The 57671-nt window shown below is 68.6% G+C and carries 45 protein-coding genes and 3 pseudogenes (2 of these 48 only partly in view); 21 read left to right on the top strand and 27 right to left on the bottom strand.

Translation table 11 applies throughout. The features are described 5' to 3' along the window. Positions 1–1408, top strand: the 3' portion of a protein-coding gene (locus AC07R7_RS08325; RefSeq protein ID WP_494634806.1) for an SLC13 family permease. It extends 374 nt beyond the left edge of the window; the window shows 1408 of its 1782 coding nt (coding positions 375–1782); the start codon falls outside the window, past its left edge; its stop codon occupies positions 1406–1408. Between the two features lie 317 nt (positions 1409–1725). Here AC07R7_RS08325 and AC07R7_RS08330 read toward each other — a convergent pair whose 3' ends face one another. Continuing rightward, on the bottom strand, positions 1726–1935 hold the full coding sequence (locus AC07R7_RS08330; protein WP_492885901.1) for a hypothetical protein: 210 nt from the start codon (positions 1933–1935) through the stop codon (positions 1726–1728). Positions 1936–2234: 299 nt separating this feature from the next. Here AC07R7_RS08330 and AC07R7_RS08335 point away from each other — a divergent pair, with 299 nt between their 5' ends. Further along, the gene (locus AC07R7_RS08335) at positions 2235–2444 is read left to right on the top strand and encodes a cold-shock protein (RefSeq protein ID WP_099575950.1); all 210 of its coding nucleotides are present in this window, start codon (positions 2235–2237) and stop codon (positions 2442–2444) included. 145 nt (positions 2445–2589) lie between these two features. Beyond that, a complete protein-coding gene (locus AC07R7_RS08340) occupies positions 2590–3804 on the top strand; it encodes a patatin-like phospholipase family protein (RefSeq protein WP_494634807.1) in 1215 nt (404 codons plus the stop codon). 49 nt (positions 3805–3853) lie between these two features. Here AC07R7_RS08340 and AC07R7_RS08345 read toward each other — a convergent pair whose 3' ends face one another. Next, on the bottom strand, positions 3854–7114 hold the full coding sequence (locus AC07R7_RS08345) for a hypothetical protein (RefSeq protein ID WP_494634808.1): 3261 nt from the start codon (positions 7112–7114) through the stop codon (positions 3854–3856). Positions 7115–7474: 360 nt separating this feature from the next. Here AC07R7_RS08345 and carB point away from each other — a divergent pair, with 360 nt between their 5' ends. After that, positions 7475–10774 carry a carbamoyl-phosphate synthase large subunit gene (gene carB, locus AC07R7_RS08350; protein WP_494634809.1) on the top strand — a complete coding sequence of 1100 codons (3300 nt, stop codon included), beginning with the start codon at positions 7475–7477 and terminating at the stop codon, positions 10772–10774. 101 nt (positions 10775–10875) lie between these two features. Here the strand turns inward: carB and AC07R7_RS08355 are convergent, their stop codons facing one another. Both AC07R7_RS08355 and AC07R7_RS08360 read right to left on the bottom strand, forming a co-directional pair. Continuing rightward, positions 10876–12009, bottom strand: a complete 1134-nt coding sequence (locus AC07R7_RS08355) for an alkaline phosphatase (protein ID WP_494634810.1) — start codon at positions 12007–12009, stop codon at positions 10876–10878. 103 nt (positions 12010–12112) lie between these two features. Further along, complete coding sequence (locus AC07R7_RS08360) at positions 12113–12649, bottom strand: hypothetical protein (RefSeq protein ID WP_492885891.1); 537 nt, start codon at positions 12647–12649, stop codon at positions 12113–12115. Between the two features lie 166 nt (positions 12650–12815). Here AC07R7_RS08360 and AC07R7_RS08365 point away from each other — a divergent pair, with 166 nt between their 5' ends. The 3 genes and pseudogenes from AC07R7_RS08365 to AC07R7_RS08375 all read left to right on the top strand — a co-directional run. Further along, positions 12816–14567, top strand: a complete 1752-nt coding sequence (locus AC07R7_RS08365; RefSeq protein WP_494634811.1) for a DUF6311 domain-containing protein — start codon at positions 12816–12818, stop codon at positions 14565–14567. 88 nt (positions 14568–14655) lie between these two features. Then, positions 14656–16596, top strand: a complete 1941-nt coding sequence (locus AC07R7_RS08370; protein WP_494634812.1) for a hypothetical protein — start codon at positions 14656–14658, stop codon at positions 16594–16596. Positions 16597–16620: 24 nt separating this feature from the next. Continuing rightward, positions 16621–16758: pseudogene (locus AC07R7_RS08375) on the top strand (hypothetical protein); the annotation flags it as partial. A 29-nt stretch (positions 16759–16787) separates the two neighbouring features. On the opposite strand, the gene AC07R7_RS08380 reads toward AC07R7_RS08375, so the two are convergent. The 5 genes from AC07R7_RS08380 to rsgA form a co-directional block, all read right to left on the bottom strand. Further along, positions 16788–17513: a class I SAM-dependent methyltransferase gene (locus tag AC07R7_RS08380; protein ID WP_494634813.1), complete on the bottom strand. Its 726-nt coding sequence runs from the start codon at positions 17511–17513 to the stop codon at positions 16788–16790. Beyond that, complete coding sequence (locus AC07R7_RS08385) at positions 17501–17950, bottom strand: GtrA family protein (protein WP_494634814.1); 450 nt, start codon at positions 17948–17950, stop codon at positions 17501–17503. The genes AC07R7_RS08380 and AC07R7_RS08385 overlap by 13 nt, the downstream gene beginning before the upstream one ends. Further along, entirely contained in the window at positions 17947–18975 is a 1029-nt protein-coding gene (locus tag AC07R7_RS08390) for a glycosyltransferase family 2 protein (RefSeq protein WP_494634815.1), read from the bottom strand. Before AC07R7_RS08390 ends, AC07R7_RS08385 begins: the two co-directional genes overlap by 4 nt. A gap of 87 nt (positions 18976–19062) precedes the next feature. Continuing rightward, positions 19063–19401, bottom strand: a complete 339-nt coding sequence (locus AC07R7_RS08395; RefSeq protein WP_494634816.1) for a hypothetical protein — start codon at positions 19399–19401, stop codon at positions 19063–19065. Between the two features lie 100 nt (positions 19402–19501). Next, a complete protein-coding gene (gene rsgA, locus AC07R7_RS08400; protein ID WP_494634817.1) occupies positions 19502–20578 on the bottom strand; it encodes a ribosome small subunit-dependent GTPase A in 1077 nt (358 codons plus the stop codon). A 307-nt stretch (positions 20579–20885) separates the two neighbouring features. Between rsgA and AC07R7_RS08405 the strand changes: the two genes are divergently transcribed. Together AC07R7_RS08405 and AC07R7_RS08410 are read left to right on the top strand one after the other, a co-directional pair. Beyond that, the gene (locus tag AC07R7_RS08405; RefSeq protein ID WP_494634818.1) at positions 20886–21677 is read left to right on the top strand and encodes a tryptophan 2,3-dioxygenase; all 792 of its coding nucleotides are present in this window, start codon (positions 20886–20888) and stop codon (positions 21675–21677) included. Further along, complete coding sequence (locus tag AC07R7_RS08410; protein WP_494634819.1) at positions 21653–22846, top strand: aminotransferase class V-fold PLP-dependent enzyme; 1194 nt, start codon at positions 21653–21655, stop codon at positions 22844–22846. The genes AC07R7_RS08405 and AC07R7_RS08410 overlap by 25 nt, the downstream gene beginning before the upstream one ends. Before the next feature lie 170 nt (positions 22847–23016). Here AC07R7_RS08410 and AC07R7_RS08415 read toward each other — a convergent pair whose 3' ends face one another. Further along, the gene (locus AC07R7_RS08415) at positions 23017–23586 is read right to left on the bottom strand and encodes a sigma-70 family RNA polymerase sigma factor (protein WP_125155676.1); all 570 of its coding nucleotides are present in this window, start codon (positions 23584–23586) and stop codon (positions 23017–23019) included. A gap of 371 nt (positions 23587–23957) precedes the next feature. Here AC07R7_RS08415 and AC07R7_RS08420 point away from each other — a divergent pair, with 371 nt between their 5' ends. Together AC07R7_RS08420 and AC07R7_RS08425 are read left to right on the top strand one after the other, a co-directional pair. Continuing rightward, complete coding sequence (locus AC07R7_RS08420; RefSeq protein ID WP_494634820.1) at positions 23958–24227, top strand: hypothetical protein; 270 nt, start codon at positions 23958–23960, stop codon at positions 24225–24227. 16 nt (positions 24228–24243) lie between these two features. Further along, positions 24244–26283 (top strand): HAMP domain-containing methyl-accepting chemotaxis protein, encoded by a 2040-nt coding sequence (locus AC07R7_RS08425; RefSeq protein ID WP_494634821.1) that lies wholly within the window; start codon positions 24244–24246, stop codon positions 26281–26283. Between the two features lie 96 nt (positions 26284–26379). On the opposite strand, the gene uvrC is transcribed toward AC07R7_RS08425, so the two are convergent. The 5 genes from uvrC to AC07R7_RS08450 are packed head-to-tail and all read right to left on the bottom strand — an operon-like array spanning position 26380 to position 30006. Further along, positions 26380–28302 carry an excinuclease ABC subunit UvrC gene (uvrC, locus tag AC07R7_RS08430; RefSeq protein ID WP_494634864.1) on the bottom strand — a complete coding sequence of 641 codons (1923 nt, stop codon included), beginning with the start codon at positions 28300–28302 and terminating at the stop codon, positions 26380–26382. 19 nt (positions 28303–28321) lie between these two features. Beyond that, entirely contained in the window at positions 28322–28600 is a 279-nt protein-coding gene (locus AC07R7_RS08435; RefSeq protein ID WP_494634822.1) for a type II toxin-antitoxin system RelE/ParE family toxin, read from the bottom strand. Next, a complete protein-coding gene (locus AC07R7_RS08440; protein ID WP_494634823.1) occupies positions 28597–28890 on the bottom strand; it encodes an antitoxin in 294 nt (97 codons plus the stop codon). Before AC07R7_RS08440 ends, AC07R7_RS08435 begins: the two co-directional genes overlap by 4 nt. A gap of 35 nt (positions 28891–28925) precedes the next feature. Continuing rightward, positions 28926–29099, bottom strand: a complete 174-nt coding sequence (locus AC07R7_RS08445) for a hypothetical protein (protein ID WP_492839807.1) — start codon at positions 29097–29099, stop codon at positions 28926–28928. 10 nt (positions 29100–29109) lie between these two features. After that, the gene (locus tag AC07R7_RS08450; RefSeq protein WP_494634824.1) at positions 29110–30006 is read right to left on the bottom strand and encodes a hypothetical protein; all 897 of its coding nucleotides are present in this window, start codon (positions 30004–30006) and stop codon (positions 29110–29112) included. 112 nt (positions 30007–30118) lie between these two features. Here AC07R7_RS08450 and AC07R7_RS08455 point away from each other — a divergent pair, with 112 nt between their 5' ends. Both AC07R7_RS08455 and AC07R7_RS08460 read left to right on the top strand, forming a co-directional pair. Further along, entirely contained in the window at positions 30119–30739 is a 621-nt protein-coding gene (locus AC07R7_RS08455; protein WP_492839805.1) for a TIGR02466 family protein, read from the top strand. Between the two features lie 86 nt (positions 30740–30825). Then, positions 30826–31854 carry an AI-2E family transporter gene (locus tag AC07R7_RS08460; protein ID WP_494634825.1) on the top strand — a complete coding sequence of 343 codons (1029 nt, stop codon included), beginning with the start codon at positions 30826–30828 and terminating at the stop codon, positions 31852–31854. A 72-nt stretch (positions 31855–31926) separates the two neighbouring features. On the opposite strand, the gene AC07R7_RS08465 is transcribed toward AC07R7_RS08460, so the two are convergent. From AC07R7_RS08465 to AC07R7_RS08475, 3 genes and pseudogenes are all read right to left on the bottom strand, one after another. Further along, on the bottom strand, positions 31927–32505 hold the full coding sequence (locus AC07R7_RS08465) for a hypothetical protein (RefSeq protein WP_492885862.1): 579 nt from the start codon (positions 32503–32505) through the stop codon (positions 31927–31929). A 29-nt stretch (positions 32506–32534) separates the two neighbouring features. After that, positions 32535–33234 (bottom strand): annotated as a pseudogene (locus AC07R7_RS08470) (DUF998 domain-containing protein). Between the two features lie 150 nt (positions 33235–33384). After that, positions 33385–35103 carry a M20/M25/M40 family metallo-hydrolase gene (locus AC07R7_RS08475; protein ID WP_494634826.1) on the bottom strand — a complete coding sequence of 573 codons (1719 nt, stop codon included), beginning with the start codon at positions 35101–35103 and terminating at the stop codon, positions 33385–33387. 359 nt (positions 35104–35462) lie between these two features. Between AC07R7_RS08475 and AC07R7_RS08480 the strand changes: the two genes are divergently transcribed. Beyond that, positions 35463–35696, top strand: coding sequence for a flagellar hook protein FlgE (locus AC07R7_RS08480; RefSeq protein WP_492885858.1), 234 nt, complete (start codon positions 35463–35465; stop codon positions 35694–35696). A gap of 59 nt (positions 35697–35755) precedes the next feature. After that, a pseudogene (locus tag AC07R7_RS08485) lies at positions 35756–35866 on the top strand (endonuclease domain-containing protein); the annotation flags it as partial. A gap of 167 nt (positions 35867–36033) precedes the next feature. Here AC07R7_RS08485 and carA read toward each other — a convergent pair. After that, on the bottom strand, positions 36034–37200 hold the full coding sequence (gene carA, locus AC07R7_RS08490; RefSeq protein WP_494634827.1) for a glutamine-hydrolyzing carbamoyl-phosphate synthase small subunit: 1167 nt from the start codon (positions 37198–37200) through the stop codon (positions 36034–36036). A 330-nt stretch (positions 37201–37530) separates the two neighbouring features. On the opposite strand from carA, the gene AC07R7_RS08495 reads away from it, so the two are divergent. The 3 genes from AC07R7_RS08495 (at position 37531) to AC07R7_RS08505 (ending at position 41715) form a co-directional block, all read left to right on the top strand. Continuing rightward, positions 37531–37812: a DUF1272 domain-containing protein gene (locus tag AC07R7_RS08495; protein WP_492885854.1), complete on the top strand. Its 282-nt coding sequence runs from the start codon at positions 37531–37533 to the stop codon at positions 37810–37812. Between the two features lie 418 nt (positions 37813–38230). After that, a complete protein-coding gene (locus tag AC07R7_RS08500; RefSeq protein ID WP_494634828.1) occupies positions 38231–41314 on the top strand; it encodes a TonB-dependent receptor in 3084 nt (1027 codons plus the stop codon). A gap of 269 nt (positions 41315–41583) precedes the next feature. Next, complete coding sequence (locus AC07R7_RS08505) at positions 41584–41715, top strand: hypothetical protein (RefSeq protein ID WP_492839797.1); 132 nt, start codon at positions 41584–41586, stop codon at positions 41713–41715. Between the two features lie 89 nt (positions 41716–41804). On the opposite strand, the gene AC07R7_RS08510 is transcribed toward AC07R7_RS08505, so the two are convergent. From AC07R7_RS08510 to AC07R7_RS08530, 5 genes are all read right to left on the bottom strand, one after another. Continuing rightward, positions 41805–42059 (bottom strand): hypothetical protein, encoded by a 255-nt coding sequence (locus AC07R7_RS08510; RefSeq protein WP_494634829.1) that lies wholly within the window; start codon positions 42057–42059, stop codon positions 41805–41807. 94 nt (positions 42060–42153) lie between these two features. Next, positions 42154–43254, bottom strand: coding sequence for a prolyl aminopeptidase (gene pip, locus AC07R7_RS08515; protein WP_494634830.1), 1101 nt, complete (start codon positions 43252–43254; stop codon positions 42154–42156). A 71-nt stretch (positions 43255–43325) separates the two neighbouring features. Next, a complete protein-coding gene (locus tag AC07R7_RS08520; protein ID WP_494634865.1) occupies positions 43326–45350 on the bottom strand; it encodes a TonB-dependent receptor in 2025 nt (674 codons plus the stop codon). Positions 45351–45458: 108 nt separating this feature from the next. Beyond that, the gene (mdoH, locus tag AC07R7_RS08525) at positions 45459–47438 is read right to left on the bottom strand and encodes a glucans biosynthesis glucosyltransferase MdoH (protein ID WP_494634831.1); all 1980 of its coding nucleotides are present in this window, start codon (positions 47436–47438) and stop codon (positions 45459–45461) included. A gap of 73 nt (positions 47439–47511) precedes the next feature. After that, the gene (locus AC07R7_RS08530; RefSeq protein ID WP_494634832.1) at positions 47512–49050 is read right to left on the bottom strand and encodes an OpgD/OpgG family glucan biosynthesis protein; all 1539 of its coding nucleotides are present in this window, start codon (positions 49048–49050) and stop codon (positions 47512–47514) included. Between the two features lie 264 nt (positions 49051–49314). Between AC07R7_RS08530 and AC07R7_RS08535 the strand changes: the two genes are divergently transcribed. Both AC07R7_RS08535 and AC07R7_RS08540 read left to right on the top strand, forming a co-directional pair. Next, complete coding sequence (locus AC07R7_RS08535; RefSeq protein WP_494634833.1) at positions 49315–50016, top strand: heavy metal response regulator transcription factor; 702 nt, start codon at positions 49315–49317, stop codon at positions 50014–50016. Beyond that, positions 50013–51416, top strand: coding sequence for a heavy metal sensor histidine kinase (locus AC07R7_RS08540; RefSeq protein ID WP_494634834.1), 1404 nt, complete (start codon positions 50013–50015; stop codon positions 51414–51416). Before AC07R7_RS08535 ends, AC07R7_RS08540 begins: the two co-directional genes overlap by 4 nt. Before the next feature lie 26 nt (positions 51417–51442). Here the strand turns inward: AC07R7_RS08540 and AC07R7_RS08545 are convergent, their stop codons facing one another. From AC07R7_RS08545 to AC07R7_RS08555, 3 genes are read right to left on the bottom strand one after another with little or no spacing between them, the layout of a single operon-like run. Continuing rightward, on the bottom strand, positions 51443–52819 hold the full coding sequence (locus AC07R7_RS08545) for an efflux transporter outer membrane subunit (protein ID WP_494634835.1): 1377 nt from the start codon (positions 52817–52819) through the stop codon (positions 51443–51445). Next, complete coding sequence (locus AC07R7_RS08550; RefSeq protein ID WP_494634836.1) at positions 52806–54026, bottom strand: efflux RND transporter periplasmic adaptor subunit; 1221 nt, start codon at positions 54024–54026, stop codon at positions 52806–52808. Before AC07R7_RS08550 ends, AC07R7_RS08545 begins: the two co-directional genes overlap by 14 nt. Beyond that, on the bottom strand, positions 54019–57201 hold the full coding sequence (locus AC07R7_RS08555) for an efflux RND transporter permease subunit (protein WP_494634837.1): 3183 nt from the start codon (positions 57199–57201) through the stop codon (positions 54019–54021). Before AC07R7_RS08555 ends, AC07R7_RS08550 begins: the two co-directional genes overlap by 8 nt. A gap of 146 nt (positions 57202–57347) precedes the next feature. Here AC07R7_RS08555 and AC07R7_RS08560 point away from each other — a divergent pair, with 146 nt between their 5' ends. After that, a protein-coding gene (locus tag AC07R7_RS08560) for an HAD family hydrolase (RefSeq protein ID WP_494634838.1) crosses the window boundary here: on the top strand, positions 57348–57671 show its 5' end (the start). Its footprint extends 381 nt past the window's final position; 324 of the gene's 705 nt are visible here — the first part of the coding sequence; it begins with the start codon at positions 57348–57350; the stop codon falls past the right edge of the window.

Below are 57671 nucleotides of genomic sequence, written 5' to 3' on the forward strand. Positions count from 1 at the left end.
CCGCCGCACCGGCGTGTCGCCCGGTCGCCTGCTGATGCCGATGAGCTTCAGCTCGCTGGTCGGCGGGCTGGCCGTGCTGGTCGGCACCTCGCCCAACATCATCGTCTCGGAGGTGCGCCAGGAAGCCCTGGGCCAGCCGTTCCGGATGTTCGACTTCTTCCCGGTCGGCGGCATCCTGACGCTCATCGCCATCGCCTATCTGTCCTTCGCCTACCGGCTGCTGCCGCGCGACCGCAAGGCGGCCATCGACGTCGACGCGGCCCTGGCGGCCAGCGCCTATGTCACCGAGGTCGAGGTCCCCGAGGGCTGGAGCTTTCAGGCCGGCAGCGTCGGCGCCCTGAAGAAGGCCGCCGAGGGCGCGGTCTCGGTGGTCGCCATCCTGCGCGGACGCAAGCGCATCGCGGCGCCGCACGCCAACCTCAAGATCCATCCCGGCGACGTCCTGTTGCTGGAGGGCGAGCAGCAGGAACTGAACCAGCTGATCGTCGCGGCCAAGCTGCGGCTGCGCGACGCCGACCGGCCGGTGGCTATGAACGAGCCGACCGAGGAGGTCCGGGTGGTCGAGGCGGTGATCGGCCGCGAGAGCGACCTGATCGGCCAGTCGGCGCGCAGCGTCACCCTTTCCGACACCCATGGCGTCAACCTGCTGGGCGTGTCGCGCAGCGGCCACCGCATGGCCGGCCGCCTGGCGACCATCCGCCTGAAGGCCGGCGACATCCTGGTGCTGCAGGGGGCCGAGCAGTCGCTGCCGGGCGCCTTGCAGGCCTTGGGTCTTCTTCCGCTGGCCGAACGCGAGGTGCGGCTGGGCGGGGTGCGGCACGCGCTGCTGCCGGTGGCGATCCTGGCGGTGGCCATGGCCCTGGTGGCGACCGGCGTCGTCCCGGTGGCGGCGGGCTTCTTCGGCGCGGCGGTGCTGGTGGTGGCCGTCGGCGCCCTGCGGATGCGCGAGGCCTATGCCGCCCTCGAGGCGCCGGTGCTGGTGCTGGTCGCGGCCCTGATCCCGGTCAGCGACACGGTGCAGAAGACCGGCGGGGCCGACCTGATCTCCGCCTGGCTGTCGGGGGCCTTCCATGGCCTGCCGCCGATCGCCACCCTGACCGCGATGATGGCCGTGGCCATGGCGGCCACGCCGTTCCTGAACAACGCCGCCACGGTGCTGATCGCCGCCCCGATCGGCATGGGCGTGGCCCAGCGGCTGGGCCTGTCGCCCGACCCGTTCCTGATGGCCGTGGCGGTGGGAGCGGGCTGCGATTTCCTCACGCCGGTCGGCCACCAGTGCAACACCCTGGTGCTGGGTCCCGGCGGTTATCGGTTCGGGGACTACGCCCGGCTGGGCGCGCCGCTCACCGCGCTGATCCTGCTGATCGCGCCCTGGCTGATCGCCTGGATCTGGCCGTTCGTGAAGTAGGGGCGGGGTTGTCTCTCCTCCTCCTGCTGGGGGAGAGGGACCGCCGAACGGCGGTGGAGGGGGTCAGCGCCGCGCCATGGCGCCCGCGCCGTCCCCCGCCGTCTCGTCGCGTATCCGCGCCGATCCACCTCCCCCAAAAGGGGAGGAGAGTCTTTCCAGCGCCGCGAGCCTCTCAGGCCCGGGCGCCCCGTCCAGCAGCGCTGACCGCTCTTCCGGCTCGCGCTCGGCCCGCATCATCGACGCCAGCCAACTGGCGCCCGTCTCCCGCAGAACCATCGTCGTCTCCTCGCGATGATGCTTCTGAGAATGAATTGCAATTACGAGTCCCGCAAGACCGATTTCGCGCTGATCGAGGTCTTCGAGCGGACCGCGCGTCGGCGGGAGTCCTCGCGCTCCAACGGCGTCCTCACCTCGGCCGCCTGGCGGCGCTGGTCGGGCGTGCCGGTGACGTCCAGCCGCCGGGCGTTGGCGAGCAGGGTCTTGAGCTCGGCGTCGCTGAGGGTGGAGATCTTCTCGATCAGGGTCATGCCGAAGCTCCGGATGTCGTGGGGGCGCCAATTTTAGGCGAACGGTAGAGTCCGCCCGACATGCAACGCTTGAAGCCGAGCCTGGGTCCGGGATTCCCGTTAAGTAGACCGGAAATTCCGGCCTTGATTTCTGAAATAAAATCGCCGATTGTAGGCTATCGAATTCGCTGCCGCTCGGCCTGCTATTCCTTGCTCCCGTGGTGGAGCGCCGGACGCGCCTTCCGAACTTCCAACGAAATTTGATCGTCGATCGGGACGTTTTCGGCCGACGAACACACTTGTCTACAAGGATACTCACCATGGCTACTGGCACCGTGAAGTGGTTCAATTCCACCAAGGGCTTTGGCTTCATTCAGCCGGACAACGGCGGCGCGGACATCTTCGTGCACATCTCGGCCGTCGAACGCGCGGGCCTCGGCTCGCTGAACGAAGGTCAGAAGATCTCGTTCGAGCCGGAAGTCGACCGCCGCAGCGGCAAGACCTCGGCCGGCCAACTGCAAGCGGTCTAATCGACCCTCGCAGTCGGACCCACGGGTTCAAGTCAACAGGCCAGCGCTCGCGCTGGCCTGTTTTCGTTTGGGGATCCCCTTCTCCCGCGAGGGGAGAAGGGAATGGGTCTTGACGCCGCCCGGCCGCGCAGCTTTCCAATCTTCCATGGTCAGGCTGCTCGCCCTCCTCTTCGCCGTTCTCGCCCTGGCCGCCTGCGGATCGCTGCCGCGCGACGTGTTCACGGTCAACGACCTGGCGGGCGAGGCCCCGCAGGGGCTGGCCGACATCCGCTTCAACGCCAGCGACGCGGACGCCAGCATCCGCTTCGCCGAGGCCGCCCGCACCCGCCGCGCCAGCCAGAAGACTTTCGACGTCCTGGCCATTTCCGGCGGCGGCTCGAACGGCGCCTATGGGGCGGGGGTGCTGGTGGGCTGGACCAAGACCGGCCAGCGGCCCGAGTTCGACATCGTCACCGGCGTCTCGACCGGCGCCCTGACCGCGCCTTTCGCCTTTCTCGGCCCCGATTGGGACCGCCGCCTGACCGAGGCCTACACCAGCGAGGCCGCGGCCAAGATCCTGGAGCGGCGGGGCATCGACCTGCTGTTCCGTCCCGGCTTCTACGACACCAAGGCGCTGCGGGGCCTGGTCGAGAAATATGTCGACCCGCCGATGCTCTACGCGATCGCCATGGAGCAAGCGCGCGGCCGGCGCCTGCTGATCGCCACCACCAATCTCGACACCGAGGAGACGGTGATCTGGGACATGGGGGCCATCGCCGCGCGGGGCGACGACGCCTCGCTGAAGCTGTTCCAGGACGTGCTGGTGGCCTCGGCCAGCATCCCCGGCGTCTTCCCGCCGACCCTAATCCAGGTCGAGGGCAGGGGCCGGCGGCTGTCGGAAATGCATGTCGACGGCGGCGTCTCGATCCCGTTCTTCGTGGCCCCGGAATCGCTCCTGCTGTGGACCGCGCCCAAGACCGGAGAGGCCCGGCCCGGGCGGATCCGGGTGATCGTCAACGGCAAGGTCGGCGGGGCCTTCGGCTTCACCAAGGGCGGCACCCTGTCGGTGGTGGGCCGTTCGTGGCTGACCATGAGCAAGGCCTTGCTGCGCACGCACCTGACCGCCAGCGCCGCCTTCGCGCGCCGCAACGGCGGCAACCTGGTCTATGCGGCCATTCCCGACGACGCGGCGCTCGACACCTCGGGCCTGGATTTCAGCGCCGACAATCGCCAGACCCTGTTCGACCTGGGCCGCCGGCGGGCCGAGATGGAGGTCGCCTGGACCGAACCGGCGATCCCCGAGGCCGCGCCGTCGGTCGCTCCCGTCGCCGCCGCGCCTCTGGTGGGCGCGCCTGCGGTGGTCCCGATGCTCCGCCCGTAGATCTGGCTGGCCCCGCCGCCTGAGCGGCCGCGGGGCCAGCCGTTGACCGTCAGAGCGTCAAGACCGCACCGGCGACGCTCGAAGCCGCCAGGTTCAGCGTGCCCACCAGCTTGACCGCATAGTCGACACCGGTCGTGAAGGTGGTGTTGTCGCTGTGATCGAGCACGACATAGGTGTCACCGCCGAACACGAACCACTTGACCACCGGCGTTCCCGCGCCGGTGGCGCTGGCCGCGGCGGCGTCAAGCGAGGCCGCCAGGGAGCCGCCCGCCGCGACCGCCGCGCCCAGAGCGCCCGCCGTCGGCGCCTGGCCGGTGAAGGTGATCGTATCCGCGGCTCCCATGCCCGTGATCGCCGTGAAGCTGGCGCTGTTGGCGGTCGCGGCGCTGAAGATGACGCCATCGGCGCCCGAACCGACATCGATGGTGTTGGCGCCGCCGCCGACGGAAATCGCGTCGGCGCCCGTGCCGGCCGTGACGGTGTGGTTGCCCGTCGTGGCGGTGTAGCTGTTGGCGCCGTTCCCCAGGCTGACGATGTTGTTCAGGCCGTTCGAACCCGTCACGTTGTCATTGCCCGAACCGCCGGTGTAGGTCACCGCGCCGCCGGTCGCCAAGCTGAAGGTGACCGTGTTGGTTCCCGTGGCCGAGCCCTTGATCGCCGCTGCCGCCGTGAGGGCGCCCGAGGTGAAGCTGAAGCCGCCCAGCGTGATCCCGCTGGCGTCGACACTGGTCAGCGCCGTGCTGTCGGCGGTCAGGGTCAGGCCGGCGTTGCCGCTGACGTTGATGGTCTTGATGTCGCTGTTCCGCCAGGTGACGAGGTCGTTGAACCCGCCGGAGGGAGTCGCCTGGGTGTCGGTGACGGTGATGTTGGCCGTCTCGACGCCCGTGGCGGTGATTCCGGTCGACGCGAAGCTCACGCCGGAGTTCGAGCCGTCGGTCAGCTGCAGGTTGATGCTGTCGGAGCCGCCGCCGAAGTTGCCCGAACCGAGCGTATAGGCCGTGCCGGCGCCGGTCAGGACGACGGTGTCGGTCGAGACCAGACCGTTCAGGGTCAAGCCGTTGCCGCCGCTGGTCGAGACGTGGTGATAGTTGCCCAGGATTCCCAGATCGATCGTCTGGTTGGTCGCGCCGGTCAGCTGCAGGCGCTCGAAGTTGGTGACCAGCGTGGCGAACGTCCCGGACCCCGAGGCCGTCGCGGCTTGAGCGGCCGTCATCTTCAGGATGTCGATCCCACCCGTGCCGCCATTGATGGCTTTGGTGACCGTGTTGTTCGTCAGGGTAACGGTGTCAGCGCCCGTGCCGCCGGTGAAGGTGGCGTTGGCGCCGTTGATGGTCACAGTGTTGGCGCCGGTGGTGGCCGCCGTGTTGACCGAGGTCACGGTCGCGCCCGACAGGTCCGCCACGATGCCGGCCGCCCCGGTGACCGTCACGGTCGCCAGAGCCGTCATGCCCGCCGTGCTGTTCAGGGTGAGCTGGCTGGCGCCCGCGAGGTTCAGCGTGGTGAGGCCCCCGAAGGTGAGGTTGGCCAGGGTCGAGGCCTGGGCGCCGGTCGTGGCGTTAACCGTCGTGTAGATGTCGGCGTCGTCCAGCGTGCCGCCCGTCGTGCCGTTGAGCGTCAGGGCCAGGGTCAGGGTCTTGTCGCCGGGCGCCAGGGTGCTGCTGTTGTCGATGATCAGGTTGTCGCTGGTATGGGCGGCGCTGAAGTTCGACAGGGCGTTGCTCGTGATGTTCACCGAGGTCGCGCCGTCGACGGTGATCGAGGTGATCGTGGCCTTGGTGGCCGAACCGGCGGCGATCAGGTCGTTGATGGTCACGGTGTTGGCGTTGACGCCCGAGACGCCGGCGGCCTGGGTGATCGCCGTGGGGCCCTTGACGGTCACCGCGGTTGTCGTGGCCTTGCCGTTGACGGTGACAGCGCCCGTGGTCTGGGTCGTGGCGTTGGCGTTGCTGTTGACGGCGTTGACGGTGACCGTCGTGCCGCCGGTCACCGTGACGGCGCCCAGCGTGGAGGCGGAGGTCGAGTTCACGTTGACGACGATCGCGCCGGTCGGGGCGGTCGTACCGCCGACGGTGATGGTTCCGGTCGTGCCGTTGTTGGCGTTGACGGTGACGCCGGCGCCGCCGTTCACCGCCACGTTGCCCGCGGCCAGGGTATTGGCGGTGACGGTTGCGGTCGAGCCGGCGCCCGCGTTGACGGTCGCCGCGCCGGTGCTCGTGACGTTCAGCTTGGTGACGCCGGTCCAGCCCGAGACCACGGCGGCGGTGTCGACGGCGCCGCCGGCGACGATGTTAACGGTCTCGATCCCGGTCACCGTCGACGCCGGCACGGTGAAGCCGCCCGTGGCGTTGATCGTGAGGGTGTCGGCACCCGCGCCGCCGTTGAGGTTTTCGGTGGCGTCAAACGTCCCGTTCGGGGCGGTGAAGGTATCGTCCGTCGCGGCGCCGACGAGTGTCTCGGCGCCGGCCGCCAGGGTGAACGACAGGGGGCTCGGCGTCGTCGGCGTCGTCGGCGTGGTGGGCGTCGTCGGCGTGATCACGGTCGGGCCGCGATCGATGGCCTTGCCGGTGCCGTGCGAGAACGAGTCGACGGTCGGCTCGTAGGTCTTGGTGATGTCGGTGTTGTAGGTCGCCGTGCCCTGGGCCATGGCGACCATGAAGTTGTTGGCGGCCGCGGCGTAGATGCCGACGTCCGACTTGATCGCTTCACCCATCAGGTAGCCCGCCGTGGCGGCCTTGAGGGCCAGGTCGATCTCGGCGGCGGTCGCGTTCGGCTTGATCATGCCGGCCGACTGGGCCGTGGCCAGGATCGCGTCCTTGCGCGAGATGATGTCGGCGATCGCGTTCGCGACATTGACGCCGGCCGCGGTGGCGTACGAGCCGCCGATGATCGTCTGATAGATCGAGGCCACATAGTCGGCGAAGCTCATCGCGCCGTACTTGCCAGCGAAGCTCGTCGCGCCTTCGCCGATGACGCCCAGGTTGGCGGCGAAGTTGATGTAGCGGTTCTCGATGTTGAACTTGGCGTAGTAGCCGTCGTTCAGGTCGGCCTGATTGACCGACGAATTGACCAGGTAGTCGACGCCGACCTTGGTCGGGCTCTTGCCCGTGAAGAACTGGTAGCTGAGGATCGCCAGCGCCGTGCTGTTGTCGGCGCTGTTGACGATGTTGCCGAGGATCTGGGCGTCGGTCATCTGACCGTTGGCGCTCAGCACCGCCACGACCTGGAAGTTGGCCGCCGTCGCCGCATCGGGCGCAACGCCGTCGTGGACGGCCGTCCACGCCTGCGAAATCTGCTCGTATGTATAGGCCATTCGAGTCGTCTCCCAATATTATGATAAATTTATTGGATTTGACTATGATGGGTTCGCGTTAGAAGTGCGATGACGAAATAAATTATGGTTTCTCAATTCCATAATTATTCGAAATGTTGAGATGGCTTCGGCATGTGTGTTGACGCAATAAATTAGAGTTTGTGCTTAAGCTTTGAGTGGCACAAGCTTAAGCTTGTGCATGCCTTCCAGCGGATGCGCGCGCGGCGCGCCCGATAACCATGCTCCGCCGTTCCGGGGTTGCGCCGGGCCGACTCCGTCTCTAAACGGGCGGCTTAACCTGCAAGATGGTCGACAGCGGGCGCGCGGATGTGCGCGACCGTGTCTTTGCGCGAGTTAGCCATGCCCAAGAGAACAGACCTTTCCTCGATCCTGATCATCGGCGCGGGCCCGATCGTCATCGGTCAGGCCTGTGAATTCGACTATTCGGGCGTGCAAGCCTGCAAGGCGCTGCGCGCCGAGGGCTATCGCATCATCCTGGTCAATTCGAACCCGGCCACGATCATGACCGATCCGGACGTGGCGGACGCGACCTATATCGAGCCGATCACGCCGGAGATGGTCGCCAAGATCATCGAGAAGGAGCGCCCCGACGCGCTGCTGCCGACCATGGGCGGCCAGACCGCGCTGAACACCGCCCTGGCGCTGGAAGCCGACGGCACCCTGGCCAAGTACGGCGTCGAGATGATCGGCGCCAAGGCCGAGGTCATCGACAAGGCCGAGGACCGCCAGAAGTTCCGCGACGCCATGGACAAGCTGGGCCTCGAGAGCCCCAAGTCCAAGGCCGCCCACAACATGGACGAGGCCCGCGAAGGCCTGGCCTTCGTCGGCCTGCCGGCGATCATCCGTCCGTCGTTCACCCTGGCCGGCACCGGCGGCGGCATCGCCTATAACCTCGAGGAGTTCGAGGAGATCGTCGCGCGCGGTCTGGACCTCTCGCCGACCACCGAGGTGCTGATCGAGGAAAGCGTCCTCGGCTGGAAGGAATACGAGATGGAAGTGGTCCGCGACACCGCGGACAACTGCATCATCGTCTGCTCGATCGAGAACATCGACCCGATGGGCGTCCACACCGGCGACTCGATCACCGTCGCCCCGGCCCTGACCCTGACGGACAAGGAATACCAGTGGATGCGCGCGGCCTCGATCGCCGTGCTGCGCGAGATCGGCGTCGAGACCGGCGGCTCGAACGTCCAGTTCGCCCTGAACCCCAAGGACGGCCGCATGGTCGTCATCGAGATGAACCCGCGCGTGTCGCGCTCGTCGGCCCTGGCGTCCAAGGCCACCGGCTTCCCGATCGCAAAGGTCGCCGCGCGCCTGGCCGTCGGCTACACCCTGGACGAGCTGAAGAACGACATCACCGGCGGCGCGACCCCGGCCTCGTTCGAGCCCTCGATCGACTACGTCGTCACCAAGATCCCGCGCTTCGCCTTCGAGAAGTATCCGGGTTCGGAGCCCCTGCTGACCACGGCCATGAAGTCGGTCGGCGAGGTGATGGCCATCGGCCGCACCTTCAAGGAAAGCGTTCAGAAGGCCCTGCGCGGCCTGGAGACCGGCCTGTCGGGCTTCGACGAGGTGGAAATCCACGGCGCCGACGATCCGGACACCGGCAAGGCCGCGGTGATCCGCGCCCTGGGCACCCCGACGCCGGACCGCCTGCGCGTCATCGCCCAGGCCTTCCGCCACGGCCTGACCGTGGAAGAGGTCAACGCCGCCTGTTCCTATGAGCCCTGGTTCCTGCGCCAGATCGCCGAGCTGATCCGCCAGGAAGGCTGGGTCCGCGCCGGCGGTCTGCCCAAGGACGCCGCCGGCTTCCGCGCCCTCAAGGCCCAAGGCTTCTCCGACGCCCGTCTGGCCAAGCTGACCGGCTCGACCGAAGGCGCCGTGCGCGCCCTGCGCCAGGAGCTGTCGGTCCGCCCGGTGTTCAAGCGCATCGACAGCTGCGCCGGCGAGTTCCTGGCCTCGACGCCCTACATGTACTCGACCTACGAGACCGGCGCCCTGGGCCAGGTTCCCGAGTGCGAGAGCGAGCCGTCCGACCGCAAGAAGGCGGTGATCCTGGGCGGGGGTCCCAACCGGATCGGCCAGGGCATCGAGTTCGACTACTGCTGCTGCCACGCGGCCTTCGCTCTGGACGCGATTGGCGTCGAGTCGATCATGGTCAACTGCAACCCCGAGACCGTCTCGACCGACTACGACACCTCCGACCGCCTGTACTTCGAGCCGCTGACGGCCGAGGACGTGCTGGAGCTGCTGCATGTCGAGATGAGCAAGGGCGCGCTGGCCGGCGTCATCGTCCAGTTCGGCGGCCAGACCCCGCTGAAGCTGGCCCACGCCCTCGAGGAAGCCGGCATCCCGATCCTGGGCACCAGCCCCGACGCCATCGACCTGGCCGAGGACCGCGAGCGCTTCCAGCAGCTGCTGGACGGCCTGAAGATCGCCCAGCCCGAAAACGCCATCGCCCGCACCTGGGACGAGGCCCGCGCCGCCGGCGAGGAGATCGGCTTCCCGTTCGTGATGCGTCCGTCCTACGTGCTGGGCGGCCGGGGCATGGAGATCATCCGCGACCACGAGCATCTGGAACGCTACATCGCCAACACCGGCGAGATCTCGTTCGAGCACCCGATCCTGCTGGACCACTATCTGAGCCGCGCCACCGAGGTGGACGTCGACGCCCTGTGCGACGGCAAGGACGTGTTCGTGGCCGGCGTGCTGGAGCACATCGAGGAAGCTGGCGTCCACTCGGGCGACTCGGCGTGCTCGATGCCGCCCTTCTCGCTGAAGGCCGAGACCATCGAGGAGCTGAAGCGCCAGACGGTGCAGATGGCCCTGGCCCTGAACGTCCGTGGCCTGATGAACGTGCAGTTCGCCATCGAGGAGCCGCACTCGGCCAATCCGCGCATCTATGTGCTGGAAGTGAACCCGCGCGCCTCGCGCACGGTGCCGTTCGTGGCCAAGACCATCGGCCAGCCGGTCGCCGCTATCGCCGCCAAGATCATGGCCGGCGAGACCCTGGCCAGCTTCGGTCTCAAGGACGTTCCCTACGATCACATCGCGGTCAAGGAAGCGGTCTTCCCGTTCGCCCGCTTCGCCGGCGTCGACACGGTGCTGGGCCCGGAAATGCGCTCGACCGGCGAGGTCATGGGCCTGGACTGGAAGCGTGAGGGCGAGGCCGACATGGCTCCCGCCTTCGCCCGCGCCTTCGCCAAGAGCCAGCTGGGCGGCGGCGTGAAGCTGCCCCGCAAGGGCGTGGCCTTCGTCTCGGTCAAGGAAAGCGACAAGCCCTGGATCGTCGAGCCGGTGAAGCTGTTGCAGGCGGCCGGCTTCACGGTGCTGTCGACCGAGGGCACCCGCGCCTATCTGGCCGAGCAGGGCGTCCAGGTCGACTATGTGAAGAAGGTCCTGGAGGGCCGTCCGCACATCGTCGACGTGATGAAGAACGGCGGCGTCCAGCTGGTGTTCAACACCACCGAGGGCAAGCAGGCCCTGGAGGACAGCTTCGAGATCCGCCGCACCGCCCTGATGATGAAGGTGCCGTACTACACGACCTCGGCCGGAGCCCTGGCGGCGGCGCAAGCCATCGCCGGCGCCCCGGAAGAGGCGTTGGAAGTCCGCCCGCTGCAGAGCTACGCGGCGGAGTAGGGGAGCCTTCCCCGCGATGCGGGGGAGTTCCAAATTCTTGTCATCCCGGAAGCCTCGTAGGGGCTGTCCGGGATGACAAGAAGAACAGGGCCGCTCAGGCCCTACTTCGCGTCCCTCTTCCAGCCCCAGGCGTCCATCATCACGTCGAACAGGTGGGTGTTGGGGAAGTAGCCGCGCACGCGCTCGGACCCGGGGCCGACAGCCAGGGCGGCGACTTCCTCGCCCGTGTGGCTCCGGTTGACCATGACGTTCTTGAGGCGGATGACGTCCTCGTCCTTCTGGTTGGCCTTCCAGGCCTCGTAGCCTTCCAGCAGCGGCTCGCCGCGCCGGCCGCCGTCCACCTGCAGGCCGAAGGAGTGGTCGGCGGTGAACACCAGCAGGGTGTCCTTCAGGTCGACGCGCTTTTCGATCTCGGCGATCAGCTTGTCGAAATCGACGATGTGCTGGAGACCCTCGCGCGGGTCGTCGGTGTGGGCGTCCCACTCGACCACCAGCAGATAGCCCTTGGGCGAGCCCTTCAGCAGGTCCAGCGCCCGCAGCGTCGCCGCGCGGGTGTCGATCTCGTCGGCCACGACCACCGGCCTGGCGTTGGCGGACGGGGCGTCCTCCAGCCGGGCGTAGATCGGACGCTCATGCGCCTTGGCGATCTGGTCGAAACCGGTTCCCGCCGTGGCCAGCTGCTGACCGATCTTGGCGCGGCCGGTCCCGAACAGCACGTCGACCCCGTCGCCATAGCGCGGGGCGAAGGCCTGCTGGAAGATCTCGCCCCACTTTCCGCGATCGTTCGAATGGGCGTAAGTCGCCGCCGGCGTGGCGTCGGTGATCGGCTGGGAGGTGACGACGCCAGTGCGCAGGCCGCGCTCCTCGGCGTATTCCAGCAGGGTCTTGGTCGGTTCGCCGTCGGTCTTGCCGCGCACGGCGGCGGGCGACTGGCTGATCACGCCGTTGCGGGTCTTCACGCCGGTCATGATCGCCGACATGCCGTTGGCCGAGTCCGAGACGAACTGGTCGACCGGCGAGGTCTCGCTGAGGCCCAGATTGGGCCACTGCTGGACGTGCAGCTTCAAGGGCTCGCCATAGCCCAGCAGGCTGGCGGCGTGCACCGACGGAACGCCGCCCGCGTCCGCCAGGAACAGAATGACGTTCTTGGCCTTCTGAGGGGAGACGGGCTCCGCCAGAACGGGCGATCCGATCGCCAACGACAATGAGGCGGCGACCAAAAGACCTTTGAACATAGGCGTCTCCCAGGGAAGCAAGGTTTCGATGGAGACGGCTTCTAGCGGCTGTGGCGCGCGATCGGTGTGACATGAGTATGACAGCGCGCCCGAGGCCGTCGACCTACTCGCGCGCCCCGCCGCGCACGGTGTAGCAGTGCCGCCGCCCGGCCTCGCTGCCGCAGAAGCCGGGCTCCATGGTTCCGGCGTGCAGGGTCACGTACTGGTCGCGGCGGCACTCGAACCAGGCCTTCTGAAACGCGACGTGCTCGACGTCCTGGTGGAACACCGGCTTTTGGTCGACCGTGTAGAACCGCACCATGCTGGAGAGGCCGCCGAAGCTGCCGCGGCCGTTGACCAGGCCGCAGATCTGGCCGGTACGGGTGGACCACACCGCGCCCAGTTCCAGCGGCAGGGTCTGGTTCAGCCGGCTGTCGAGATTGGCCTGCACGATCCGCCACTCGGTCTGGGCCAGGGGGCGATAGCGGGCCAGTTGCTCGGGACGGGGCCGGGGCAGGAAGGCGTTGGCGCGCTCGAACAGCGCCAGGTCGAAGCCGGTGAACAGGAGGACCCCCAGCATCCCGACCACGGCCAGGCCCGAGAAGATCAGCGGCGTCCACAGCCGCCGCGTCGTCCGCGTTCCGAAATCCCGCACCGCCATGGCCTGGCCTCCATTCGTTCCCGAGGGAGGTTTGGCGGGGATTTTAAGAATTACAAGTCTAAATTATTTACAGATGTAATTATCTTCGGCGACACCCGGGCGTCGCCAGGGCTGCGCGGGGCCAAGCTTCGATGTTAAGCAGGTCGTCGAGTACTCGGGGGAGCGCATGGTTTCGTTCAAGGTCGATCCCAAAAGCGATGGGAGCCGGATCCTGTTCGCCCTGGCGGCGACGCTGATCCCGGTCGTGCTGTGCGGCTTCATGTTCGGCTTCGACATCGCCTTCGCCCATGCCGCGTTCTGGACCCGGCCCAAGGGCGACATGGCCGTGATGAACGCGGGCTACGAGGCCTTCCTTCGCCAGCCCTGGCATTGGCCGCTGACCGCGGTGAGCGGGCTGGGCGACAAGCCGATCTCGATCGTCTTCACCGACAGCATCCCCTGGCTGTCCCTGATCCTGAAGGCGACGGGCCTGTCGCATGTGTTCAACCCGATCGGCCTGTTCCTGCTGCTGTCCTATCCGCTGCAGGCCTGGAGCATGATCGCCCTGCTGCGAGCCCTGGGCGTCACCGACCGCTGGACGCTGCTGCTGGGTGGGCTGATGGCGCTGATGGTTCCGGCCTGGATCGCCCGACAGTTCGGCCACATCGCCCTGTCGGGCCACTGGATCCTGCTGCTGGCCCTGACCCTGTCGGTGCGGTCGGCGCGCGAGGGGCTGACCTGGCGGCGGATCGCGGGCTTCGCGGCGCTGCTGGCCCTGGTGGTCGGGGTCCATGCCTATCACCTGCCGCCGGTCGGGGCGCTGTTTGGCGCGGCCCTGCTGGCCGAGCTGCTGCAGCGCCGGGCCGGGGCCATGGCGCGCGTCGCCGGAGCCGCGGCCCTGGCTTGCGCGGCGATCGCCGTCTCGGTCTGGTTTCTGGACTACCAGGACGGCCGGGGCTGGACGGGCGCGTCGACGGCGCTGGGCCTCTATTCGATGAATCTGGTCGGGCCGTTCTGGCCACAGGCCTCGACCCTGGCTGGCCAGGCCTGGAACGGCTCGTGGTACGAGGGCGTGATGGACGCCACGGGCGGTCAGAGCTTCGAGGGCTTCCAGTACTTGGGCGCGGGGGCCTTGCTGCTGGTCCTGGCCATGGCTGGCTTCCAGGCGACCCTGGCCGTGCGCCGGCGCGGCGTCTCCAAGGCCTTCTGGGTGCGCTGGGCGCCGATGACCCTGGCCCTGCTGGGCCTGACGGTCTGGGCGGTGGGCTGGTCGGCCTACGCCTTCAAGACCCACGTCTATGACCTGCCGCGGCCCAAGGGCGAGATCGCCGAGGTGATCGGCGGCTTCCGCGCCTACGGACGGTTCTTCTGGGCGGTCGGCTACCTGCTGCTGGCGCTGGGCGTCACCTGGGCCAGCCGCCTGCCGCGCCGGACGGGGATGGCGGTGCTGGCCGCCGCCCTGGCCGTGCAGGCCGTCGACACCAGCGGGCTGCGCCATGGCGTGCGCGAGACCTTCGCCTCGCTGGACCCGCTGAGCTATCCGGTCGCCCTGGTCTCCAGTCCCAGGACGGCCCATCGGCCCTGGGTGTTCGCGCCGACCTACTACTGCTCGGCCAACTGGCGCGACCTGCGGGTCATGCGGCAGATGTTCCAGGCCATCGGCCGCACTGGCGGCACGGGCAACACCTTCCCGACCGCGCGCGACAGCGACCCGCCCTGCATCGTCACCCGTCCCGAGACCTTCGTCGACGCAGCCCCCGGCGATCGGCGCATCACCGTCGTGGTGGCCGACGGCGTGACGCGCGGCGGCGTGCTGGAGCCGGTCGCCAAGCGCACCGACTGCCATCGTTTCGGCTCCGGCGTGGCCTGCGGCCGCGACCTGGCGGGGATCCCCGGCCTGACGCCGGTGAAGCCCGGCGAGCTGGCGGCGGTCCCCTAGAGCTTTCACCCTCCAAGCTTTCGTCCTGGCGTTTTGCTGCTAGAAAACTTCGCGCGTGGGGCGCGTGAGAATCGAGTTGGGGAATCCGGTGGGCAACAACACCAAGTGGATTTGGGGTGTCGGCGCGGCCGTCTGGTGCCTGCTGCTGGCCGGCCTGCTGTCGACAGACCGCCTGCTGTCGCTGTCGGTGGACAGCTCCTATCACCTGCAGGTCATGGAGGTCGTGCGCCACGCCTTCCTGATCCCGCAGCAGGGCCATGAGTTCATGGCCGAGATGTTCATCTACCCCAAGCTCAGCCATCGGTTCGCGGCCCTGTTCGCCACCCTGGGCTGGTCCGAACTGAACGCCCTGCTGATGGCCGGGGTGCTGTCGGCGGCGGTGGTCTGGATCGTGCTGTTCGACCAGGCGCGACGGGTGTCGCTGACCTATCTGGTCGCCAGCCTCGGCTTCATGGTCGTCAACATCTTCGCCGTGCGCGGGGCGTTCGGGGCCGAGCTGGTCGACAACTTCTTCTTCCCGCAGATCGTCGGCGAGGCCGTGGCCATGCTGTGCCTGGCCGGCGGCGCGGCGCTGCTGCCCCGCTCGCGTCCGCTGTATGTGGTCTACGCCACCGCCGCGGTGCTGTTCTGCGGCTGCTTCCACCTGGTGCCGACCCTGAAACTGGCCGGCGCCCTAATGGCCATGCTGGGTCTGGCCTGGCTGCGCGACCTGATCCACGCCCGCCGCTTCGACTGGGTGGGCCTGGTCGGCCTGTTGGCCATCGCCGGCGGCGTCGTCGGCAGCCCCTATTTCTGGCGCATGCGCTGGATGGCGGCCAACAATGGCAGCCTGCACCTGGCCAGCGAGATGCCGTTGAACGGTCTCGCCGCCGCCGCCATCGTGCTGGCCCTGCTGTCGGCCTGGGTGCTGCTGGTCGAGCTGCGCCGCGATCCCGGCGCGGTCCAGGAGGACGCCGGTCCGACCGCCGCCACCGTGCTGCTGGCCTCGCTGGGCGCGGCCGCGGCCCTGGCCGCGCTGGCCCAGTACGGCATGTACGTGTTCAAGGGCGATGGCTCCGAATACGCCGTTCTCAAGCACAGCTTCGGCGTCTTCACCCTGCTGGCCTTCGTGACGCCGCTCTGGTTCCTGACCGTGCTGGGCGTGCGCTCGGTCCCCGCCGAGGCCCCCTCCGAAAACAATAGGCCCGCCTGGGTTTCCGCCCTCGGCCCGGCCCCGGCCTTCGTCGCCCAGCTGGTGGTGATGCTGTGCCTGTTCCTGCGGCCCAGCGCCCTGGACGTTCCCCGGATGGACGCCATCCTCCACGACGTGCGCGAGGTGCGCCTGACGCGCGGCCTGGAGGGCGAGAAGGTGATGTTCTCGGCCGCCGACGTGAAGCCGGTGACCACCTATATGGCCACCATCGCCATGCTGCGCTCGCCCCATGGCGGCAACGTGCTGAGCCTGCTGGCCGACGGCCGGCCGGACCGTCCGGGCGACGTCGACTATGTCGTGACCCTGCCGGGCGACGCCTATGACAAGCCCGGCTGCCGCTCGGGCAAGCCCGTCGGCCTGGTCGTGGTGATGATCGGCCCGTGCATCGAGCCGCGGTCGCTGCTGTTCAAGGCGGGCGGCTCGGGCGTGCCCTATCTGCGCGAGGGCTGGGGCCTGCCCGAGGGCGGCGGCGTCTGGTCCGGCGGCAAGCGCGCGGTCGTCGAACTGCCGATCTCGCCGTCCCAGCGGACGCTCTCCAGCGCCTCGGTGCAGGTCGCGGCCTTCGGCTTCCTGCCGCCGCAGTCGCCGTCGCGCACGGTCACCGTCTCGGTCCCGGGCGGCCAGCCGGAGACCTTCACCTTCGGCCTGCACACGGCGCTGCGCCACGACTACCTGCTGGCCCTGCCGCCGGAATCCCTGAAGGGCGAGACCCTGAAGGTGACCTTCGACATCCACGATCCGAAGACCCCGCGTGAACTGGGCGCGGGCCCCGACGACCGCCAACTGGGCGTGGGCCTGGAGGCGATGCGGATCATCCCGACGCCGGTCATGCGGTAGGAATTCTCGCAACGCCCATAACCACCGTCATTCCCGCCCTTGTGGCGGGAACCCCTCTGTCCGCCGCAGGTGCGGGAGGGGTGGATCGCTGGCGATCCGCTTGCATCTCACGTGTCAGCTGAACCAGGGGTTCCCGCCACAAGGGCGAGAATGACGGTGGGTTTGAATCAGCGGACGACCCGCCGATTTCGCTAAACCTTCCGGGCGATCACCGCGATCGACAGGCCGAAGGGCAGGCCGCCGCCGACCGTCAGCGGGGCCTCCAGCGAGAACACGCCGGCCAGGGCCTTGTTCAGCCAGGACGGCGGCATCGCGTCGTCGGCGCTGTCGTTCTTCAGCAGCTTCTTGGCGGTGCGCTGCACGGCCGCCAGCGGGAACAGCAGGGTGTTGAAATAGGTCGCGGTCTCGACCTTCAGGCCTGCTTCCTCGAACAGGGCGCGGTAGCGCGGCAGCAGGTAGCGGCGCTTGTGGTGGTGCAGCACGTCGTGGTGGCTCCACATCCACTGATAGGCCGGCACCGTGGTCAGGATCGCGCCGCCGGGCTTGACCAGCCTGGCCAGGGCCCTCACCGAGCCGGCGTCGTCATCGACATGCTCGACCACGTCGAAGGCGCAGACCAGGTCGAAGGTCTCGGGCGCGTAGGGCAGGCCGTCCGGCAGCAGGCCGGTGTCGATCGCCAGGCCGAGGCGCTCGGAGGCGTAGGCGCGCGACTCGTCGTCCGGCTCCAGGGCCTTCACGTCGCCGAACTCGCGCAGCAGCGGGACGTTGCCGCCCGCGCCGCAGCCGACCTCCAGGATGCGCGCGCCGGCCGGCGGGGCCAGGCGCCGCAGCAGGCCGCGCAGGATCTTGCGGCGTCCGACAAACCACCAGTGGTCGGTCTCCAGCTCGCGGATGCGGTCGTAGATCAGGCGGTCCATGCGGCGTCCCGGTCGGCGGTGGGTTGGTGGGCGAAGACCCAGAAATGGCTCAGCAGGAAGAGCGCGGCGGTATAGCTTGCCACGGCCGCGCCCTGGGCGGCGACATCGAACAGGGCGCCGTGCGGCAATACCATCCGGGCCAGGGTCAGCACGCCCTGGTTCAGGGCGAAGGCCACGGCCACGGCCACGCCGTAGCGCAGCGGCGCCGAACGCGCGGCGTTGCGGGCCTTGAACACGAACAGCTTGCTCAGCGCGAAGCTGACGCAGACCCCGACCGCGTAGCCGACGGCGTTGGCGATGTGCGGGTCGACATGCAGCCCGACGTCCAGGGCCAGGATGATGGAGAGGCCGACCAGGGTGTTGGCCACGCCGGCCACGCCATAGCGCAGGGCCGAGACCAGGAACTCGCGCCGGGCCGGGGTCAGCAGGGCGCTCACGTCTCCGGGTTCCGCGCGTCGAAGCCGTAGCGGTCCATGATCACGTACAGCGGCCGGCCCTTCACTTCCTGATAGATGCGGGCGACGTACTCGCCCAGCGAGCCGATGGCCAGCATCTGGATGGCGAAGCCGGACAGGATCACCACCATCAGCGACGGATAGCCGGGGACCTTGTTGCCTTCCAGCAGGGTGCGCAGCACCAGGAACACGGCCGCCGAGGCCGCCAGCAGGCCGGCGATCAGGCCGACATAGCTCCAGATCCGGATCGGGGCGGTGCTGAACGAGGTGATGCCGTCGAGGGCGAAGTTCCAGAGCTTCCAGTAGCGGAACGAGCTGGTCCCGGCCGCGCGCTCGGGGCGGGCGTAGGGGATCGGCGTCTGCTTGAAGCCGACCCAGGCGAACAGGCCCTTCATGAAGCGGTTGCGTTCGGGCAACTGGCGCAGCACGTCGACGACCCGCCTGTCCATCAGCCGGTAGTCGCCGGCGTTGTAGGGCAGGTCGACGTCCGACATCCGGTTGAAGGCCTTGTAGAAGCCCTGGGCCGTCAGGCGCTTGACGAAGGTGTCGCTGCTGCGGTCGACCCGCACGCCATAGGCGACGTCGGCTCCGGCCTCCCAGGCCTCGATGAACTGGCCGATCAGCTCGGGCGGGTCCTGCAGGTCGCAGTCGATCGGCACCACCATGTCGCCGGTCACCGCGTCCAGGCCGGCCGACAGGGCGACCTCCTTGCCGAAGTTGCGGGCCAGGTTGATGACCTTGATGCGCGGATCCCGCTGATGGTGCTTCAGCAGCACGGCCAGGGTGTGGTCGCGGCTGCCGTCGTTGACGCAGACGATCTCGTAGTCGACCCCCAGCCTGGCCAACTCGGCGTCGATGCGGTCGAAGAACATGTCCAGGACCTCCTGCTCGTTAAAGCAGGGCGCGACGATCGACAGCGTCTTGCCGACGCGCGAGCGCGTGGCGACGGGCGCGGGCTGAAGCGCGGCTTGGGGCGCGGCGATGACGGACGCGGACGACTGAACCATGAGGGAGGGTTTAGCGGGGTTACGCGCGGAGGGGGAGGGGAAAGCGCCGCCGGCGCGCCTGATGGGGCGTCGCCGGCGGCCATTTCGTCAGGAGGCTTCGGCTTCCGTCTCGGTCTCGTCGGTCCCGTCGCGGAACTCGTCCGCCGTCAGGAAGGCGATGCCCTCCTCGTCCAGCACCCAGGCGCCCAGGAACGCGGCGTGGCCGGGATCGACCTCTTCGTCGATCAGGTCGCCTTCGTAGAGGCCGACATGGCTGTAGTCGAAGTCCAGCGACAGCTGATGGGCCATGCTGAGCATCTCGTCGGCCATGCGGCGCGAATAGCCCAGGGCTTCGATGTCGCTGCCGAACTCATCGGCCAGCGAGCTGACCTCCGCCGCATCGCTGCCTTGGGTCGCACTGGTCGTGACGATGGTGAAAGCGGGCATGGCAAGGGTCTCTCTTTAGTCTGGAATCACCACCCCTAACCCGTTCGGCCGGGGGAAGGGTCCAAATTCTGAGAGAACATCGTGCGGCGACGCGGCCGGTTCAGCGATCGGCCCCGCCGCGCACGTCCTTCTTGGTGGCGCGATAGACCTTCTGCAGCCCGCCTTGCCGGCGGCGTTCGGCGTCCCGGGCCAGGCGCTCGGTCTTCTGCTCCATGGCGGCCAGCTCCAGCCCCAGCTTCTGGAAGTGCGCCCAGCGGTCGGGATCCAGCGTTCCGCCGTCCAGCGCCGCGCGCACCGCGCAGCCGGGTTCGTTGGCGTGGGTGCAGTCGCTGAACTTGCAGTTATGGGTCAGCTGCTCGATGTCGTCGAACACCACGCTGACGCCTTCCTCGGCGTCGACCAGGCCGATCTCGCGCACGCCGGGGGTGTCGACGATCAGCCCGCCGCCGGGCAGCAAAACGAGCTCGCGGTGGCTGGTGGTGTGGCGGCCCTTGTCGTCGCCTTCGCGGACGTCCTGGGTCGCCATGCGCTGCTCGCCCAGCAGCACATTGACCAGGGTGGACTTGCCGACCCCGGACGAGCCGATCAGCACGCAGGTCTCGCCCGGCGCCAGATGGGCCAGCAGGGCGTCCAGGCCGACGCCTTGCCGCGCCGAGATGCTGACCACCGGGCAGCCGGCCGCCAGGGCCTCGATCTCGGCGGTCTGGGCTCCGGTGTCGGCGACGAGGTCGGACTTGGTCAGCACGATCACCGGCCGCGCGCCGCTCTGCCAGGCGGCGGCCAGATAGCGCTCGATCCGGCGCGGATTGAGGTCGCCGTTCATCGAGGTGACGATGAAGGCCAGGTCGACATTGGCGGCGATGACCTGCGGCGACTGCAGGCTGTCGGCGGCCCGGCGGATGAAGGCGGTGCGGCGCGGCAGCAGGGCGTGGATGGTGGCGGTGCGCTCGGCGGCGTTGACCGACATCGCCACCCAGTCGCCGACGGCGGGATGGCCGATCTCGCGGGCCTCGTGGCGCAGGCGGCCGGACAGCTTGGCGCGCAGCTCGCCCCGGTCGGCGGTCACCAGATAGCCGTCGCGCCGCTGGACGACGACGCGCCCGGGAACGTAGCCGGCGCGGGCGTGCGGCTTGAAGTCCCGCGCCAGCGCGTCGGACCATCCGTATTGCGTGATCAAGTCGAGGCTTTCAAACGCCAGGGCTCCTTGAGGCGGTTTCTGGGAGTGCGGGTTGTGGTGGGTCATTCTAGAGGCGCCGGCCCCCGACGGCCAGCCGTCCGAGGAGCATCGGGAAAGCCAACGCTCCAAACTCTTGTCATCCCGGCCGAAGCGCAGCGTAGAGCCGGGACCCAGGGGCGGCGCGCACGGTGTTCCTTCACCCCCTGGGTCCCGGACAGCGCTAGGCGCTTCCGGGATGACAAGTTGAGAGCCTCAGCCTCCCGCCCCGGAGTAGCGAGGCGCCGCGAAAAGCGGCATAGGGTTCTCCATGGCGAAAGACATGACCTACGCGCGCTATCTGGCGCTGGACGAACTGCTCGCGGCCCAGAAGCCCCAGAGCGACCGGCACGACGAACTGCTGTTCATCGTCATCCACCAGACCAAGGAGCTGTGGCTCAAGGAGATCATCCACGAGGTCGAGCTGGCCAAGCGGCTGATCGCGGCCCACGACGTCGAGCCGGCCTACAAGGCCCTGGCGCGGGTGTCGCGGATCCAGACGGTGATGACCCTGTCGTGGGACGTGCTGGCGACCATGACGCCGGCCGACTATCTGAGCTTCCGGGGCGAGCTGGGCTCGTCCTCGGGCTTCCAGTCGCATCAGTTCCGGACCCTGGAATATCTGCTGGGCCTGAAGGACCAGAGCTTCCTGAAGTTCCACGAGGAGGGCTCCTCGGCCCTGGGCCAGCTGCAGGCGGCGCTGGACGCGCCCAGCCTGTACGACGTGGCCATCGCCCAGCTGCCGCGCCACGGCCTGACCGTGCCCGACAGCGCCCTTAACCGCGACTTCAGCCAGACCTACGCGCCGTCGGAGGCCGTCGAGGCCGCCTGGCTGGAGGTCTATCGCGACCCGCAGCGCTATTGGGAGCTGTACCAGTTGGCCGAGAAGCTGGTCGACCTGGACGACGCCCTGGTCACCTGGCGGCACAAGCACGTGCTGACCGTCGAGCGGATCATCGGCGGCCGACCGGGCACGGGCGGCACCGACGGGGTGGGGTATCTGGCCTCGACCCTGCGCCGCCGGGCCTTCCCGGAGCTGTGGTCGCTGAGGACGAAACTCTGATGACCGCGCGCAAGGACCTGTTCTCCAAGGCCCTCGCTGTCCCTGGCCGCCTGCACATGGCCGCCCACAGCCATCACCTGTGGCCCGACGCCACCCTGGCCGGGCAGGTCGAGGCCTGGGAGGACGCGGTCGTCCTGGCCGACCACAAGTGGGACAAGGCGCTGGGCCAGGTCTATCCGGCCGCCCAGGGCCTGGTCGCCCGCGAGCTGAACCTGCCCAGCTCTGACAGCGTGGTCTTCGCGCCCAACACCCACACCCTGCTGGCGGTGCTGATGTCGGCGATCGAGCGCCCCGCCGCCGGCCAGCCGATCCGCGTCCTGTCGACCGACGGCGAGTTCCACTCGTTCCGCCGCCAGGCCCAGCGCTGGGTCGAGGCCGGGCAGATCGAGCTGACCCTGGTCGAGACCGACCGCCCCGACTTCGTCGAGCGGTTCCTGTCCGCCGCCAGGACCGGAACCTACGACCTGATCTTCGTCAGCCACGTGTTCTTCAAGACCGGCTTCGTCTTCGACCGCGTCTGGGAGCTGGCCGAGCTGGCCCGGCCCGAGGGGCCGTGGGTGGTGGTCGACGGCTATCACGGCTTCCGCGCCGTGCCGCCCGACCTGTCGGCCGTCGCGGACCGGATCTTCTATGTCGCCGGCGGCTACAAATACGCCATGGCCGGGGAGGGCGCGGCCTTCCTGCACGCGCCCGAGGGCTTTGGTCCGCGCCCGGTGCTGACCGGCTGGTACGCCGAGTTCGGCGACCTGGAGGGCCCGCCCGGCGGGGTCGGCTATGTCCGCGACGCCGGCCGCTTCTTGGGCGCGACCTTCGATCCGTCGGGGCTGTACCGCTTCGTGGCGGCGGGCCGGATGCTGGAGGCCGAAGGCCTGAGCACGGCGGCGATCGCGGCCCATGTCGGGCGCCTGCAGCGGCTGCTGCTGGACAGGATCGCCGAGGGCGAAGCCGGGCCGCTGAAGGACGCCGTGGTGCTGAACCCGCCGGGCGAGGGCTCCCAGGCGCGCTTCCTGGCCCTGCGGCACGAAAAAGCCAGCGCCTGGAAACAGGCGCTGGCCGAAAAGGGCGTGGTGACCGACGTCCGCGACGACGTGCTGCGGATCGGGCTGTCGATCTATCACGACGAAGGGGATGTGGCGGCGTTCTGCGGGGCGTGCCGCGAGCTGACCTAAAGCCACCAACACCCGTTTTCCCCGGCGAAGGCCGGGGCCCAGATGGAAGGGCGCTGGGGTGGGATCTATGAACGCAGCGCTCTTCCCGTCAGCCCAAACGCCTTGAGATCTGGGCCCCGGCTTTCGCCGGGGAGATCGGAGTTTGGGGAGAGGGGAGGAGAAACCCGCCCCTAAGCCGCCAGGCGCTCCAGCGCCCGCAGCATCGAGCCCATGGCCTCGTGCACCGGCTTGCCGTCACGCTCGTAGCTGCCAGTCTCGAAGATCTGGACCAGGTCCGAACGGGCGCGGCTGACGCGGCTCTTCACCGTGCCGACGGCGACGCCGATGATCTCGGCCGCTTCCTCGTACGAGAAGCCGCCGGCGCCGATCAGGATCAGCGCCTCGCGCTGGTTCTCGGGCAGCATCAGCATCGCCTGGCGCAGGTCGTCCAGGGCGATGGCGCCGTCGAAATTGGTGTTGGCCACCAGGGTCCGTTCGGCGGTTTCCTGGTCCAGGCCGACCGAGCGCCAGCTGCGGCGCTTTTCCGAATAGAACTGGTTGCGCAGGATCATGAAGGTCCAGGCCTTCATGTTGGTGCCCATGGCGAAGCTGTTGCGGCTGGCCCAGGCCTTGGCCACGGCTTCCTGCGCCAGGTCGTCGGCGGCGGTGGCGTCGCCGCACAGCGAACGGGCGAAGGCGCGCAGATGCGGAATCAGCGCGACCAGATCGCGCTCGAAGGTCTTTTGGTCCTGATGGTCCATGACGGTCCCCGCTTGAAAATACTCAAGTTAACAAACGAGGCCGGAGGGCTTTGGTTGCGCCGAAGAACGGTGTTCTTTCAGATGGCGGAGAGCGCGGCGGCGTCGACGGTGACCCGCTCGACCATCTCGACGTTCATCGGAGGCGCCTCCCGACCCCCGCCACCAAACAGTTCGGGCCAAGGCTTTGAGCGCGAAAAACGCAAGCTAAACTTATAGTTGGGGGAAAATCGATGTCGTCTGGAAGCGTCTCGCGAGGAGGCTGGGCGCTTCGGGTTGCAGAGTTTACTCTAATTTAAACTTGGAGGTCGCATCTTAAATTTCAGGTATAGATTCGTTCTGTCAGCGGACTATATTTGCTCTGAGGGGTGGGTATGTCGAGCGAATTCGAGAGTTCGGTTATCCTGTTTTTGGATAACGTGAAATATACTATGTTCGCAGCTTTCGAGCGCGAAAGTTCAACTAGGATCGAGATCGGCCTCGAGGAGGCGGGTTCTAAATTCATTCAGCTGATCGAGTCTGCTCGGCGGACGGCCGCAGCAGGCGGTCGTTCGATCCCGTTGGCCGGCTATGTGCGCGAGGTCCTGGACCTGCTGCCCGAGACGCTGGTTCCCGTCACCCCCCACCCCACCGCCCAACGCTGATCGCCCGGAGTATCCCATGCGTCTGACCATCAAACTTAAGCTCGGCTTGGCCTTCGGGTTCGTGATCGCCCTGCTGCTCATCGGCAACGTCTTAGGCGTCACCAATCTGGCCAAGACGAACAAGGCTCTCGACGACGTGGTGGACGGTCCGGCGATGCGCCTGGAAGCGGCCCAGCAGCTCAACATCCACCTGCTGAACGTCGTGCGCTCCGAAAAGAACATGATCCTCGTCGGCTCTCCCGAGGAGGTGAACAAGCTTGAAACCTCCATCGAAAAGGAGCGCCAGGCGTTCGACGCCCTGCTGACCAAGGCCGAAGGCCTGGCCACGGCCGAGGGTCGGCCGAAATGGCGGGCTCTGGGTGGGGCCTTCGATCAGATGATGGAGGTCCATGGCCGCATCCTGTCGATGGCGATCGCCGGCCATGATGTCGAAGCCTCGGCTCTGTCGATGGGCGAAGGTCGTAAGGTCGTGGTCGAGGCCGGCGCCCGCGTGGAGGAACTGGTCGAGCTGTCGAAGGCTCAGCTGGAAACCGCGACGGCCAAGGCCGACGCCGATTTCGCCGCCACCCGTAACCTGCTGATCGGGATGTCGGTTCTCTCGCTGCTCGGCGCGGTCGGCGCGGCGCTCTGGATCGCGCTCGGCATCAGCACGGGCCTGAGCCGGTTGAAGTTGGTCGCCAACGCCGTGGGCATCGGCGACCTGAGCCAGCGCGTCGAGATCAACTCCAATGACGAAATCAAGGACTTGGTCGACACGTTCAACGGCATGACCGACAATCTGAAGGCTACCGCGGCGCTTGCCGACCAGGTCTCCGCTGGCGACCTCTCGGTCGAGATCAAGCCGCTGTCGGACAAGGATACGCTGGGTCTTTCCCTGCGCAGTATGGTCGGCAGCCTGCGCGAAAGCGCCTCCATGGTCGACAAGGTGGCCGAAGGCGATCTCTCCGTCGACGTCAAGCCGCGGTCGGACAAGGACACGCTGAGCCTTTCGCTGCGCGCCATGGTCGCCAATCTTCGCGACACCGCGGCGCTTGCCGACCAGGTCGCCGATGGCGACCTGACCGTCCAACCCACGCCGCTGTCGAACAGGGACACCCTGGGCCTGGCCCTGGAGCGCATGGTGGAGCGCCTGCGCGGCGTGGTCGCCGATGCTATCGCCGCTTCCGAGAACGTCTCGGCCGGCAGCCAGGAGCTGTCGGTGACCTCGGAGCAGATGAGCCAGGGCGCGACCGAACAGGCCACGGCCGCCGAACAGGCCTCGGCCTCGATGGAAGAGATGTCGGCCAACATCAAGCAGAACGCCGACAACGCCATGCAGACCGAGAAGATCGCTCGCCAGTCGGCGATCGACGCCGCGACCTCGGGCGACGCGGTCAACCGCGCCGTCGACGCGATGCGCACGATCGCCGAGAAGATCACCATCGTGCAGGAGATCGCTCGCCAGACCGACCTGCTGGCCTTGAACGCGGCGGTGGAAGCCGCCCGGGCCGGCGAACATGGCCGTGGCTTCGCGGTCGTCGCCTCGGAAGTGCGCAAGCTGGCCGAACGCAGCCAGACGGCGGCCTCGGAGATCAGCGCCGTATCGTCCGACACCGTTAAGGCCGCCCAGTCCGCGGGCGACATGCTGACCGAGCTGGTCCCCAATATTCGCAAGACCGCCGAACTGGTCTCCGAGATCAGCGCCGCCTGCCGCGAGCAGGACATCGGCTCCTCGCAGATCAACGAGGCCATCCAGCAGTTGGACAAGGTCACGCAACAGAACGCCAGCGCGTCCGAAGAGATGTCGGCCACCTCCGAGGAACTGGCCGCCCAGTCCGAGGAGTTGCAGGCCTCCATCGCGTACTTCCGGATCAACGCCAATGGCGCGCCCGCGCGCCGATCGGCGCCACGGTCCGCGGCCAAGCGGCCCCCCGCGGCAACCGTCCGCAAGTCCGCCGCCTCATCGGCCCCGCGTCAGTCGGTGGCCGCCCAGCAGACCCGCGCGAAAGGCTTCGCGCTTGATCTCACCCACGGCGGTCCTGATGTCGACGACGCCGATTTCCGCGAATACGCCTGACGGCGGCGTCCACCTAAAATCAGCTCATCGCCCAGGGCCTGGGCGATGAGCGTTCGCGGTCTCGGTCGCGGCCGTGCCGATCGGGATATCGCGCCCTCACCCCTTCCGGAAAAACCCATGGATCCGCTCGGCTAGCGCCTGGCTGACCCCCTCGACCTTGACCAGGTCCTCCACGCTGGCCCGGCCCACGCCCTTGGCTGAGCCGAACGCGTGCAGCAGGGCCTTCTTGCGGCCCGGGCCGACGCCTTCGATCTCGTCCAGCGGGTTCTTCTTCAGGTCCATGGAGCGGCGGGTGCGGTGGGCGCCGATGGCGAAGCGGTGGGCTTCGTCGCGCAGGCGCTGCAGGTAGTAGAGCACCGGCGACTTGGGCTCGAGCATGAACGGGGTCTGGCCGGGAATGAAGAAGCGCTCCAGGCCCGCGTCGCGGTCAGGACCCTTGGCCACCCCGACCACGGCGATGTCGTCGACGCCCAGGTCGGCCATGATCTCCAGGGCCGCGTCCAGCTGGCCCTTGCCGCCGTCGACCAGCACGAGGTCGGGGCGGTTGTCGCTGTCGCCTTCTTCCTCTTCCTTGACCAGGCGGGCGAAGCGGCGCTTCAGCACCTCCTTCATCATGCCGTAGTCGTCGCCGGGGGTGAGCTCGGTGCTCTTGATGTTGAACTTGCGGTACTGGCCCTTCATGAAGCCTTCCGGCCCCGCCACGATCATGCCGCCGACGGCGTTGGTGCCCTGGATGTGGCTGTTGTCATAGACCTCGATCCGCTCAGGCGGGGCGTCCAGCTTGAAGGCCTCGGCGACGCCGGCCAGCAGCTTGGTCTGGGCCGAGCCCTCGGCCATCTTCCGGCCCAGCGCCTCGCGGGCGTTGGTCAGGGCGTGCTGAACCAGGTCGGCCTTCTCGCCGCGCTTGGGGGTGGCGATCTCGACCTTGCGGCCGCTCTTCAGGGCGAAGGCCTCGGCCAGCAGCTCGGCCTCGGCCGGCTGCAGGTTGGCCAGGATCAGGCGCGGGATCGGCTTGTCGTCGTAGAACTGGCCGAGGAAGGCGGTGAGGATGCGCTGGTCCTCGGTGGTGGTCTCGCCCCTCTCGTCCACGCCCTCTTCGACATTGCCGGTGACGCGCGGGAAATAGGCGCGGTTGCCCCAGTTCTGGCCGGCGCGGAAGAAGAACACCTGCACGCAGGCCTGGCCGCCCTCGACGTGCAGGGCCACGACGTCGGCCTCGTCCACGGTCTCGGGGTTGATCTGGGTTTCCTGGGCGACGCTGGAGAGGGCGCGGATGCGGTCGCGCAGGCGGGCGGCGCGCTCGAACTCCAGGTCCTCGGCGGCGGCTTCCATTTCCTTGGCCATGGTCGCCATGACCGCGCGGGACTTGCCCCGCAGGAAGGCCTCGGCCTGGTCGACCAGGCCCTGGTAGTCTTCCTTGCCGATCAGGCCGGTGCAGGGGGCGGCGCAGCGCTTGATCTGGTGCAGCATGCAGGGGCGGTCGCGCGTCTCGTAGACGCTGTCGCTGCACGAGCGGAGAAGAAACGCCTTCTGCAGGGTGTTCAGCGTGCGGTTCACCGCCCAGGCGCTGGCGAACGGCCCGAAATAGTCGCCCTTGATCGTGTGGGCGCCGCGGTGCTTGCGCAGCTGCGGGGCGTCGTGGTCGCGGCGGATGACGATCTCGGGAAAGCTCTTGTCGTCGCGCAGCAGCACGTTGAAGCGGGGTTTCAGCTGCTTGATCAGGTTGATCTCGAGCAGCAGGGCGTCGGCCTCGGTGCGGGTGGTGATGAACTCCATGGCCCGCGTGGCGTCGACCATGTTGGCGATGCGGTTGGTGTGGAAGCGGCCTTGCGCGTACTGGACGACGCGCTTCTTCAGGCTCTTGGCCTTGCCGACATAGAGCACTTCGTCGGCCTCGCCGATCATCCGGTAGACACCGGGCGCGTCGGGCAGGCGCGTGACCTCGTCCTTGATCAGGGCGGCGCCGGACAGGCGGGGCGAGGCGGAGGTGTCGGTCGTCGTATCGGTCACGGGGCAGATATAGGCGAGTCCGGCGCGTTCAGCGATCTTCCAGGCTGTGGAAGACGCGGGCGATGATGACGCGATCCCGTCTGACGCCGTACCGGAGCACGTAACCGGCCGAACCGAATGGAACAACGAGTTCGCGTAGGCCGGATCTAACAAGCCGCCCACGCTCGGGAAACTCCGCGAGTGATCTCGCCGCCGAAATCAAGGTCTCGGCGGCGTCCTCGGCGGCGTTCGGCGCGCGTTCCGCCAGCCAAAGGCGTAGACGGTCGAGATCGCGCCTCGCGGTCAGCGCAAATTCGACAGGCTTCATTCGCGCGTGCGCGGACGGGCTTCTGGTGGGGGGAGCTCTTTGGCTGTTCCCCAGGATTTCATCCAGCGCTCGACATCCTCCAGAGGAACACCACCCCGCCGATCGGTCTCGTCGACGATGCGATCTATCTCGTCCCAGGCGGCGTTGCTGTCTTCGAAGCCTTGAGTGTTTCCGAACGCGAGCAACTCATAGGCATACGCCTCGACACTCCGCCCCGCCGCTTCGGCGCGGGCGCGCAGGCTCTCGGCGAGCGCCGCATCGATCTTGAGGGTCAGTTCGCCGTCGGCCATGGACTCATGATCCGCCCGGACGGGGAGGGCGTCAATCACGCCGGGAAGGTGGCCGTCACGGTGTAGGTGCCGTCGGCGGCCTTGAAGGTTTCCACCCTGAGCGCGCCCGACGCCCAGAGGATGCCAATCAAGGTCGGGCGACGGCTTTCGGCGACGCCTTCATAGACGTCCTGGGTGACCTTCGTGCTGTGGCTGGGCGTCTCGGCCATGGGATCCCTCCTAGTTGACGGCCTGGTTCCTGCCCTTCAGGCAGCCGATGATCTCGACGCGCTCCTCACGGGTTCCCGCCTCAAGCACGTGGGCCACCTCGCGGCGCTTGTCGTTCTGGCTCGTCATCTTGCGGGCCGACGGCGAGCAGTCGGCGACGAGATCGAGGCGGGTCACGAAGTTGTCCGTGCCGACCGCCAGATAGGCGTTGATTTTGTCGGAGGTGTCGTCGGCGGTGGACTTGTATCGGTTGATCCGGGTGATCTCCTCGACGGCCGCCTGGTTCTTGACGCCGGCGTCGTTGGCGACCTGGGTCAGGGCGCCGTTCAAGGTGCCGACCGCGTAGTAGGCTTTCAGGTCCGACAGCGCCGCGTCCAGGGAATAGTCCGCGTCCGTCCGGGTCTTGCCCTGAACGATGCGCGCCAGGACCACGTTGCGCGAAGCGTCCATCTGGCTGATGAGCACCGGGAGCGTCTTGCTGAGGAACAGTTCCTTGTCGACGCTGCCGCGCAGGCCCAGGACGAGGCTGGCATAGGTCGTCAGGTGAGTCTTGGTGCGCGCGCTCTTGGCCAGGGTGGCCGCCGCCGCGAGGCCGGACGTCGCCAAATCGGACCCGACGGCGAAGGTCTTCTGGTCACTCGATAGGCCCTGGGCGAACGCGCCGTAGCTGGTGTCGATCGCCGCCAGGCAGCTGTCGATGAAGGCGTTTCGCGCCGCGCCGCGCTTGGCGTCGATGGTTTCCTTGTCATAGGCGGTTCGGCTCGGCGCCGCGCCCTTGGCGGTTACCGGGCAGGCCGAGACCGCGGCCGCCGCGATCGTCGTGTCAGGCGAACCCTTGAACCCTCCGGCGCAGCCTCCAAGGCTGGCGGCCACCAGCAGGATCATTGTCCGAACAGCGATAGAACGCATCCTCCGCCCCTTTTGGAAGAACGCTGATATGCTACTCTGACACTAGTCTTATTTTTAAACAACTAGAAAGTGTCTTTGACATCTCCGAGCCCGGTGGACTACGCCGCGCTCCATGACCACGCGCCCGCTCTTCGTCACGCCGCTCTATGAAGCCAGCCTCGCCGGCGAGAAGGACGCCGAGGCGTTCCTCGACGAGCTGCACGACGCCTGCATCGCCATCGCCGAGGACGACGAGGCCGGCCAGGCCTGGGCCTATAACAAGGGCTATCTGGGCTACACGTCCTACGCCTCGCTGAACGACCTGCCGCAGCGCGACAGCCTGTTCGAGACGCTGAAGAAGAAGCTGGACAGGCACGCGGCGGCCTTCGCCAAGGATCTGGCCTTCGACCTGTCCGGCGGCAAGCTGGTCATGGACAGCCTGTGGATCAACATCCTGGAGCCGGGCGGCTCGCACAGCGGCCATATCCACCCGCACAGCGTGATCTCCGGCACGATCTACATCACCATCCCGCCGGGCGCCTCGGCCCTGAAGTTCGAGGATCCGCGCCTGCCGATGATGATGGCCGCCCCGACCCGCGCCGACGACGCGCCCGAGACCCTGCGGCCGTTCATCTACGTCAAGCCGTCGACCGGCACGGTGCTGATGTGGGAGAGCTGGCTGCGCCACGAGGTGACCACCAACCAGGCCGACGAGCAGCGGATCAGCGTCAGCTTCAACTACGCCTGGCGGTAGGCGCGCGTGGCGGCGGGCGCTTTGGCTAGGGAAAGCCTGTCGCCCGCGCGGGATGATCGCCTTCGAACCGGACGCGCGGAGATCAAGTGAGCAAGACGGGCACATCGTTCCTGGTGAACTTCGCCGCGGCCTCGGCGCTGCTGTACGTGTTTCGCGCCGTGCTGTGGCCCTTCGCCCTGGCCCTCGTCCTGGCCATCCTGATCGTCTCGCTGAGCGACCGGGTCGTGCGGCTGCTGCCTAGGGCGCGGCGCTGGATGGTGTTCGCCATCACCGCCGTGATCCTGGGCGGGATCATCGTCGCCAGCATGGCGATGGTGGTCGAGGGCGCCTCGCGGATCGTCGCCGAGATGCCGGCCATGCTGGCGCGCATCGACCAGCTGCTGGCCCTGATCCGCCTGCCGGGCGGCGGGACCCTGAGTCTGGAGGCCCTGGCCCAGAAGGTCGAGCTTGGTCCCCTGGCCGACCGCTTGCTGGGCAGCGTCCAGGACGCCTCGGCGGGCCTGGGCCTGACCCTGATCTTCCTGTTCTTCCTGCTGATCTCCAAGCCGATGATCGAAAAGCGGGTCGACCGGATCGTCGCCGCGCGCGGCGGGCGGGGCCTGGCCTCGGTGCTGGAGCGCAGCTTCTCGGGCGTCGAGAGCTACATGTACGTCCAGTCGGTCACCGGCCTGATGATCGCGGTCGGTTCGGGCGTGGTGATGTTCGCCGTGGGCCTGGACAACGCCCTGTTCTGGAGCCTGGTGATCTTCCTGTTCTCGTACCTGCCGGTGCTGGGCGTGCTGGCCGGCAGCGTCGGGCCGACCCTGTTCGCCCTGCTGCAGTTCCCCAGCCTGACGCCGGCCGTCACCGTCTTCATCGGCATCCAGATCGTCTCGTCGGTCGTCGGCAATCTGGTGCTGCCCAAGATGCAGGCCGACAGCCAGAACATCGACCCGGCCGCCAGCCTGATCGCCGTGGGCATGTGGACGGTGCTGTGGGGCGTGCCGGGCGCGTTCCTGGCCATCCCGCTGACCCTGGCCCTGATGTACGGCCTGGCCCAGTACGATGACCTGCGCTGGCTGGCCGTGCTGATCTCGCACGACGGCGACCCCACGCCGATGGAGCCGGGGGAGTAGGGGCCGCCGCGGCGCCGTTTCCTGTTTTTACGCATTTTCGACGACGAGCCGGAGCCGGAGCCTGGGCAAGGCCTACGGCCCGCACGTCCAGGTCCCGACGAACACCCGCTTGGCGCCGTCGGCGCGGTCGTAGGTCAGGGTGGCCGGGTAGGGCGGGGACTCGCCGCCGCCGGTCGCCGGACCGGTGATGGCGATGGTCACCGTCTTGCCCTGGCCGCTTAAGGCCGTACCTTTGACCATGGCGTCGTAGCCGCCCGGCGCGACGACCTGCTCGACGGAGTCCAGCACCTTGACCAGGCCGAAGCCGGGCTCCTTGACGCCCGAGAAGCCCGAGGCGACCAGCAGCAGGGCGCCGGCCTTGTCGCGGAAATGGCAGCTCAGTTCGCCCTTCAGCGGATGGGCCTGCTGGTCGGCGAGGGTGAGGTCCGACAGCTGGATCTGAGAACCGTCACCGCCGATGGTTCCACCTTCCGCGGGGACGGGGGCGGCGGCCACGGGGGCCGGGACGGCGGGCGCCACCGCCGGCGTGCGGGTCTCGTCGCCCACGGCCGGGGGCGGCGTGGCAGCGGGCTGGTCCTCGGTCTTCTGCTGCGAGCAGGCGGTCAGGACCAGGGCGGCCAATCCTAGGGTCGCGAAACGATATCCGGTCATGGTGGGCGTTCTCCCGTTGTGGGGAGACCCTAGACGGCCGCCGGCTCGGTCGCCAGGGCGCTCGCCTTCCAGCCCTTCTCCAGGCTCCAGGCGGCCATGGCCAGCCACAGCAGGCCCAGGAACGCGTGGCCGCGCTGCCAGTAGCCGACGTCATAGCCGGTGCGGACGTTCCAGACCCCGGTCAGCAGGGCGAAGACCAGCAGCAGGCCGAAGAACCAGCCCAGCGAGAACTGGGCCAGCCGCCGATAGCCCGGCTTGCCCCACAGGGCCCAGGCGGTGAACAGCGGCGCGAACTGCATGGCCAGGCCGACGCCGCAGGCGCGATGCATGGGATCGGGCCAGTGGAACACCCCGGCGAAGAAGGCGCCCAGGCCCGTCAGCGCCACGAACAGGCCCGCGAAGGCCGAGACCCGCCGCCGGCCGCCGGCATGCTCCAGGGCGTGGGTGAAGCCGGCGCCGGCCAGCAGGCCCGCGATACCAGCGATCATCATGCCGTAGTTGAAGATCTCGGGCAGGGGGGCCTTGGGGCCGCCCAGCTCGCTGATGAACTGGGCCCCGGCGTCGAAGCCCGGGAACAGTCGCTGGGCCAGCGCGACGTCGGCCACCATGATGGCCGGCGCGATCACGCCGATCTTCAGGAAGGCGCCGGTGCGGGCGGTCACGGTGCGAGGATATCCGAGTCGAAACGAAGGAGGGCGGCAGAATCCCTTCCGCCGCCCTCCGGGTCAATCGTCGATACGCCTAATTCTTGTCATCCCGGCCGCAGCGAAGCGGAGAGCCGGGACCCAGGGACGACCGCACTGGGCTTGGCCCCTGGGTCCCGGACAAGCGCCATGCGCTTTCCGGGATGACAAGGGAAGGAACCTACTTCGCCCCAAATCACTTGGCGGAAGACGGATGCCCCGCCGGCGCGAACGTGCCGCCGAAGAAGTCGCCCTTCTTCCAGACCGGGCGGGCCGGGATGTTGGCCAGCTCGCGGGCGATCTCGTAGTTCACCAGGGCGAACTTGGCGGCCGCCTGGTAGTCGATCGGCTGGTTCAGATCATCGCCCGGGTGGTGGTAATTGCCCTTCAGGAAGCCCTTGAAGGCCGCCTCGCCGCCGTTCTGGAAGCCGGTCATCAGGAACACCGACGGGATCCCCTGCTCGACGAAGCGGTAGTGGTCCGAGCGGGTGAACAGGCCCTCTTCCGGCATCGGGTCGCCGGACAGCGCGACGCCCACGCGGCCGGCGGCGTGCTTGACGGCTTCGCCGATGGTCGAGCGGTCGGCGCCGAACGCGATCACGTCGGTGAACGGGTACAGCAGCACCGGCATGTCCAGGTTCACGTCGGCGGCGATGTCGGTCTTCTTCACGGTCGGGTTGTTGGCGAAGTAGTCCGAGCCGACCAGGCCCTTCTCCTCGCCCGTGACGGCCAGCAGGATGATCGAGCGCTTCGGCTTGACCTTGCTGTTCTTGAAGCCGCGCGCGACCTCCAGCAGGGTGGCGATGCCCGAGGCGTTGTCGAGCGCGCCGTTGTTGATCTTGTCCTCGCCCGGCTTGGCGTTCTCGCGGACGCCGATGTGGTCGAGGTGCGCGGACAGGATGATCGTCTGGGCCTTCAGGGTCGGGTCCGAGCCCTCGATCAGGCCGACGACGTTGCTGCTCTCGCGCTTCTCGATCTCGGTCTTGACGTTGATGCTGGCCTTGGAGGTCAGGGCGAAGCCCTTGACGGCGCCGTCCGGCTTCTCGGACTCGGCCAGCACGTCGGCCAGGGCCACGGGGGCGCCGGCGAACAGCTTGGCCGCGCCGGCCTGGCTGATCGAGGCCAGGGCCGGGGCGCTGGGCGCGCGGATGGCGCCGACGTCGTTGGCGTCGCGCCAGATCACCCGCCAGCCGCGCATCATGCCGGCGCCGGCCGCGAACGGACGGCGCTTCTCGGCGCTGGGGCCCGACAGGGTGACGACGCCGATGGCGCCGCGCTTGGCGGCTTCCTGGCGCTTGGTGTTGGGGTTGCTGAAATGGGCGCGTTCCTCGGTCTGCAGCGACGACGGGGCGCCGTTCAGCATGACGACGATCTTGCCCTTCACGTCCAGGCCCGCGTAGTCGTCGCGGCCCGTGGCCGGATTGACCAGGCCGTAGCCGACGAAGACCAGCGGCGCGTCGACCTTGAGGTCGGCTGACTGGGCCTGCGGGTTGGGCAGGTAGTCCTCGCCGTACTTCAGGGCGAGCGTCTGGCCGTCGGCGCCGGTCAGGCCGAACGCGCCCTCGCCGGCCCCGCGGAAGGCGATCAGCGGCACGTGCTGCTGGTACGAGACGCCGGTCGCCGTCTTGTCGCCGGCCGGCTTGACGCCCAGCAGGGCGTATTGGGCGGCGACGTAGTTGGCGGCGATGTCATAGCCGCGCGTGCCGGTCTCGCGGCCTTCCATCAGGTCGTCGGCCAGGAAGGTCATGTGGGCCTTGATGGCCTCGGGCGAAGGAACGAAATCCGAGGCGGGCGCGGCCTTCTTGCCGGCCTTCTCGGCGATGGCGACCGGCTTGGCCGGTGTGGCCGCGAGAACCGGTTGCGCCACCATGAGCAGGGCGGCGCTGGCGAGCGCGACACGACGCGTGAACGACATTTCTACAGAGACTCCCGGGGAGCGGACCGCCCCCCGGCCCGCGAAGGGGCGAACCATGTCGGGACGATGACGGCTTGTCGATACGGCCGAGCCTGAACGTTTTGTAATGTTGGACAGGTTTTGCGCGGAGACCGCCGTTGACGCCTCGCCCCCGCTGCTTGGCCGCGCGCCTTGCGACAACGGCGTTCGCGCGCGGTTTGGTTGGCGAAAGATTCACCCTGTCGAGGTCGCCTGGAAAGGTCCCGCCGAAAGGTTAACCGCCGCTAAAAAAGATGACCAAGTCGTGAATTTTACCATTTTTGGTTGTAAGGTCTTAACCCAACCGGCCAGATAACCAAGGCGTAGAACGGAGACACCCCATGCAGGCTCTCTCAATCGCCGCCTCGGGCATGATGGCCGCCGCCGACCGGCTCAACGCTTCGGCCCAGCGGGTGGCGGCTTCGGACGCCCACGCCGCCGAAAGTGTTGGGGAAGTCGACTACGTCAAGGAGCGCACCGACCAGATCGGCGCCGCGACCGACTTCAAGGCCAATGCGGCGGTGGTTCGCGTGGCCGACGAGATGAACAAGCGCCTGCTCGACCTCAAGGTCTGAGCACCGCGCCTTTACCAGTTCCCGCGTTAGGGCCTGTCTTCGCTCGGGAGTCACCCGACCTGGACGCGCTCGCCCCGCCAGACGCCTGAAGTGCGCCCCCCTTGCCTAGGGTGTCTGGCCGCCGCCTCCCGCTTTGCCCCCTAGTCTTGCGGGAGGCGGCCCCCACCTTTTGGGGGGCTAAAGCAAGAGTAAAAAACCCTTGTCATCCCGGCCGCGGCGAAGCGGAGAGCCGGGACCCAGGGGCGGCCGCAATGCATTTGCCCCTGGGTCCCGGACAGCGCTACGCGCTTCCGGGATGACAAGGATTTTGGCTGTAGGTCGGGGGCCTGGAAGGCGCCTACTTCGCCTTGTCCATCAAACCCGCGAAGCGTTCGAACAGATAGAGGCTGTCCGTCGGGCCGGGCGAGGCTTCGGGGTGGTGCTGCACCGAGAAGACCGGCTTGTCGGCCAGCTGGATGCCGGCGTTGGTGCCGTCGAACAGCGAGACGTGGGTCTCCCGCACCGGGGCCGGCAGGCTCTCGCTGTCCACGGTGAAGCCGTGGTTCATCGAGACGATCTCGACCTTGCCGGTGGTCAGGTCCTTGACCGGGTGGTTGGCGCCGTGGTGGCCCTGCTCCATCTTCACGGTCTTGGCGCCCAGGGCCAGGGCCAGCATCTGGTGGCCCAGGCAGATGCCGAACACCGGCTTGCCGCTCTGCACCAGCTTCTGGATTTCCGGCACCGCATAGGCGCCGGTCGCGGCCGGGTCGCCGGGGCCGTTGCTGAGCAGCACGCCGTCCGGGTTGCGGGCCAGGATGTCCTCGGCCGAGGTGTTGGCCGGCACCACCGTGGCGCGGGCGCCCACATGAGCCAGGGCGCGCAGGATGTTGCGCTTCACGCCATAGTCGATGACCACGACCTCGTACTTGGGCTTGTCCAGCTTGGCGTAGCCTTCCGGCCAGGACCACAGGCCCTCGTCCCAGGTGAAGGTCTGGGTGGTCGAGGCGTCCTTGGCCAGGTCCAGACCCTCCAGGCCGGCCCAGGCCTTGGCCTTGGCGACCAGGGCGTCCAGGTCGAACTTGCCGTCGGGCGAGTGGGCGATGACGCCGTGCGGCATGCCGGTCTCGCGGATCTTGCGGGTCAGGGCGCGGGTGTCGATCCCGGCCAGGCCGATGACGCCGCGGGCCTTCATCCAGGCGTCGAAGTCGCTGTTGGCGCGCCAGTTGGCCTGCTCGGTCGGGACGTCGCGGAACAGCGCGCCGCGGGCGGCCGTCTCGGCCACGCCGGTGATCTGCTCGACGTCCTCGAGGTTGGTCCCGACATTGCCGATGTGCGGGAAGGTGAAGGCGACGATCTGGGCCATGTAGGACGGGTCGGTCAGGATCTCCTGATAGCCCGTCATGGCGGTGTTGAAGCACACCTCGCCGACCGCGTCGCCGACCGCGCCGCAGCCCACCCCTTGCAGGATCGTGCCATCGGCCAGGGCCAGAACGCCGGTAACGCCGGGGAGAAGGTCTTGGGACATTCTGTGAAGCGCTCCTGGACGCGTGCTGAGGGGGCCTATTGTCGCAAAAAGGCGGGCTGGGTGTAACCCCGGCCCAGCCCCGGCGAGCCGGGGCGTTCGCCTGCAAGAAAGCGGACGGGCTTTTGGCCCGTCCGCCGCGCAAACGGCGCGGTGTCTAGGGGGTATGGGGGAGGGGGTCAACCCCCGCTGATCACGCGGATTTCGCTTGGCGCCACATTCCCGTGATCGACGAACGCGCACCCTCGCGCGACGGGCTCAAAAGCCCTTATGGTACAAGGCTTCCAGGCGCAAGACACCTGAAGCACCAGACGAACACGGGAGGACGGCCCCATGCTCGAACTGCGCCCCAATTGCGAGTGCTGCGACGCGGACCTGCCGCCGGCCAGCCCCGCGGCCCGAATCTGCACGTTCGAACACACCTTCTGCGCCGACTGCGCGGACATCCGGTTCGAAGAGATCTGCCCCGACTGCGGCGGCGGCCTGGTGGCCCGGCCGATCCGGCCCGACGCCCAGCTGCACCGTTATCCGGCCTCCCTGCGGCGGGTGAACAGGGGCCACCGGTATGGGCCGGCCGCGCGCCGCGACCCAGAGCGCCCGACGGGCTGGAACTAGAGCATTCACCGATCCAACTGGATCGGTGAGATGTTCTAGATACTTGTTTCACGCACTTTTTGACGACGAACCGGCGTCAGCCTTCGTCGAGCAATGCTCTCGAGCGCCGACGCGCCGGCGCCCTCTCGCCCCGCGCGGCCGCCGAACCCTTCCTGAACACGCCAGGATCGCGACCGGTCTCCCTCGGCCGGCGCGCGAGCGTGGCCCTGGCGCCGCAGTCCCCGCGAAGCGTCCGAAGGGGCATGACAACGAGGTCAGACCACATTGACTTGATAGGACTTACCTCGTAACCATGTCGAGTGTGACCGCTACCACCGCCAAGCGGAGCGTAATCGTCGGCCAACCGGGAAGGGACGGCCGATCAGCCGCACGGCGACAACGAAACAAGTGCTCAGAGCACTGTCATGGGGAGAGAAACATGTCGTCTATTCGACACCACGGGTCCGTTCGTCGCCTGGCCTTGATCGGCGCGACCTGCCTGACCACTTTAGCGATTGCCCAGGCCACTTACGCCCAGACGACCGCTCCGGCGCCGGCCGCGGACACCGCCGTCGACGAGATCGTCGTCACCGGCTACCGCAAGAGCCTGGCCCAATCGACGGTCGCCAAGCGCGAGACCACCGGTTTCGCCGACGCCATCTTCGCCGAGGACATCGGCAAGTTCCCCGACTCCAACATCGCCGAGTCGTTCAACCGCATTCCCGGCATCACCATCACCCGCGACATCACGGGCGAGGGCACGAACGTCGCCATCCGCGGCCTGGGATCGAACTTCACCAACGTGACGCTGAACGGCGCCTCGATCGCCGTGGCCTCGTCGGGCGCCACCGACGCGCAGGGCACCGACCGTTCGGTCGACCTTTCGTTCTTCCCGACCGACCTCTTCACCAAGCTGACGGTTAACAAGAGCTATTCGGCCAGCCTGCTGGAAGGCGGCGCGGCGGGTAATATCGACATGCGCTCGGCGCGTCCGTTCGACCGCCCCGGCCAGCACCTGACGATGAACGTCCAGGGCGTGAAGCCCGACGGCGCCAAGCTGGGCGGCAAGGGCTCGGTGATCGCCAGCAAGACCTGGGACAATTTCGGCGTCCTGTTCGGGGTTTCGGGCCAACGCCTGCACACCGACACGCGCGGCTACGAGACCATCGGCTTCACCAACCCGAACCTGTCGGCGGCCCAGTGCGGCGCGACCAGCGGCTGTAACGCCACGGGCGGCGGCAACTGGACGATCCCGGCCACGGTGCCGGTCGGCGCGGGCGCGGGCCTGGTGGCCGGCACGGTCATCGACCGCGATTTCCTGCTGTCCAAGAACCCCGGCGCGACGATCCAGCAGATCGACAACGGCCTGCTGCCGCGCCTGGGTCGTCCGTCGGCCGAGTATGGCCGCCGCGATCGGATCAACCTAGTCGGCAGCGTCGAGTGGCGTCCGAACGACGACATGAATTTCTATGTCGACGGCATGTACGGCTACAAGAACAACGACCTGATCCGCGAAGACATGATGTGGATCGTGCGCAACGGCGCGATCATTCCGACCAACACCAAGTACGACAAGACCGACTGCTCGGCCGGCTGCACGGTCACGCAGGGCACCTACGCCAACTCGCAGTTCTTCCTGGAATTCCGTCCCTATCTCGAGAAGACCGAGCTGTGGGGGATCAATCCGGGCGGCGAATGGCGCATCAACGACAAGCTGAAGGTCGAGGCCCAGGCCAACTACACCAAGAGCACCTTCCACCGCGAAAGCCCGACCTTCGGTCCGGTGACCGCGCTGGGCCTCGGCACGACGGTCGACTACACCTACAACCCGAACGGTCCGCCGACCATCAAGAGCAGCGTCGACCTGAACAACCCGGCCAACTTCGTCTGGAACGGCGGTCGCCTGAACATGCAGGACGAGAAGCGCTGGTACGAGACCAAGGGCGCCCGCGCGGCCATCACCTGGGGCGACGAGAAGCTGAACCTGAAGTTCGGCGGCAACTATGACGACGTCTCACGCACCATCCGGGGCTACGACAACACCACGCCGTGGCAGAACGCGACCTGCGGCAACAACCCCAGCATCAACCTGACCTCGCCGAACGGCGCCCCGCCGTGCCAGGGCCTGAACCAGCCGGGCGCCGCTCCGGCCGGCTATCCGACCTATCCGGGCTACGGCACGGGCGCCACGGCCGGCCAGACCGGCACGCTGACCTACGGCGGCTCGCTGATCCCGACCGCCAACCTGGCCAGCTACCTGAAGCCCGGCCCGGCCGGCTTCGTCACGGTCGACTGGGACAAGGTCAAGCAGGCCACCGGCTACGACAAGCTGCACGACGCCTCGCCGGAAACCGGCGGCTCCAACACCGGCGCCAGCGGCGGCTATATCAACGAGAAGAACAGCGCGGCCTATACCGAGCTGAACGGCGTCACCCAGGTGATGGACAGCGACCTGCGCTTCAATGTCGGCGTCCGCTACGTCCACACCAAGCAGACGATCGGCGGCCGCGTCTCGCTGGCGGATCCGCGCAACACCCTGCCGGGCGGCGCTCAGCTGCCGGACGGCGCGCGCTATCCGAACGTCACCAACTTCGTCTACGTCGAGAACACCTATTCCAAGTGGCTGCCGGCCGCCAACATCGCCTATGACGTCGGTGAGCACGCCGTGGCCCGCGTGGCGGTGTCGGAGACCATGACCCGTCCGGACCCCGCCGCCCAACTTCCGGGCGTCAGCTTCGGCGCGCCGTCGGCCGACCAGGCCACGATCGGCAACTCGGCGCTGAAGCCGTACTTCTCGAAGAACATCGACCTGGGCTTCGAGTTCTACACCGGCCAGGAAGGCGTCATCGCGGTCAACGCGTTCCGCAAGTCGCTGACCGGCTTCACGACCAACAACGTCGTGACCCAGCCGTTCTCGGCCCTGGCCCAGTACGGCATCACCTACGACACCCTGAACGACACCCAGAAGACGGCCATCAACTCGCGTGGCGGCCCGACCCAGGCCCAGGTGCAGATCCAGTCGCAGATCAACGTGCCCAACAAGCTCACGATCAACGGCCTGGAATTCCAGTGGGTGCAGCCGCTCGACTTCCTGACCAGCCGCTTCGGCGTCGAGGGTCTGGGCGTCAACGCCAACGCCACCATCGTCGACCAGACCAGCAACGGTCCGGCCATCGCCTACGGCGTTGCCAAGTACACCTACAACCTGACGGGCTATTACGAGCACAACGGCGTCAGCCTGCGCCTCAGCCACGTCTACCGGAAGGGCTCGCAGTCCAGCGGCGCCAACCAGAACGGCGTCACCGCCGCCGCCCTGTTCGCGGACGACTACAAGCAGACCGACTTCTCCTCGAGCTACGATCTGGAGAAGATCCTCGGCATGAAGAACGCCCCGCAGCTGACCTTCAACGTGACCAACCTGACCAACGAAAAGCTGCGCTCGCACTTCCAGTACGACAACGCGACCTTCACCTACTACAAGCCCGGCCGCCAATACGTGGTCGGCCTGCGGATGAGCTTCTAAGGCTCCTCCGGCGCGGTCCCCGTCCGTCGGTCCGAAACCTCGGACCGGCGGGCGGTCGCGCTCCATCCAGCCTTCAAGCGTGGGCGATCCGCCTCCTCCCGCCCGCGCGGCCTCACGGCGCGTCCCGTTCCAGGGCGCGCCGATTTTTTTGGGGAAAGCGCCGGAATGGACGGCGGCGCAGGACAACTTGTCGCGGCGATCCATCCGTCCAAGATTCACGATCGTTAACCGGTCAGGGTGCAAGCTCCAGCGTGCAAGGAGCACCCGCCATGATCCCCACCGCCGCCCCGTTCAAGCTGCCCAGCCGCTCGGTCCTCAGCCTGACCGAGACCGTGCTGCACATGGCGCTTTCGGCGGCGATTCCGATCAGCGCGGTGGTCTTCGCGGTGCTCAGCTTCTAGAGCATTTTCCGACGAAGTGGATACCGGTTCGTCGTCAGAAAATGCGTTAAAACAAGAGCCTAGAGCAAGCCGCGCGCTCCGGGGCGCCTTCAGGGCTCGCCTCGGCCCCGCAGCCGCGACCAATGCTGGGTCGCGGCCTCGCCGGGTTGGTCCAGCGCCTCGTCCAGGTGGACCAGGATCCGCGCGGCGCCGAAGAACAGCAGCCAGACGACGGCGAAGAACCGCAAGAGATCGGCCTGATGCGGGGCGCGGGCGGCCCAGGCCAGGAGGCCTGTGAAACCGCCGAGGCCGGCGACCAGCAGGATCATCAACAGGCGGCGGTGAGCGAGGGAGGGCTTGTACATGGCGGTCTGTCCAATAGACGCGCCTTTAGTACCCCCGCCCCGCATAAGCGCTCCACATGGGAGCGAGCCCTCCGGCGTAAGGGCCGTATAAAACTCAGCCGATCGGCGGCAGCCCGTCCATGATCGCGGTCAGGGCCAGGACGGTCTGGGCTTCCATGGCGCTGTGGCCGGCATTGGTCTTGACGTAGCTGGCCGGGGTCGCGCCCACCGACGCCATCGCCGCCACCAGCCGCGAGGCCTGGGTCAGCGGGCAGACCTGGTCGAAGCGGCCGTGGACGATGTGGGTCGGGATGGCGGCGATCTTGTCGACATGGCCGACGATGTAGTCAGGCTCAAGGAACAGGCCGTTGGCGAAGAAGTGGGCCTCGATCTGGGCGAAGCACAGGGCGAAGTCGGCCTCGCCGAACTTCCCGGGATCGCTGTCCTTTGGGATCATGTTCGAGATCGTGCCTTCCCAGACCGACCAGGCCACGGCGGCGCGCAGCTGGCGGGCGCGGTCGGCGTCCGTCTTGGCCTCCATGTCGAAGATCGCCTTGTAGGCGGCCATCATGTCGCCGCGCTGCTCGGCCGGGATCTCCTCGACGAAGGCCTTCCACTCGTCGGGATAGGCGACATAGCTGCCCGGCTCGGTCAGGGCGTAGGGCGCCGCTTCGAACGTCGCGGCGTTGCCCTGGTACATGTAGAGCAGGTCCTCGCTCGCGCCGAGGAAGATGCCGCGCAGGATCAGCGAAGCCACCTTGTCCGGGTGGCGGATGCCATAGACCAGGGCCAGGGTGCTGCCCCAGCTGCCGCCGAACACGTGCATCTTGCCGGTGATGCCGAGGGCGTCGCGCAGGCGGTTGATGTCGTCGACCAGATGGTCGGTGTCGTTGCGGGTCAGGGCCACTCGCGGCCCATGGGTGGCGACCGTCGGCTCGCTCTTGCCGCAGCCGCGCTGGTCGAACAGGATCACGCGGTAGCGCTGGGGATCGAAGAATCGCGACATCACCGGCGCGCACGCCCCGCCCGGACCGCCGTGCAGGAACATCACCGGCTCGCCGTCCGGATTGCCGTATTCTTCCCAATAGAGCTTGTGGCCAGAACCCTCGTCGCCCGCCTGGTCGACCTGCAGCAGACCCGCGCGGTTGGCCGGCGCCAGCGGATACTTCCACTCGGTGGTGACGGTGCTGACGGCCTGCAGCTTCGAGAAATCCATGGGGCACACCTTCGGGTTCGACAGTCCTGGCCTACCGCGCCGGAAAGCGCAGCGCCATCGTCAATGCGCCGTCAGACCTTGGCCTTGAACTTGTAGACCAGCGACACCCGCACCGCCCGGGCGTTGGGCGCGAGGTCGCTGTCGATCACCACGCCCCCGTCCCGATAGCGGCTGCGCTGCCGGTTGGTGTTGAAGATGTCCGTGGCGTTCAGGGTCACCGAATAGCGGGCGTCCAGCTTGTGGCTCCAGGTGGCGTCCAGCTGATGGTAGGCGGCCTGATAGCCCTGCAGCGTAGGGGTCTTGCCCGCGCCGCTGAGGTTGAACTGCAGCTTGTCGCCGTTCTTCAGGACCTTATCGACCACGACATTGCCGGAATAGTTCGTCCGGGTCGTGGTCGCCAGGGTCGCGGTGGCCGGGACCAGTTGCCGGCGGAAGACGTTCAGGTTGACGACGTATTTCCAGCCGCCGGGCGCCTCGCCGCGAGCATTGGCCTCCAGCCCTCCGGACGTCGCGCGGTCGTAGTTCAGCGGCCGGATCGCGGTGGTGAGGTCGGGGTTCCAGGTCGTATAGCTCTGCCAGGGATCGTGGCTGACGCGGTAATAGGCCGTCAGCCCCAGGGTCGTCTTGCCGAAGGTCCGCTCGTAGCCGCTCTCGTAGGAGTCGGTGGTGGTCGAGGCCAGATCCAGGTTGCCTTGCATGGCGCTGCGCTGGTTGCTCGGCGTCCGTCGGGGGTCATAGAGCTCCAGTTCGGGCCGTAGAATGCGGCGGCTGTAGCTGGCCTTGAGCTTGCCGCCGATGAGCGGATGCGACAGGTGGAACGAGGGGAACAGGCGGGTGACGTCGCGGTCGCGCGCGGCGGCCGGCGCGTTCAGCCGCAGGGATTCCGTCTCCACCCGCAGGCCGGGCATCAGCTTGAACCCGACGAACGGGAACTGATAGGTCGCGTAGCCCGACAGGTTGACGCGCCGGGCGTTGAACACGCCGAGATCGCCGGTCGCCAGGCCCAGCGCGCCGATGTCGCCGTCATAGGACCGGAAGAGGTCGCGCTCGACGCGGTTGGCTTCCAGGCCGGTGGTCAGGATGGCGCCGCCGGTCAGGTTGGCGACTACCGCGACCTTGGCCTGGTCGTCCGGCCCCCGGACGCGTTTGGTGTCGCCGTAGCGCTGGGCCAGGGCCGTCGGTGCGACCTGGCGGTCGTCATGGTCCATACGGCTACGGTTGTCGCTTTGGGAATGCGAGATATTGGCCTCGAGCGAGCCGCGATCATCGGGCCAGGTGTCGGAATAGCTGACCTCGATGTCGTCGGACCGGTTCGTGTCGCGCTGCGTCCCGGCCTCCTCCGACTGCACCGGAGCGCCGCTGAACGCTTGATAATGGGCCAGGCTATCGACGCGGAGGCGACTGCCCATGTGGTGGGCCTCGACACTCAGTTCGCGGTTCTCGGAAAACCGCCGGGTGACGCCCAGAGAGGCCTGGGCGAAGTCCAGCTGGGACTTGCCGTGGCTGTCCCGCGCCACCAGGCGCTGACCGGTCGCGGCGTCGCGCTGGCTATATTCGGCGTCGGTTTCCGCCGGGCCTTGGATCAGCATGACGCGGCCGTCGACGCTCCAGTCGCCCTTGGTGGCCGAGGCGCTGGCCGAGATCTGGGTTTGCTCGTGCGTGTCGACCCGCGCCGAGATCGTGCCGGAGACGCCCAGAGCGCGGTCCTCGCGGGTGACGATATTGATGATCCCCGCCGTGCCGTCGGGCGAGAATTGAGCCGACGGGTTGGTCATCACCTCGATGCCGCTGACACTGGAGGCCGGCAGGGATTGCAGGACCGAGGTCCCGGTGGGCGGCGGCTTGCCGTTGATCAGGATCTGGACGCCGGGATCGCCGCGCAGCGCGATCCGTCCGGTCGGCGACACCGTCACCGAGGGGATGCGATTGAGGATGTCCAGGGCGACGCCGCCCTGCGATCCGGCGTCCGAGCGGATGTCGTAGACGCGGCGGTCGATCTTGTCGCGAACCTGGGCGGGCCGGGCGGTGACGACGATCGACTCGACCTTCTGGGCCGCCTCCACGGACGCGGCGGCCTGGAACCACATGAGCACCATCGACACCCTGCCTTGAGATCGCCAAGGGCTCTCACGGCGAAGCTTGGTTCGCAATCGAAAATTGCAGGCTGGGGATCGGTGATCTTTTGGGAGAGTGGCCTTGTCGCCTCAGGCCGTCCGGCTGGAGACCAGATTGGCGCGCGCGCGGGTGTGGATGGCGTCGGGGCCGTAGACCATGACCGGGGCGCGGAGCAGCTTCTCGATCGCGGCGCGGACCGGGGCCTCGCGGTCGTAGGCGGCGCGCAGTTCGGCGGCGCGCAGGGCCACGCGGGGCGGACGGCGTTCCTCGGGGGTCTGGAACAGGCCCAGGACGTCGCCAAGCTCGCGCTGCGACAGGAAGAGGGCCAGCGGCGCCGACAGGATCAGGCCCAGATAGACCGGGCTGGACCACCAGAACATCACCGGATCGAGGGCGAAGACCAGGGCCGCGGCGACGCCGCCGATGCCCATGTGGGCGCGGTGGACGCGCCAGGCCTCGCGGCGGGTCAGGCGGCCGGGGTCGCGCTGCTGCGTCGCCCAGCCGGCGTCGCGGCCCAGCAGCACCTGCAGCACCGACACGCTCTGCATCAGCATCAGCACCGGCGCGACCAGGGCCGACAGCACGATCTCCATCACCATGCTGGCGACGAAGCGATAGCCGCCGCCGAACGCCTGGCGCTGGGCGCGGCGGCGCAGGATCAGGGCGCCGGCCATCAGCTTGGGCGCGATCAGCAGGGCCATGGTCAGGCCCCACAGCCAGGCGGCGGCGTCGGCGCGGATCAGCGCCGAGGCGCCGCCTTGCTCCATCCACACCCCGGCTCCGGCGATCAGCAAGAACAGCCACAGCGGCGAGGTGGCGTAGGACAGGACGCCGCGCAGCAGGTGCAGGCGGCTGACCCAGTGCAGGCCCTTGGCCCCGATCACGCCCAGGTGCTGCAGGTTGCCCTGGCACCAGCGGCGGTCGCGGATGGCCATGTCGAGGATGGTCGGCGGGGTCTCCTCGTAGCTGCCGGTCAGGTCGGTCGCCAGGCCGATCTTCCAGCCGCCCCGGCGCATCAGGGCCGCCTCGACGAAGTCGTGGCTCATGATGTGGCCGCCAAACGGACGCGGCCCCGGCAGGTGCGGCAGGCCCGCCTGCGCGGCGAAGGCCCGCGTGCGGATCATGGCGTTGTGGCCCCAGTAGTTGCCCTCCGCCCCCGACCACCAGTCCTGGCCGGCCGACAGCATCGCCCCATAGGCGCGCGAGGCGAACTGCTGCAGCCGCGCGAACGGCGTCTCGCCATTGATGATCGAGGGCGAGGTCTGCAGCAAACCCAGCTTCGGGTCGCGCTCCATGCGGTGGGTCAGGCGGATGAGGGTGTCACCGGTCATCAGGCTGTCGGCGTCCAGGATCAGGAACTGCGCATAGGCCCCGCCGAAGCGCTCGACCCATTCGGCGATGTTGCCGGCCTTGCGGTCGGTGTTCTTCTCGCGCCGGCGATAGAAGATCCGCGCCTTGGGGCCCAGCCGCGCGCGCAGCCGCAGCACGCCGACGGCCTCCTCGCGGGCGACGGCCTCGACCCGCGTGTCGCTGAGCACGAAGATGTCGTAGAGCTCGGCCACCTCGCGCTGGTCCAGGTCTTCGTACATCGCCTGGATGGCGGCCAGGACGCGGCCGGGATCCTCGTTATAGGTCGGGGCCAGCAGGGCGGTGCGGGTCAGGATCACCGGTTGCGGCTGCTCACGGCCGTCGCGCGCGCGCCAGCAGGTCCAGAAGCCGCCGACCGCGCTCATGAAGGCGAAGGCCACCCAGGCGAACAGCAGCACGAACAGGCCGAAGGCGACGCCGTCGACCAGGCTGAAGCCGCCGGGCGAGAACAGCAGCGCGGTGATCACCGCCGTGACGGCGGTCAGCACGCCCGAGCCCGCCAGCAGCACCCAGCGGCGTCCGGAGACGTCCGGGCCGGCCAGCGGCGTCAGCCGGCCCGCGCGCAGGCTCTGGGCGGGCATGGCCAGCGGCTTCTCCGCCGGCAGCCAGGCGGCGAACGAGGCGGGCGCGGGCCTGGCCGGCGGCGGGGCCAGCTTCAGGGCGGGGAGGGGACGGGCGCTCGCGCGTCGTTCGGAGGACAACAAAGCCACTACACTCTGGGTTCGGGGAGGCGGGAGCCGTCGGCAAGCCAAGTTCGCGACGGCGCGGTTGGTTTCACGGCGCGGGCGGAAAAATCAGCGCCGTCCAGGTTTCGCTCAACGCGCGCCCCTTCTGCCTGAGGACGACGCGCACATCGGCTGGTTCCGCGCCATCGCAGACCACGTCGAAGGTCACGCGCCACAGGGCGTCGGTCTCGGCCTCGTGGCGGGCGCCGGGATAGTGCGACAACAGGCGAATCTGGCCGTTGCGGGCGGTGACGTCGGCCTCGATGTCGATGGCCGTGCGCAGCGCCAGCAGGTTGGCGCCCCGGAACTCGACGGCGACCTTGCGGCCTTGCGCGGCGGTGTCGCGCCCCGGCTCGCCTGGTCGGCCCGAGCGGCTGGCCACGACCTTGGCGAGCTCGGTCTCCGGCGCGTCGGACGTCCAGTGCAGGCGATAGGTCAGCTCGACCTGGCTTCCGGCCTTGACCGGCGCGTCCGGCGTCCAGAAGGCGACGATATTGTCGTTGGTCTCGCTGTCGGTCGGGATCTCGACCAGGCGCACCGAGCCCTTGCCCCAGTCGCCGATCGGCTCGACCCAGACGCTGGGCCGGCGCTCGGCCCTGGCCTGGTCGTCGTGATAGTGCTCGAAGTCGCGGTCGCGCTGGATCAGGCCGAAACCCTTGGGGGTCTCGTCGCTGAACACGCTGGTCACCACGCGCCGGGGGTTGGAGAGCGGCCGCCACAGGCGCTCGCCCGCGCCGGTCCAGATCGCCAGGCCGTCGGAATCGTGGATCTCCGGCCGCCAGTCGACCGCCGGGACCGCGCGGTCCTCGCCGTACCAGAACATGCTGGTCAGGGGCGCGAAACCCATCTGGTCGAAGGCCCGCCGGAAGAAGACGCTCGCCTGCACGGTCTGGGTCAGGGCCAGGCCGTCGCGGTCGTTGACGAACCTGTAGGCCCCGACGATCCCCGGGCTCTCCATCAGGGCGTGGATGACCAGACGCCCCTGCGCGTCGCGCTCCAGCCAGACCTCGCGCCAGTCGGGAAACTCCTCGGGCTGGACGGCGTAGGTGTCGGCGGCGATGGCGCGGGCCGACAGGCCGTACTGGCCGAACGGCGCAGGCGAGCGAAAGTACGATGCGCCGTGGAAAACCAGCCACTCGCCGCGATCATCGCGGCTGATGGCGCGGAAGCCCGAGAAGCCGGCCTTGGCGGGCAGGGCGCGGACCGGGCTGTCGGCGGGCGACGAGAACAGGGTCGGGTCGTAGGCCAGCGGCCGGGCGCGACCGTCCTCGACCAGGTGGATGGTCACGGTCTTGGACACCCCCTGGCTGAGCGGGAACAGCTCGATCCCCCAGTCGCCGCCCCACAGCGGGATCTTCTCGCGATAGAACCCGACCGCCTGGGCGGCGTCATAGTCCATGGCCGCGACCTCGGCGGGCGGCGGGGGCGGGGCGACATAGGGACGACCGGCCAGGGCGCGGGCGCGGGCCTGCACGACGTCGAACGAGAAAGGCGCCGGGCGCGCATCGGCCTGTCCGGGCGACAGGCTGGCGGCGACGGCGCCGCCGGCCAGGAGCGTCAGGGCGGCGCGGCGATCAAGCAAAGACAATAGGAAACCTCGGGCGATTACCGACTCGGCGCGCGGATAAAGGAGACTTGCGGCCGAAATGGTTCAATCGTGTCGCGCCGGAAACCAGGCTTCCGGTCAGAAATGTCATCCGGCGGTCAGGCTGCCGACCGTGCGGGAACGGCAGTATGCCTCGTCCTCGCCTCGCCGCCGGACCCGGTCCCCCACCCCCAGCGATGGCGGCGGACGCGAGGGCGCCTTATCTTGTCGGCCCGGAACGTCCCCCGGCGTTCCGGGCCGCTGGTCGTGAGACGCCTCACTCTGATGAAGATCCTGATCGTCGAGGACGAGCCCAAGACCGTCGCCTACCTGCGCAAGGGGCTGACCGAGCAGGGCTATGCCGTCGACTTCGCCGCCAATGGCGAGGACGGCCTGCACCTGGCCCAGACCCTGGACTATGACGCGGTGGTGCTGGACGGCATGTTGCCGGGGCTGGACGGGGTCGAGGTGCTGGCGCGCCTGCGCCAGACCCGTCAGACGCCGGTGATCATGCTGACCGCCCGCGACAGCGTCGAGGACCGGCTGAAGGGCCTGGGCGCGGGCGCCGACGACTATCTGGTCAAGCCGTTCTCGTTCCTGGAGCTCTTGGCCCGGCTGCAGGCCATCACCCGTCGCGGCCGCAGCGAGTCGTCGACGATCACGGTCGGCGACCTGCACCTGGACCTTCTGGCGCGGCGCGCCACGCGGGGGGGCCGGCGCCTGAACCTGACGGCCAAGGAGTTCGCCCTGCTGGTCGTGCTGGGCCGCCGCCAGTCGCAGATCGTCTCCAAGACCATCATCACCGAGCTGGTCTGGGACATCAATTTCGACACCAACACCAACGTCGTCGAGGTCGCCATCAAGCGGCTTCGGGCCAAGATCGACGGGATGTTCGAGACCAAGCTGCTGCATACGGTGCGCGGCATGGGCTACGTCCTGGAGCACCGCCCCGAGGGGACGTCTTCATGACGCCCCGTTCGCTGGCGCCCAAATCCATCGCCGGCCGCCTGGCCCTGATGTTCGCCATCGCCACCAGCCTGGTCTCCATGCTGGCCGGCGTCGCCCTGTTCAGCTTCCAGAGCCTGGAACTGAAGCGCCACCAGGCCGAGGAGCTCAGCGCCCGCTCGCAGATCATCGAGGCGATGATCCGCAAGCTGGAGGACCCAACCCGCTGGCCGCTGATGACCGACAAGCTGAAGTCGTTCACCCCGGCCGACGGCAGCCTCCGCTACCGGATCGAGTCCGCCGATCCGCGTTTCCGGTTCACGCCGGGCGCGGCGCTGGAGCCGGCCCGCGACGGTCTCGGCGTCATCCATGCCGACGGCAAGCGGTTCATGACCCTGGCTCGGCGCGTGCCCGCCTATGGGCGGCGTCCGGAGGTGCGGCTGGTCATCGCCGCCGACACCGCGCCGTTCGACGCCTCGCGCTACGTGCTGGGCGTCGCGGCCCTGGCCATGTCGGTGCTGACGACCGGGCTGGTCAGCCTGCTGGGCTGGTGGATCGCCCGACGGGGCCTGGCCCCGGTCGACCGCCTGTCGCACCGCGCCGGGGCCCTGAACCCGGCGGATCTCAGCCTGCGGATGCCGACCCGCGACCTGCCGGCCGAACTGGTCGGGCTGATGAGCGCCTTCAACGGCGCGCTCGATCGCCTGCAGGCGGCCTATGAGCGGCTAGCCGCCTTCAACGCCGACGTCGCCCACGAGCTGCGCACGCCGCTGGGCAACCTGATCGGCCAGACCCAGGTCGCCCTCTCGCGCCCCCGCGACACCGACGAGCTGGAAGAGACGCTGCACTCCAATCTCGAGGAGCTGGAGCGCCTGCGCACGATCATCAACGACATGCTGTTCATGGCCCGCGCGGACCAGGGGGCCCTGGCGGCCAACCTGGCCCCGCTGTCGCTGGCGGCCCTGACCCACAAGACCGCCGACTTCCTGGACGTCCTGTTCGAGGACGCCGAGGTTCGGTTGGAGGTGCGGGGCGACGCGACGGTCAACGCCGACGCCGCGCTGCTGGGGCGGGCGGTGACCAACCTCCTGGACAACGCCATCCGTCACGGCGTCGCCTGCAAGACCGTGCGGGTGACGATCGAGCCGCGAGACAAGGCCGTCTGCCTGTCGGTGCGCAACCGCGGCGGCCCGATCCCCGAGGCGCATCTCGCCCGCCTGTTCGACCGCTTCTACCGCCTGGACCGCGCCCGTGAGCACAGCGGCGAGATCCACGGCCTGGGCCTGGCGGTGGTCAAGGCCATCGTCCTGATGCACGGCGGGTCCGTGTTCGCGCGCTGCGAGGGCGGGGAAGTGCTGATCGGGTTCCTGCTGCCGGGGAGCGAGGGGGTGGTGTCGCCTGAGCGGGAGACGGTCGAGGCTTAGAATCCCTCTCTCTTAGAGAGAGGGGATTATGAAACGCTCCAACCCCCGCCCAGCGCCCGGATCAAATCCACGCTGGCCGACAGTCGCCTTGTCCGCAGGTCCTGCGCCTCGCGCCGCGCCTGCAGTTCCGCCGTCTGGGCGGTGACCACGTCGAGATAGCTGGCCGCGCCTTCGCGGTAGCGGGTGGTGGCCAGCGCGGTGGTGCGGACGGCGGCGGCGACGGCTTCGTCCTGGCGGTCCTGAGCGGCGGCCAGGCGGTTGGCCAGGACCATCTGATCCTCGACCTCGCGGAAGGCGTCCAGCACCGTCTGGCGGTAGCCGGCGGCGGTCTCGTCGAACACCGCGCGGCTGCGGGCCACCTCGGCCTTCCGGGCGCCGCCGTCGAACAGCGGCAGGGCGGCGGCCAGCGGGCCCAGGGCCCAGACGTGGTTGGCGGCGGTCAGCAGGTCACCGCCGCCGGACTGGTAGCCGCCGGCCGCGGCCAGGGTCACGCTCGGGAACCAGGCGGCGCGGGCGACGCCGACACGGGCGTTGGCGGCCGCCATCCGGCGCTCGGCCGCGGCGATGTCGGGCCGGCGCTGCAACAGGGTCGAGGGCGCGCCGACCGGGGTGACCGGGGCCTCGGTCAGTTCCGGCGCGGCGGCCAGGGTGAAGCTGGAGGCCGGCTCGCCGACCAGCACGGCGATGGCGTGTTCCAGCAGGGCGCGGTCGGCCACCGCCTGCTCGTACTGGGCCTGTGTCGCCGCCAGCTGGGTCTGGGCCCGGCCGGTGTCGAGGCCGCTGGCCGCGCCGCCACGCTGGCGGCGGTTGGTCAGGTCGAGCGCCTGGCGATAGGCCTCGACCGTCGAGCCCAGGACCGCGATCTGGGCGTCGGCCCCGCGCAGGCTGAAATAGGTATCGGCCAACTGGGCCTGCAGGCTGAGGCGCACCCCGGCCAGGTCGGCGGCGCTGGCTTGCGCGTCCGCCCGGCCGGCGGCGACCAGGTTGCGCACCCGGCCCCAGAGGTCCAGCTCATAGGCGGCGCTGGCCGCCAGGGTGGTGGTGTCGTAGCGGCCGTTGGCCGGGGTGCGCTGGCGCTCGACGCTGGCCGAGGCCCCGACGCTGGGGAGGAGAGCGCTGGAGGCCTGGCGCGACAGGGCGCGGGCCTGGTCGTAGCGGGCCAGGGCGGCGGCCAGGTCGGCGCTGCCGGACTCCAGCCGGCGCTCAAGGCCATCGAGCGTCGGATCCTTGAACACCGCCCACCAGGCGGCGTCGCGGACCGCCTCGGCCGGCGCGGCCGGCGTCCACGAACCGGTGTCGCGGAAGGCGGCGGGCGCGGCGGGCGTCGGCGGCGCATAGGCCGGGGCCAGGGAGCAGCCGGCGAGGCTCAGACCCGCCAGGATCAGGAGACTAGCCCTTCGCACCGGCGGCTCCCTTCTTGGCCTTGACGATGTTGACGTGGTCGCCGGTGGCGATGGCGTCCGGCGGGCTGGTGACGATCCAGTCGCTGGCCGCGACCCCGCTGGCCAGCTCAAGCTCGGCGCCGTCGTCGCGGGCGATGCGGACCGGGCGGATCGAGACGGTGTTGTCGCCGCCGACCACCGCCACGGCCGTGCCTTCCTTGCGGAACAGCAGGGCGTTGGAGGGGATCCGCACCGATGCGGTCAAGGTCGCGCTGGCGGCCTTGAGGTCCAGGCTGACCTGGGCGTAGGCGCCGGGCTTGAGGGCGCCGGCGGCGTTGTCGACGTCCAGCTGGATCAGCATCGCCCCCGACTGCGCGTCGACCGCGTCGGCCGTGCGCGCCAGGCGGGCGTTGAAGGTCCGGCCCGGCAGGTCGGGCGTGGTGAAGGCGGCGCTCATGCCCGGACGGATCTGGCCGGCCAGGCTCTGCGGCACGCTGACATAGAGCCGCAGGCGGCGGGTGTCGGACACCGTGAACAGCGGCGAGGGCCGGGCGCCGCCGGCGCTGATCAAGGCGCCCTGGTCGGTGTCGCGGCTGGTCACGACGCCGTCGAACGGGGCGACGATGCGCTTGAAGGCGGTCAGGCTCTCGAGGCGGCGGACATTGGCGATGGCTTCGTTGCGCATGGCCTCGCGGGCGGCCAGGTCGCCGGCGCGCTCGTCGGCCTCCTGCTGCGAGACGGCGTTCTCGCCGACCAGCCGCTTCCAGCGGGCGGCGGTGGTGGCGGCCAGATCGCGCTGGGCCTGGGCCGTGGCGAGGGCGGCGCGGGCGGCGACCAACTGCTGGTCGACTTCCGGGGCGTCGATCTCGGCCAGCACCTGGCCGGCCTTCACCGGCTGGCCGATGTCGACGTACCAGCGGCGCAGATAGCCGTCGGTGCGGGCGTAGACCGGGGCCTCGGCCCAGGCCTGCAGGCGGCCCGGCAAGACGAGGTCGGCGCTTTCGCCGCCGCCCGGCTGGATGACGTGGACCGTGGTCAGGGCGCTGGCCTGGCTGGTCTTCTTCAGGTCCTGGCTGGCCATCAGCCGCGAGGTCGCGCCCGCCGCCAGGATCAGCACGAAGCCCGCTCCGCCGATCAGGGCCAGGCGGCGCAGGCTTCGGGGGCTGGTCTTCGGGAAGTCGCGAGAGGGGGGAAAGTCGCCGGCGGGGGGCAGGGGGGACTCAGACATGGGCGACGCCTTCGGGGGAGGCGGCTTCCGCGCGGGGGCGGCGGCCGTGAACGATGGAGAAGATGGTGGGGACGAACAGCAGGGAGGCGCAGGTGGCGAAGATCAGGCCGCCGATCACCGCGCGGCCCAGCGGGGCGTTCTGCTCGGCGCCTTCGCCCAGGGCCAGGGCCATCGGCGCCATGCCGATGATCATGGCGAGAGCCGTCATCACCACCGGGCGGAAGCGGGTGACCCCGGCCTCGAACGCGGCCTGGACCGCGTCGCCGGTGGCCGCCAGCCGCTCGCGGGCGAAGCTGACCACCAGGATCGAGTTGGCCGTCGCCACGCCCATGCACATGATCGCGCCGGTCAGGGCCGGCACCGACAGCGGCGTCCCAGTGGCGAACAGCATCCAGGCGATGCCGGCCAGGGCGGCGGGCAGGGCCGAAATGATCACGAACGGGTCCAGCCAGGACTGGAAGTTGATGACGATCAGCAGATAGATCATCACCACCGCGCCCAAGAGGCCCCAGCCCATGCCGGAGAAGGCGGTGTTCATGGTCTGGAACTGGCCGCGCAGGTTCACCTTGACCTTGGCGGGCTTGTCCTTCTCGAGTTTCTTGAGGGCCTTCTCGATGTCGGCCGCCACGCCGCCCAGGTCGCGACCTTGGGTGGCGGCGAAGACGTTGACCATCGGTTGGATGTTGTACTGCGAGACGACGGCGGCGGTGGAGCCCCGGCTGAGCGTCCCCAGTCCGCCCAGCACCTGCGGCGCCGGGTCTGCGGCGCGGGCCCCGGTGACCGGGATCGACCGCAGCTTGTCGAAGCTGTCCAGCATGTATTCCGGCGTCTGGGCGACGACGGGGTAGGAGACGCCGTTCTTCGGGTTCAGCCAGAACACCGGGGCGGTCTGCTGGCTGCCGGCCACGGCCCCGGCCAGGCTGGCGGTGACGTCGCGCTCGTCCAGGCCCAGGGCGTGGATGCGCGTGCGGTCGACGTCGAAGCGCAGTTCCGGCGCGGCGGCCGGCTGCTGGATGCGGACGTCGGCTATGCCCCGGATACTCCGGATCTCGCGCAGGATCTTCTGGGCGTAGGCCTGGTTGGTCGCCGCGTCGCCGCCGGTGACCTGGATGTCGATCGGGGCCGGGCTGCCGAAGTTGAGGATCTGGCTGGTCACGTCGGCCGGCAGGAACGAGAAGGTCGCGCTGGGGAAGGCCTTGGGCAGCTCTTCGCGCAGCGCCTTGATGTAGCCGTCGGTCGGACGATGGCCCTTCTTCAGGCTGATCAGGATGTCGCCGTCCTGCGGGCCGATGGTTCCCGAGGCGTTGTAGGCGGTGTTGATGCCGCTGGAGGACAGGCCGATATTGTCGACGATGGTCTCGACCTCGTCGGCGGGGATCACGGTGCGGACGTGGCGCTGGATGCGGTCGAACAGGGCCGCCGACTCCTCGATCCGCGTGCCGACCGGGGCGCGGACGTGCAGGGCGATCGAGCCGGAGTCCACCGCCGGGAAGAAGTTGCGGCCCAGGAACGGGACCAGCGCCAGGCTCAGCAGGGCGAACGCCAAAAAGCCGACGACGAACACGCCGCGCGCGTCCAGAGCAAAGCCCAGCAGGCCGGCATAGGCGTCGCGCACCGTGGAGAAGCTCCGCTCGAAGCCGCGCTGGAAGCGGACCACGCGGCTCTTCGAGGGGGCCTCCTCGTCGTGCGGGACGTGCGGCTTGAGCAGATAGGCCGCCATGGTCGGCACCAGGGTCCGCGACAGCAGGAACGAGGCGATCATCGCGAACACCACCGACAGGGCCATCGGCACGAACAGGAAGCCCGACACGCCCGGCAGGAAGAACATCGGCACGAAGACGATGCAGATGCACAGCAGGGAGACGAAGGCCGGGGTGACGATCTGGGCCGCCCCGTCCAGGATCGCCGTCCTGACGTCCTTGCCGTGCTCCAGGTGCCAGTTGATGTTCTCGATGGTGACGGTGGCGTCGTCGACCAGGATGCCGACGGCCAGGGCCAGGCCGCCCAGGGTCATGACGTTCAGGGTCTGGCCGAACGCCGCCAGGGCCGCGATCGCCGCCAGCACCGCCAGCGGAATCGAGACGGCGATGATCACCGTCGAGCGCCACGAGCCCAGGAACAGCAGGATCATCAGCGAGGTCAGCACGGCGGCCAGGGCGCCTTCGTGGACCACGCCCTCGACGGCGGCCTTCACGAAGGTCGACTGGTCGTTCAGCGGGGTGATGGTCAGTTCGGGCGGCAGCTGGGCCTTCAGGTCGGGCAGGGCGGCCCTGACCCCGTCGACGATGGCGATGGTCGAGGTGGCGCCCGATTTCAGCACCGTCATCAGCACCGAGCGCTGGCCGTCGACGTGGACGATGTTCTGCTGCGGGGCCGAGCCGTCGCGCACGTGGGCGACGTCGCCGATGCGGATGGTCGCGCCGTTGACGGTCTTGACGGGAAGGGCGTTCAGCTCCTCGACCGTGCCGGGGGCGTTGTTCAGGCGCAGGCTGTACTGGAACTCGCCGATCTTGACGAAGCCGGCCGGGGTGATCTGGGTCTGGGCCGCGATCGCCGCCCCGACGTCGGACGCCGACAGGCCCTTGGACAGCAGGGCCTGCGGGTCGATGTCGACCTGGATCTGGCGGGTCCGGCCGCCGAACGGCAGGGGGACGGCCGCGCCGGGCACGGTGACCAGGCGCGTGCGGATGACATTGACGCCGAAGTCGGACAGCTGCTGCTCGGACAGGCCCTGGCCGGCCAGGGCCACCTGCAGGATCGGCACGGTCGAGGCGTTGTAGTTGAGGATCAGCGGCGGGGTCACGCCCGGCGGCAGCTGGCGCAGCAGGGTCTGCGAGATGGCGGTGATCTGGGCGTTGGCCAGGCGCACGTCGGCCCCCGGCTGGAAGTAGATCTTCACCACCCCGACGCCCTGCAGCGAGGTGGCCTCGATATGGTCGATGTCGTTGACCGTGGTGGTCAGGGCCCGCTGGTAGGGGGTCAGGATCCGCCCCGACATGTCGGCCGGCGACAGGCCGCTATAGGTCCAGGCCACCGCCACGACGGGCACGCGGATGTTCGGGAAGATGTCCGTGGGCGTACGCAGGATCGCCAGGACGCCGACGATCAGGATCATCGCGGCCATCACGACGAAGGTATAGGGACGCGCCAAGGCCGTCCGCACGAGCGATATCATACTGAATTCCGTCGTTGCGGAGGGGAAGCTTGGGCCGGGTCTAGCAAGGCCAAGGGGTCCGCAGCCTGACGGCCAACTGACAAGATGGTCAGGGAGGGTCAAGGGCCCTCTCGCGACCGCCGAGCCGTTTTGCTATGGCTGCCTCAATGAGCACCATCACCACCGTCGGCGTCGACGCCGACGACACCCTCTGGCACTGCGAGAGCAAGTTCCGGCTGTCCCACGCGCGGTTCCTGGACCTGCTGTCCGACCACGGGGACGCCGAGAAGATCGAGCAACAGCTGGTCGCCGTCGAGAAGCGCAACCTGCGGGTCTATGGCTACGGGGCCAAGGGCTTCACCCTGTCGATGATCGAGACCGCGCTGGAGGTCACCGACGGCCGCGTCGACACCCGGGTGATCCGCGAGATCCTGGCCGTCGGCCGCGAGATGCTGACCGAGCCGATCGAGCCGCTGTCGGGCGTCGACAAG

This window comes from Caulobacter sp. GW821-FHT05F04 (assembly GCF_059419665.1).

Bases quoted from the DNA above. Each gene is read 5' to 3' on its own strand.
- AC07R7_RS08340 (WP_494634807.1), top strand. From the start codon at position 2,590: ATGGTCAGGCTGCTCGCCCTCCTCTTCGCCGTTCTCGCCCTGGCCGCC.
- AC07R7_RS08505 (WP_492839797.1), top strand. From the start codon at position 41,584: ATGATCCCCACCGCCGCCCCGTTCAAGCTGCCCAGCCGCTCGGTCCTC.
- AC07R7_RS08495 (WP_492885854.1), top strand. From the start codon at position 37,531: ATGCTCGAACTGCGCCCCAATTGCGAGTGCTGCGACGCGGACCTGCCG.
- AC07R7_RS08435 (WP_494634822.1), bottom strand. From the start codon at position 28,600: ATGAAGCCTGTCGAATTTGCGCTGACCGCGAGGCGCGATCTCGACCGT.
- AC07R7_RS08335 (WP_099575950.1), top strand. From the start codon at position 2,235: ATGGCTACTGGCACCGTGAAGTGGTTCAATTCCACCAAGGGCTTTGGC.
- AC07R7_RS08500 (WP_494634828.1), top strand. From the start codon at position 38,231: ATGTCGTCTATTCGACACCACGGGTCCGTTCGTCGCCTGGCCTTGATC.
- AC07R7_RS08365 (WP_494634811.1), top strand. From the start codon at position 12,816: ATGGTTTCGTTCAAGGTCGATCCCAAAAGCGATGGGAGCCGGATCCTG.
- AC07R7_RS08540 (WP_494634834.1), top strand. From the start codon at position 50,013: ATGACGCCCCGTTCGCTGGCGCCCAAATCCATCGCCGGCCGCCTGGCC.
- carB (WP_494634809.1), top strand. From the start codon at position 7,475: ATGCCCAAGAGAACAGACCTTTCCTCGATCCTGATCATCGGCGCGGGC.
- AC07R7_RS08360 (WP_492885891.1), bottom strand. From the start codon at position 12,649: ATGGCGGTGCGGGATTTCGGAACGCGGACGACGCGGCGGCTGTGGACG.
- pip (WP_494634830.1), bottom strand. From the start codon at position 43,254: ATGGATTTCTCGAAGCTGCAGGCCGTCAGCACCGTCACCACCGAGTGG.
- AC07R7_RS08480 (WP_492885858.1), top strand. From the start codon at position 35,463: ATGCAGGCTCTCTCAATCGCCGCCTCGGGCATGATGGCCGCCGCCGAC.
- AC07R7_RS08415 (WP_125155676.1), bottom strand. From the start codon at position 23,586: ATGGACCATCAGGACCAAAAGACCTTCGAGCGCGATCTGGTCGCGCTG.
- AC07R7_RS08445 (WP_492839807.1), bottom strand. From the start codon at position 29,099: ATGGCCGAGACGCCCAGCCACAGCACGAAGGTCACCCAGGACGTCTAT.
- AC07R7_RS08425 (WP_494634821.1), top strand. From the start codon at position 24,244: ATGCGTCTGACCATCAAACTTAAGCTCGGCTTGGCCTTCGGGTTCGTG.
- AC07R7_RS08475 (WP_494634826.1), bottom strand. From the start codon at position 35,103: ATGTCGTTCACGCGTCGTGTCGCGCTCGCCAGCGCCGCCCTGCTCATG.
- AC07R7_RS08355 (WP_494634810.1), bottom strand. From the start codon at position 12,009: ATGTTCAAAGGTCTTTTGGTCGCCGCCTCATTGTCGTTGGCGATCGGA.
- AC07R7_RS08510 (WP_494634829.1), bottom strand. From the start codon at position 42,059: ATGTACAAGCCCTCCCTCGCTCACCGCCGCCTGTTGATGATCCTGCTG.
- carA (WP_494634827.1), bottom strand. From the start codon at position 37,200: ATGTCCCAAGACCTTCTCCCCGGCGTTACCGGCGTTCTGGCCCTGGCC.
- AC07R7_RS08555 (WP_494634837.1), bottom strand. From the start codon at position 57,201: ATGATATCGCTCGTGCGGACGGCCTTGGCGCGTCCCTATACCTTCGTC.
- AC07R7_RS08455 (WP_492839805.1), top strand. From the start codon at position 30,119: ATGACCACGCGCCCGCTCTTCGTCACGCCGCTCTATGAAGCCAGCCTC.
- AC07R7_RS08390 (WP_494634815.1), bottom strand. From the start codon at position 18,975: ATGGTTCAGTCGTCCGCGTCCGTCATCGCCGCGCCCCAAGCCGCGCTT.
- AC07R7_RS08420 (WP_494634820.1), top strand. From the start codon at position 23,958: ATGTCGAGCGAATTCGAGAGTTCGGTTATCCTGTTTTTGGATAACGTG.
- AC07R7_RS08330 (WP_492885901.1), bottom strand. From the start codon at position 1,935: ATGACCCTGATCGAGAAGATCTCCACCCTCAGCGACGCCGAGCTCAAG.
- AC07R7_RS08465 (WP_492885862.1), bottom strand. From the start codon at position 32,505: ATGACCGGATATCGTTTCGCGACCCTAGGATTGGCCGCCCTGGTCCTG.
- AC07R7_RS08550 (WP_494634836.1), bottom strand. From the start codon at position 54,026: ATGTCTGAGTCCCCCCTGCCCCCCGCCGGCGACTTTCCCCCCTCTCGC.
- AC07R7_RS08520 (WP_494634865.1), bottom strand. From the start codon at position 45,350: ATGGTGCTCATGTGGTTCCAGGCCGCCGCGTCCGTGGAGGCGGCCCAG.
- AC07R7_RS08450 (WP_494634824.1), bottom strand. From the start codon at position 30,006: ATGCGTTCTATCGCTGTTCGGACAATGATCCTGCTGGTGGCCGCCAGC.
- AC07R7_RS08380 (WP_494634813.1), bottom strand. From the start codon at position 17,513: ATGGACCGCCTGATCTACGACCGCATCCGCGAGCTGGAGACCGACCAC.
- AC07R7_RS08345 (WP_494634808.1), bottom strand. From the start codon at position 7,114: ATGGCCTATACATACGAGCAGATTTCGCAGGCGTGGACGGCCGTCCAC.
- AC07R7_RS08440 (WP_494634823.1), bottom strand. From the start codon at position 28,890: ATGGCCGACGGCGAACTGACCCTCAAGATCGATGCGGCGCTCGCCGAG.
- AC07R7_RS08405 (WP_494634818.1), top strand. From the start codon at position 20,886: ATGGCGAAAGACATGACCTACGCGCGCTATCTGGCGCTGGACGAACTG.
- AC07R7_RS08395 (WP_494634816.1), bottom strand. From the start codon at position 19,401: ATGCCCGCTTTCACCATCGTCACGACCAGTGCGACCCAAGGCAGCGAT.